The 57671-nt window shown below is 32.5% G+C and carries 56 protein-coding genes, 1 tRNA gene and 4 pseudogenes (2 of these 61 cut by a window edge); 17 read left to right on the forward strand and 44 right to left on the reverse strand.

Annotated elements, in window-relative coordinates:
• Positions 1 to 373, forward strand: partial view of a coenzyme F420-0:L-glutamate ligase gene (locus CDO51_RS00265; protein ID WP_089022300.1) — the 3' portion only. 272 nt of this gene lie to the left of the window's left edge; only the last 373 of its 645 coding nucleotides appear in the window; its start codon lies off the left edge, out of view; the stop codon is at positions 371 to 373.
• On the opposite strand, the gene CDO51_RS00270 is transcribed toward CDO51_RS00265, so the two are convergent.
• Positions 363 to 833: a QueT transporter family protein gene (locus CDO51_RS00270; protein WP_089022301.1), complete on the reverse strand. Its 471-nt coding sequence runs from the start codon at positions 831 to 833 to the stop codon at positions 363 to 365. The genes CDO51_RS00265 and CDO51_RS00270 overlap by 11 nt on opposite strands.
• Before the next feature lie 185 nt (positions 834 to 1018).
• On the opposite strand from CDO51_RS00270, the gene CDO51_RS00275 reads away from it, so the two are divergent.
• Positions 1019 to 1183, forward strand: coding sequence for a DUF1540 domain-containing protein (locus CDO51_RS00275; RefSeq protein ID WP_089022302.1), 165 nt, complete (start codon positions 1019 to 1021; stop codon positions 1181 to 1183).
• A 162-nt stretch (positions 1184 to 1345) separates the two neighbouring features.
• Here the strand turns inward: CDO51_RS00275 and CDO51_RS00280 are convergent, their stop codons facing one another.
• Positions 1346 to 1915 carry an NYN domain-containing protein gene (locus tag CDO51_RS00280; protein WP_158212245.1) on the reverse strand — a complete coding sequence of 190 codons (570 nt, stop codon included), beginning with the start codon at positions 1913 to 1915 and terminating at the stop codon, positions 1346 to 1348.
• 395 nt (positions 1916 to 2310) lie between these two features.
• Between CDO51_RS00280 and CDO51_RS00285 the strand changes: the two genes are divergently transcribed.
• Positions 2311 to 3462, forward strand: a complete 1152-nt coding sequence (locus CDO51_RS00285; protein WP_089022304.1) for an amidohydrolase — start codon at positions 2311 to 2313, stop codon at positions 3460 to 3462.
• 40 nt (positions 3463 to 3502) lie between these two features.
• Here CDO51_RS00285 and CDO51_RS00290 read toward each other — a convergent pair whose 3' ends face one another.
• Both CDO51_RS00290 and fdhD read right to left on the reverse strand, forming a co-directional pair.
• Positions 3503 to 5422, reverse strand: a complete 1920-nt coding sequence (locus tag CDO51_RS00290; RefSeq protein ID WP_158212246.1) for an N-acetylmuramoyl-L-alanine amidase — start codon at positions 5420 to 5422, stop codon at positions 3503 to 3505.
• A gap of 110 nt (positions 5423 to 5532) precedes the next feature.
• Positions 5533 to 6246, reverse strand: coding sequence for a formate dehydrogenase accessory sulfurtransferase FdhD (fdhD, locus tag CDO51_RS00295; protein ID WP_089022306.1), 714 nt, complete (start codon positions 6244 to 6246; stop codon positions 5533 to 5535).
• Between the two features lie 150 nt (positions 6247 to 6396).
• Between fdhD and CDO51_RS00300 the strand changes: the two are divergent.
• Positions 6397 to 6691: pseudogene (locus CDO51_RS00300) on the forward strand (IS6 family transposase); the annotation flags it as partial.
• A 66-nt stretch (positions 6692 to 6757) separates the two neighbouring features.
• Here the strand turns inward: CDO51_RS00300 and CDO51_RS00305 are convergent.
• From CDO51_RS00305 to CDO51_RS14045, 3 genes are all read right to left on the reverse strand, one after another.
• A complete protein-coding gene (locus CDO51_RS00305; protein ID WP_089022307.1) occupies positions 6758 to 7537 on the reverse strand; it encodes a class I SAM-dependent methyltransferase in 780 nt (259 codons plus the stop codon).
• A 64-nt stretch (positions 7538 to 7601) separates the two neighbouring features.
• Entirely contained in the window at positions 7602 to 8075 is a 474-nt protein-coding gene (locus CDO51_RS00310; protein WP_089022308.1) for a GerMN domain-containing protein, read from the reverse strand.
• Positions 8076 to 8090: 15 nt separating this feature from the next.
• A complete protein-coding gene (locus tag CDO51_RS14045) occupies positions 8091 to 8234 on the reverse strand; it encodes a hypothetical protein (protein ID WP_205842029.1) in 144 nt (47 codons plus the stop codon).
• Between the two features lie 489 nt (positions 8235 to 8723).
• Between CDO51_RS14045 and CDO51_RS00315 the strand changes: the two genes are divergently transcribed.
• Positions 8724 to 10628 (forward strand): phosphodiester glycosidase family protein, encoded by a 1905-nt coding sequence (locus CDO51_RS00315; protein WP_158212247.1) that lies wholly within the window; start codon positions 8724 to 8726, stop codon positions 10626 to 10628.
• 20 nt (positions 10629 to 10648) lie between these two features.
• On the forward strand, positions 10649 to 11239 hold the full coding sequence (locus CDO51_RS00320; protein WP_089022310.1) for a phosphatase PAP2 family protein: 591 nt from the start codon (positions 10649 to 10651) through the stop codon (positions 11237 to 11239).
• A gap of 28 nt (positions 11240 to 11267) precedes the next feature.
• Here CDO51_RS00320 and CDO51_RS00325 read toward each other — a convergent pair whose 3' ends face one another.
• The 8 genes from CDO51_RS00325 to CDO51_RS00360 all read right to left on the reverse strand — a co-directional run bounded on the left by CDO51_RS00325 (position 11268) and on the right by CDO51_RS00360 (position 17556).
• On the reverse strand, positions 11268 to 11786 hold the full coding sequence (locus CDO51_RS00325) for a hypothetical protein (protein WP_089022311.1): 519 nt from the start codon (positions 11784 to 11786) through the stop codon (positions 11268 to 11270).
• Between the two features lie 115 nt (positions 11787 to 11901).
• Positions 11902 to 13290, reverse strand: coding sequence for an MATE family efflux transporter (locus tag CDO51_RS00330; protein ID WP_089022312.1), 1389 nt, complete (start codon positions 13288 to 13290; stop codon positions 11902 to 11904).
• A gap of 133 nt (positions 13291 to 13423) precedes the next feature.
• Entirely contained in the window at positions 13424 to 14149 is a 726-nt protein-coding gene (locus CDO51_RS00335) for a 4Fe-4S binding protein (protein ID WP_089022313.1), read from the reverse strand.
• A 91-nt stretch (positions 14150 to 14240) separates the two neighbouring features.
• A complete protein-coding gene (locus tag CDO51_RS00340; protein WP_089022314.1) occupies positions 14241 to 15326 on the reverse strand; it encodes a hypothetical protein in 1086 nt (361 codons plus the stop codon).
• A gap of 166 nt (positions 15327 to 15492) precedes the next feature.
• The gene (locus CDO51_RS00345; RefSeq protein WP_089022315.1) at positions 15493 to 15822 is read right to left on the reverse strand and encodes an MATE family efflux transporter; all 330 of its coding nucleotides are present in this window, start codon (positions 15820 to 15822) and stop codon (positions 15493 to 15495) included.
• A 28-nt stretch (positions 15823 to 15850) separates the two neighbouring features.
• Positions 15851 to 16372 carry an MATE family efflux transporter gene (locus CDO51_RS00350; protein ID WP_089022316.1) on the reverse strand — a complete coding sequence of 174 codons (522 nt, stop codon included), beginning with the start codon at positions 16370 to 16372 and terminating at the stop codon, positions 15851 to 15853.
• A 141-nt stretch (positions 16373 to 16513) separates the two neighbouring features.
• Positions 16514 to 17311 (reverse strand): lytic transglycosylase domain-containing protein, encoded by a 798-nt coding sequence (locus CDO51_RS00355; RefSeq protein WP_089022317.1) that lies wholly within the window; start codon positions 17309 to 17311, stop codon positions 16514 to 16516.
• Positions 17312 to 17370: 59 nt separating this feature from the next.
• Positions 17371 to 17556, reverse strand: coding sequence for a hypothetical protein (locus CDO51_RS00360; protein ID WP_089022318.1), 186 nt, complete (start codon positions 17554 to 17556; stop codon positions 17371 to 17373).
• A gap of 206 nt (positions 17557 to 17762) precedes the next feature.
• Between CDO51_RS00360 and CDO51_RS00365 the strand changes: the two genes are divergently transcribed.
• Positions 17763 to 18842, forward strand: coding sequence for a polysaccharide deacetylase family protein (locus CDO51_RS00365; RefSeq protein ID WP_089022319.1), 1080 nt, complete (start codon positions 17763 to 17765; stop codon positions 18840 to 18842).
• Positions 18843 to 18879: 37 nt separating this feature from the next.
• Here the strand turns inward: CDO51_RS00365 and CDO51_RS00370 are convergent, their stop codons facing one another.
• The 3 genes from CDO51_RS00370 to CDO51_RS00380 form a co-directional block, all read right to left on the reverse strand.
• Entirely contained in the window at positions 18880 to 19170 is a 291-nt protein-coding gene (locus CDO51_RS00370; protein ID WP_089022320.1) for a hypothetical protein, read from the reverse strand.
• Positions 19171 to 19387: 217 nt separating this feature from the next.
• Positions 19388 to 20005, reverse strand: coding sequence for a TVP38/TMEM64 family protein (locus CDO51_RS00375; RefSeq protein ID WP_089022321.1), 618 nt, complete (start codon positions 20003 to 20005; stop codon positions 19388 to 19390).
• A gap of 45 nt (positions 20006 to 20050) precedes the next feature.
• Entirely contained in the window at positions 20051 to 20731 is a 681-nt protein-coding gene (locus CDO51_RS00380) for a hypothetical protein (protein ID WP_143824644.1), read from the reverse strand.
• A 100-nt stretch (positions 20732 to 20831) separates the two neighbouring features.
• Between CDO51_RS00380 and CDO51_RS00385 the strand changes: the two genes are divergently transcribed.
• From CDO51_RS00385 to CDO51_RS00395, 3 genes are all read left to right on the forward strand, one after another.
• Positions 20832 to 21179, forward strand: a complete 348-nt coding sequence (locus tag CDO51_RS00385) for a hypothetical protein (RefSeq protein ID WP_089022323.1) — start codon at positions 20832 to 20834, stop codon at positions 21177 to 21179.
• Between the two features lie 68 nt (positions 21180 to 21247).
• Positions 21248 to 21625: a hypothetical protein gene (locus tag CDO51_RS00390; protein ID WP_089022324.1), complete on the forward strand. Its 378-nt coding sequence runs from the start codon at positions 21248 to 21250 to the stop codon at positions 21623 to 21625.
• Between the two features lie 96 nt (positions 21626 to 21721).
• Positions 21722 to 22915 carry an acetate/propionate family kinase gene (locus CDO51_RS00395; RefSeq protein ID WP_089022325.1) on the forward strand — a complete coding sequence of 398 codons (1194 nt, stop codon included), beginning with the start codon at positions 21722 to 21724 and terminating at the stop codon, positions 22913 to 22915.
• Positions 22916 to 22958: 43 nt separating this feature from the next.
• Here the strand turns inward: CDO51_RS00395 and CDO51_RS00400 are convergent, their stop codons facing one another.
• Both CDO51_RS00400 and CDO51_RS00405 read right to left on the reverse strand, forming a co-directional pair.
• Entirely contained in the window at positions 22959 to 23894 is a 936-nt protein-coding gene (locus tag CDO51_RS00400; RefSeq protein ID WP_158212248.1) for a nucleoside hydrolase, read from the reverse strand.
• A gap of 21 nt (positions 23895 to 23915) precedes the next feature.
• The gene (locus tag CDO51_RS00405) at positions 23916 to 26378 is read right to left on the reverse strand and encodes a Lon protease family protein (protein ID WP_240503442.1); all 2463 of its coding nucleotides are present in this window, start codon (positions 26376 to 26378) and stop codon (positions 23916 to 23918) included.
• Between the two features lie 1273 nt (positions 26379 to 27651).
• Between CDO51_RS00405 and larA the strand changes: the two are divergent.
• The 3 genes and pseudogenes from larA to CDO51_RS00415 all read left to right on the forward strand — a co-directional run bounded on the left by larA (position 27652) and on the right by CDO51_RS00415 (position 30171).
• Positions 27652 to 28924, forward strand: a pseudogene (gene larA / locus CDO51_RS15160) (nickel-dependent lactate racemase).
• 87 nt (positions 28925 to 29011) lie between these two features.
• The gene (locus CDO51_RS13635; RefSeq protein WP_158212249.1) at positions 29012 to 29164 is read left to right on the forward strand and encodes a hypothetical protein; all 153 of its coding nucleotides are present in this window, start codon (positions 29012 to 29014) and stop codon (positions 29162 to 29164) included.
• 116 nt (positions 29165 to 29280) lie between these two features.
• Complete coding sequence (locus CDO51_RS00415; RefSeq protein WP_089022328.1) at positions 29281 to 30171, forward strand: DUF4438 domain-containing protein; 891 nt, start codon at positions 29281 to 29283, stop codon at positions 30169 to 30171.
• Between the two features lie 30 nt (positions 30172 to 30201).
• On the opposite strand, the gene recD2 is transcribed toward CDO51_RS00415, so the two are convergent.
• The 8 genes and pseudogenes from recD2 to CDO51_RS00455 all read right to left on the reverse strand — a co-directional run bounded on the left by recD2 (position 30202) and on the right by CDO51_RS00455 (position 38189).
• Positions 30202 to 32373 carry an SF1B family DNA helicase RecD2 gene (gene recD2 / locus CDO51_RS00420; protein WP_240503443.1) on the reverse strand — a complete coding sequence of 724 codons (2172 nt, stop codon included), beginning with the start codon at positions 32371 to 32373 and terminating at the stop codon, positions 30202 to 30204.
• Positions 32348 to 34102 (reverse strand): diguanylate cyclase, encoded by a 1755-nt coding sequence (locus tag CDO51_RS00425; protein WP_143824645.1) that lies wholly within the window; start codon positions 34100 to 34102, stop codon positions 32348 to 32350. The genes recD2 and CDO51_RS00425 overlap by 26 nt, the downstream gene beginning before the upstream one ends.
• Positions 34103 to 34198: 96 nt before the next feature.
• A complete protein-coding gene (locus tag CDO51_RS00430) occupies positions 34199 to 34540 on the reverse strand; it encodes a DUF192 domain-containing protein (protein ID WP_089022330.1) in 342 nt (113 codons plus the stop codon).
• A gap of 639 nt (positions 34541 to 35179) precedes the next feature.
• A complete protein-coding gene (locus CDO51_RS00435; RefSeq protein WP_089022331.1) occupies positions 35180 to 35503 on the reverse strand; it encodes a hypothetical protein in 324 nt (107 codons plus the stop codon).
• A gap of 30 nt (positions 35504 to 35533) precedes the next feature.
• Positions 35534 to 35767: pseudogene (gene tnpA, locus CDO51_RS00440) on the reverse strand (IS200/IS605 family transposase); the annotation flags it as partial.
• A gap of 127 nt (positions 35768 to 35894) precedes the next feature.
• Complete coding sequence (locus CDO51_RS00445; protein WP_089022332.1) at positions 35895 to 36239, reverse strand: hypothetical protein; 345 nt, start codon at positions 36237 to 36239, stop codon at positions 35895 to 35897.
• 91 nt (positions 36240 to 36330) lie between these two features.
• Complete coding sequence (locus CDO51_RS00450) at positions 36331 to 37005, reverse strand: response regulator (RefSeq protein WP_089022333.1); 675 nt, start codon at positions 37003 to 37005, stop codon at positions 36331 to 36333.
• Between the two features lie 26 nt (positions 37006 to 37031).
• Positions 37032 to 38189, reverse strand: coding sequence for a sensor histidine kinase (locus CDO51_RS00455; RefSeq protein ID WP_089022334.1), 1158 nt, complete (start codon positions 38187 to 38189; stop codon positions 37032 to 37034).
• Positions 38190 to 38376: 187 nt separating this feature from the next.
• On the opposite strand from CDO51_RS00455, the gene CDO51_RS00460 reads away from it, so the two are divergent.
• On the forward strand, positions 38377 to 39264 hold the full coding sequence (locus tag CDO51_RS00460) for an N-acetylmuramoyl-L-alanine amidase family protein (protein WP_089022335.1): 888 nt from the start codon (positions 38377 to 38379) through the stop codon (positions 39262 to 39264).
• On the opposite strand, the gene CDO51_RS00465 is transcribed toward CDO51_RS00460, so the two are convergent.
• From CDO51_RS00465 to metK, 3 genes are all read right to left on the reverse strand, one after another.
• Positions 39245 to 40861, reverse strand: a complete 1617-nt coding sequence (locus tag CDO51_RS00465) for a putative polysaccharide biosynthesis protein (RefSeq protein ID WP_089022336.1) — start codon at positions 40859 to 40861, stop codon at positions 39245 to 39247. The genes CDO51_RS00460 and CDO51_RS00465 overlap by 20 nt on opposite strands.
• Positions 40851 to 41495 carry a cyclodeaminase/cyclohydrolase family protein gene (locus tag CDO51_RS00470; protein WP_089022337.1) on the reverse strand — a complete coding sequence of 215 codons (645 nt, stop codon included), beginning with the start codon at positions 41493 to 41495 and terminating at the stop codon, positions 40851 to 40853. Before CDO51_RS00470 ends, CDO51_RS00465 begins: the two co-directional genes overlap by 11 nt.
• 138 nt (positions 41496 to 41633) lie before the next feature.
• A complete protein-coding gene (gene metK, locus CDO51_RS00475) occupies positions 41634 to 42824 on the reverse strand; it encodes a methionine adenosyltransferase (RefSeq protein WP_089022338.1) in 1191 nt (396 codons plus the stop codon).
• Positions 42825 to 42995: 171 nt separating this feature from the next.
• Here metK and dinB point away from each other — a divergent pair, with 171 nt between their 5' ends.
• Positions 42996 to 44177: a DNA polymerase IV gene (gene dinB, locus CDO51_RS00480; RefSeq protein WP_089022339.1), complete on the forward strand. Its 1182-nt coding sequence runs from the start codon at positions 42996 to 42998 to the stop codon at positions 44175 to 44177.
• On the opposite strand, the gene fabZ is transcribed toward dinB, so the two are convergent.
• From fabZ to sfsA, 5 genes are read right to left on the reverse strand one after another with little or no spacing between them, the layout of a single operon-like run.
• The gene (gene fabZ, locus CDO51_RS00485) at positions 44152 to 44589 is read right to left on the reverse strand and encodes a 3-hydroxyacyl-ACP dehydratase FabZ (RefSeq protein ID WP_089022340.1); all 438 of its coding nucleotides are present in this window, start codon (positions 44587 to 44589) and stop codon (positions 44152 to 44154) included. The two genes, dinB and fabZ, sit on opposite strands and share 26 nt — an antisense overlap.
• Before the next feature lie 2 nt (positions 44590 to 44591).
• Positions 44592 to 46208, reverse strand: coding sequence for an MBL fold metallo-hydrolase RNA specificity domain-containing protein (locus tag CDO51_RS00490; protein ID WP_089022341.1), 1617 nt, complete (start codon positions 46206 to 46208; stop codon positions 44592 to 44594).
• Between the two features lie 18 nt (positions 46209 to 46226).
• Entirely contained in the window at positions 46227 to 48521 is a 2295-nt protein-coding gene (locus CDO51_RS00495; protein ID WP_089022342.1) for a carboxypeptidase-like regulatory domain-containing protein, read from the reverse strand.
• Between the two features lie 15 nt (positions 48522 to 48536).
• The gene (locus CDO51_RS00500) at positions 48537 to 49481 is read right to left on the reverse strand and encodes a D-2-hydroxyacid dehydrogenase (protein WP_089022343.1); all 945 of its coding nucleotides are present in this window, start codon (positions 49479 to 49481) and stop codon (positions 48537 to 48539) included.
• Between the two features lie 51 nt (positions 49482 to 49532).
• A complete protein-coding gene (gene sfsA, locus CDO51_RS00505; RefSeq protein WP_089022344.1) occupies positions 49533 to 50240 on the reverse strand; it encodes a DNA/RNA nuclease SfsA in 708 nt (235 codons plus the stop codon).
• 159 nt (positions 50241 to 50399) lie between these two features.
• Between sfsA and CDO51_RS00510 the strand changes: the two genes are divergently transcribed.
• Positions 50400 to 51068, forward strand: a complete 669-nt coding sequence (locus CDO51_RS00510) for a metal-dependent hydrolase (protein ID WP_089022345.1) — start codon at positions 50400 to 50402, stop codon at positions 51066 to 51068.
• 137 nt (positions 51069 to 51205) lie between these two features.
• Here the strand turns inward: CDO51_RS00510 and CDO51_RS00515 are convergent, their stop codons facing one another.
• Positions 51206 to 51409, reverse strand: coding sequence for a hypothetical protein (locus tag CDO51_RS00515; protein ID WP_089022346.1), 204 nt, complete (start codon positions 51407 to 51409; stop codon positions 51206 to 51208).
• 263 nt (positions 51410 to 51672) lie between these two features.
• Positions 51673 to 51748, reverse strand: a tRNA-Trp gene (locus CDO51_RS00520).
• A 170-nt stretch (positions 51749 to 51918) separates the two neighbouring features.
• Between CDO51_RS00520 and CDO51_RS00525 the strand changes: the two genes are divergently transcribed.
• On the forward strand, positions 51919 to 52575 hold the full coding sequence (locus tag CDO51_RS00525) for a cysteine hydrolase family protein (RefSeq protein WP_089022347.1): 657 nt from the start codon (positions 51919 to 51921) through the stop codon (positions 52573 to 52575).
• Here the strand turns inward: CDO51_RS00525 and CDO51_RS00530 are convergent.
• From CDO51_RS00530 to CDO51_RS00550, 6 genes and pseudogenes are all read right to left on the reverse strand, one after another.
• Positions 52572 to 54269, reverse strand: coding sequence for an aldehyde ferredoxin oxidoreductase family protein (locus CDO51_RS00530; protein WP_089022348.1), 1698 nt, complete (start codon positions 54267 to 54269; stop codon positions 52572 to 52574). The two genes, CDO51_RS00525 and CDO51_RS00530, sit on opposite strands and share 4 nt — an antisense overlap.
• A 37-nt stretch (positions 54270 to 54306) precedes the next feature.
• A pseudogene (locus tag CDO51_RS00535) lies at positions 54307 to 54486 on the reverse strand (glutaredoxin family protein); the annotation flags it as partial.
• A gap of 101 nt (positions 54487 to 54587) precedes the next feature.
• Positions 54588 to 55616 carry a spore photoproduct lyase gene (gene splB, locus CDO51_RS00540; RefSeq protein ID WP_089022350.1) on the reverse strand — a complete coding sequence of 343 codons (1029 nt, stop codon included), beginning with the start codon at positions 55614 to 55616 and terminating at the stop codon, positions 54588 to 54590.
• Positions 55617 to 55618: 2 nt separating this feature from the next.
• A complete protein-coding gene (locus CDO51_RS13640; RefSeq protein ID WP_158212250.1) occupies positions 55619 to 55765 on the reverse strand; it encodes a hypothetical protein in 147 nt (48 codons plus the stop codon).
• Positions 55766 to 55880: 115 nt separating this feature from the next.
• Positions 55881 to 56888 carry a type I glyceraldehyde-3-phosphate dehydrogenase gene (gene gap, locus CDO51_RS00545; protein ID WP_089022351.1) on the reverse strand — a complete coding sequence of 336 codons (1008 nt, stop codon included), beginning with the start codon at positions 56886 to 56888 and terminating at the stop codon, positions 55881 to 55883.
• 466 nt (positions 56889 to 57354) lie between these two features.
• Positions 57355 to 57671 carry the 3' portion of an MATE family efflux transporter gene (locus CDO51_RS00550; RefSeq protein ID WP_089022352.1) on the reverse strand. The gene runs 1111 nt beyond the window's last position, so only the last 317 of its 1428 coding nucleotides appear in the window; its start codon lies beyond the right edge, outside the window; the stop codon is at positions 57355 to 57357.

The following is a 57671-nucleotide window of genomic DNA, read 5'->3' on the forward strand; positions in this document are numbered from 1 at the left end:
TAAAGTTCGACTTTTATTAGGTGCTATATTAGGCGGTGCAGGAAAGTTATTATTAAAAAAAGACGGTGTTTTTTATCAACTTGCAGGTTCTGAAGTCGCTAGAATTGATGATGTTGCACGCACTATGCACCCTTTTGATCACTATATAGTACTTGGACCTAAAGAACCAGAAAAGGTATCAAAACAAATTGCAGAAAAAACAAATGCTAGCTGTGCTATAGTAGATGTAAATGATCTAGGTTTTGTAGACGTATTAGGAGCCTCTTCTGGTTTAGATAAAGATAAATTAGAAGAGTTACTAAAAACAAACCCTTTTGGTAATGATGATCAAAATACACCTATAACCATTATTAAAAACTACTTTAGTCACTAAGATATTCGTTATTAGCTGAAATACGTGTAATACCTAATAGTACTGGTACTCCAAGTAAATAACAAGCTAATAATTGACCTACACCTACTTGCATCATCCCCATGAGAATTGGCCAATCTAATAATACACTTAGATACCCGCCTACAATTAAAGCATTAACAATAATTGGTGGGATAGGAGCTAAAAATGGAGAAGGCATTTTCCGAGTTAGCACTGCTGCTAAAAAAGTAGCTGCACTACCAAATACTACATCAATTAGACCTAAACCACCGAATATGTTTGCTATAAATACTCCGATAGTTAAGCCAGGTATTGCTGTTTTAAATAAATAAGGTAGTACTGTTAGTGCTTCAGAAATTCTTATTTGCACTACACCAAATGAAATAGGAGCAAATAATAACGTAAGGGCCACATAAATTGCTGCAATAAGCGCAATTCTTATTAAATCTCGACTTTTCATAGTATCACTCTCCTTGTTTTTTGATAAGGCAGGGTGGCCGCGACCTGCCTCTCTTTTATTGTTTACACTTTTGGAAGTTTGAAAACTTATTTATTATATCAGAAACTTCCAGCAATAATCTAGGCAGTATCTGATAAAAATATAAAATAGAAGGTCAAACCTTCTAAAAAGAAAGGAGGGGAACATTGGAAAAACGTAACCAACCGATTGATGGCGTTAAGTGTGTAGTCGATAGTTGCTATTACTGGCACCAAGGAAACCAGTGTGTTGCCAAAACTATTGAAGTACAGCCACCAGGTGCTAAAGACATCCAAGAAACGGATTGTGCTACTTTTTATCCAAATAACTAACCGTAAAAAGTAAAAAGTTTTTTCCATCACCTTCCCCCTTCTAACATTTTACCCCCTCCCCCTCCACTAAAAAAATCTCCGGGATACCCGGAGATTTTTTATTAATTTATATATAATAATATTTCGAATAATTTAATTATAATTAAGAATAATAATTTTTGATTATTTTAATTCCATTTCTTGAATATCATCCATAGTTAGGTATATAATCTCATCACAGGCTTCTACTAAGTCATGATGAGGTTTGATCTCATGACTATATAAAAGGTAAACTATAATACCCTTATCTTTAGCCATTTGAATAGCTGGGACAAAATCACTGTCACTAGAAATCAAAGCAATATGGCTTATCTGTTGTTCAAAAGCAGAACGTGCAATATCTAATGCCATTAACACATCTACTTTCTTTTGTTCAAAGATTGGCTGTTTTTCTTCACTACGCCCCCGATATGCAAGGCTACCTAATCTTACTTCTGATCTAGGTAAACTACTTATTTTATTGAAAAAACGTTGTTTTTTACTAAAACGATCTTTTTCTTCAACTGTTGGGGGATTACCTTGATATGGAAGACAGTGATAATAATATGTACGCAATCTAGGAACCATAACTTGTCTACTTATCCAGCTATAGAGTCTTAAATAATCTATTTTGGGTTCGCCTAATTTTGAGAAAACTTTTTCTAAAAAACCACCATCTATAAAAATATTTAGGCTTTGGCGATAATTTTTCAAACTTTCACCCCCTTTTCGCCATACAAACAATTATTCTACCCAAAACCCCCTAAAAAAAATACAGGGGCCGCTCATGCGGCCCCAAGTCCGGATTTTGACCTGTCATCCCTTTTTAGAACGACAGGAAGTATTTTGGTGGGTACTCATTTTGCGCTTTGATTGTAACACCAAGTCTGAAAAATTGCAATACCGAACTTGAGACATAAAATTATATATTTTTTTACGTTTACCATTTCGCTGAGCTTTTGTAAAATACCTCCCTGAAATAATTTTTATTTTGTAAATATTCGAATTTTTTATATTAGTTTATATTTATTTAATTTAGAAGGTATTTCATTTAGGATGGCGAAATATTTATTATGAACGATAAAAGAGAATTATAAGGAGGGTCATATATGTTTATTATCAAAAATGCTAATATACTTACCATGACAGGTAAAAACCGAGAAGGTGAAGACATCTTAGTAAAGGACGGGAAGATAGCAGAAATCGGTCCTAATTTAACGACTCCTCAAGGGACAAAAGAAATTGATGCTTCTGGGAAAACTGTTATGCCCGGAATGATTGATCCACATACTCATCTAGGAGTTTTCGAAGAAGGTAATGCCTTTGAAGGAGATGATGTTAACGAACTAACTGGTCCTATTACACCTGAATTAAGAGCACTTGATGCAATTAATCCCTTTGATGTAGGACTTAGAGATGCTAGGACTAAAGGTATTACTTCAGTGATTACAGGTCCAGGAAGTGGAAATGTTATAGGTGGCCAATCTTATGCCATTAAAACTAAAGGCGAAATTGCTGATGAAATGCTTATGAAAGAAGAACCTGTTGGTCTTAAAGCAGCTTTTGGAGAAAATCCGAAACGAATATATAGCTCACAAAAGAAAAGTCCATCAACTAGAATGGCTACTGCCTCTCTAATGAGAAAAGCATTCTTTGAAGCAAAAGAATATCAAAGAAAACTAGAAGAAGCTGATGATGATAAATCTGTAGATTTAGACTTCAAAAAAGAAGTTCTTCGAAAAGCATTAAATAATGAATTAACAGTAAGGGCTCATGCTCATAGAGCAGATGATATTATGACCGCAATTAGAATTTCTAAAGAGTTTGGATTCACCCTTTCAATAGAACATTGTACTGAAGGTCATAAAGTTGCAAAACAATTAAAAGAGCATGATATTCCTGCAGTAGTTGGACCTAGTATGACTGCTAGATCTAAAGTAGAATTACAGGAACGCTCATTTGAGACACCTAAGGCATTATATGACGAAGGAGTTAAGTTTGCTATCACTACTGACCATCCTGTCATCCCTATCTATACCCTTCCAATCTGTGCTGCTTTAGCTGTTAAAGAAGGGCTTCCAAAAGAAGAAGCTTTAAAAGCTATAACTATTAATGCAGCAGAAATTGCAGGTATTGATGATAAAGTAGGTACTTTAGAAGAAGGAAAAGATGCCGATATTCTAGTATTTGACGGAGACCCACTAAGTGTAGAATCTAATTTAGACTATATCTTTATTTCCGGTGAAGAGGTTACTTCCTAATATAAATTCCCCGAATGAAATATCATTCGGGGAATTTTACTTAATAATTATTTTTAAAATAATTTAATATACCTTCTACAATTCCTTCAGCAGCGTCTTCTCTAAATGAATCCTGTCTTAAAAGCTGTTCTTCTTCTGCATTTGTTAAAAATGCTAGCTCAACTAAAGCTGCAGGAATTGTTGCTTTTCTTAATACCCTAAATCTACTATCTTTAACTCCTCTATCTAACCTATTTAGGGTATTTAACATTCCTGTTTGTAAATCCCTAGCTAATTCAATATCCCGAGAACTTCTTTCAGACGAATAGAAAGTTTCCGTTCCGTGGATATTATTATTTGGATGACCATTAGCATGTACACTAATAAAGATATCACCATCTGAATTATTTGTTAATTCCACACGTTCATCTAAGGTCATAGTTATATCTCTATCTCTAGTTAAAAAGACATCTGCTCCTAATTCTGTTAGTAATTCTTTTGTCATAAGAGTAACATCTAAGGCTACTTCTTTTTCTTTTAAACCTGTTGGGCCAATCGCTCCTGTATTAGAACCACCATGCCCAGCATCAAGAACTACTTTCTTATCTTTTAGCGGGCTAAAAGCATAAACACTTACCATTAACTGTGAATCTTGCCATGATAGAGAGTAATGTTCTTTTTCGTTTAAGTCAATTACTATCCTAAGAGTGTCATCATCTTCACGGGCTCTAACTTGTGCTATTGTTTTACTACCTATATTCCAGTTATTCTCATCAGTGTTTAATGAGATTCCATCAAGGTCTATCACTAACCTATCAGGATCATCTAAAGTATAACTTTTAACATCTGTTCTTTCAATTGGACCTAAACCAATAGTTGTATTATTATCATTTTGTTCCCAATGAACATAATTAATTGCCTGTAATTCGTATTCATCATCATAACTTACATCCGCAGTATAGTCAGCCGCTACCCAACCCTTGGTATCTTCATCAATTTTAATTTTGTACCATTCATTGTATTCAGGGTGGTTACTTTTCGTAGATCTTGTAAGTAGGGGGTATTGTTCATCTTTATGTACTTGAGTAAGTGTATCATAATCTAAACTTGGTCCTTTTCTAACATTTAAGTTATCATAAGCAATGGTTATATTACCCATAGGACCTACAAACTCATTAGGTATTTCTTCAGGATCGTCTTGTTCATCAGAAGAGTCATCTAGCTTATGTATTTCAACAAAGTCTTTACTTACCCATCCTTTGTCTTCATCTTGAGACTCTAGATTAATTTTAACCCAATCAGTATACTCTACTTCATCTTCATTAAAAAACTCTTTTACAAATTCATATCTTTCACCTGAATGGACTTGATGAACTTGATCATAGTCAGTCGATGGACCAGAGCGAACATTTAGATTATCATGAGTTATTTCAACCAGCTTGTCTTTGTTAGGCTTGTCCTCATCTTCGTTAGAATTATCTTCGTTATCTGTTTCATTATCTGAATTATCTTCGTTATCTGTTTCATTATCTGAATTATCTTCGTTATCTAGTGTAGTGATATCTACTAAATACTTCTCACTTTTCCAATCAACATATGCACCAAGCCCTTCACTAACAAATCTTAATGGTACCATTACTCGCGCTTTGTCAGTTAGTATCGGAGCTGTGTCCATAGACTTCTCTTTTCCATTTAAAGTGAAGTTATCTTTTCCTATTTCTAAAACAATTTCATCAGATCCATTGTCTAGTTCAACAATTTGATCATCACTGTTCCATTCAACATAGGCCCCTAATTCCTCACTGACAAATCTTACTGGAATTTGAGTTCTTCCATTATCATCAATGTACGGTTCTTGATCTAAAAAGCTAACCACTTCTCCGTCTACTTTAACCTCAATATCATCTTGTGCTAATAAAGTTGCAGAAAAGCTTACTAGTAGCACAATGATTAATAAGGTTACTCTTTTTAAGTTATACACCTGTTCCACTCCCTACTCTTTCTTTTTCCCCCTTACAAAATTCGACTGACTTCATATTTTAAGACGGAGAACATGTCAAATAAGTTCCGATGATGTCAAAAAAACCTTATTTATTTTACTCTTTCATGTCCTGTATAGATTATTTTATCACTTGCACGATGACCTCTTCCGATTAATGTTATATTTGTTTTTTGTGCAATTTCTAGTGCTAAATTTGTCGGTATACTACGTGTAGCTACTATAGGAAACCCTGCTCCTAGCGCCTTTAGAACCATATCTGAAGATAATCTTCCAGTTGTAATCACTATACAACTAGAGGGGTCATATCTTTTTATAAGGCTAGCTCCAATCACTTTATCTACTGCATTATGTCTACCAACATCTTCTCGGACTAATAATAGTTCTTTAGAGTCAGCAATGGCTGCTGAATGTATTCCTCCTGTTTTAAGATATTTTATTGATCTATTATACATATCGACAAAAAAGTTTCTAAATAAGCTATCATAAACTGATAAGTTAGAGTCTATACTATTATTTTCTATATCCTCTTGGATCTGCCCACCACTTCCACATCCACTTGTAATAACATTACTTACATCAAATTGATCTTCAGGTATGTCTTTGTTTAGAGTAACTGTTATAGTATTAAGCTCATCACAAGCATTCATAATATTAATATCAAACATATCTGAAATAATTCCTTTAGTAAATAAATGACCTAAAGCTAGTTCTTTTAGATATTCAGGAGTACACATAAATGTAGCAAATTTTCGATCATTTACATATAATTCGATCGGCTTTTCTTCACTGACAGGTAAACTAATTTAAAAACCCTCCCATCATATTAACTAGTTCTGTTAAGTTGTATGATATTTGAATCAGTCTCCGTCTCGGAGTTAAGATGTTTTTAGGCGAAAGCAAAACCCTCCGAGAGAAAGGAGACTGATCCATGGCTAAAGTTGTATGCCCCAGATGATAGATATTGGGCTTACAATGCTCCTATTAAAGTTTTGTTCCCAAATTCTAGTCACATCAGAGTTTAGTCTTTTCAAGATGATATTTCTAACAACTTAATTGAATCTTTTTTCCAGATACTTAAAAGTTGGGTTAAACAACGCAGAGGATTTGCTTCTTACCAGTCTGCTAACAAGCTTATTGCTTGTGTTTGCTTTTAACTTTGTTAGGACAAGCAATGTGTTGACTCAAGTTGCTGGCATCTCTTATTCCAATAAATCTAGAACCTTTTGGCTGCTACATAGTGCAGCATGACGATGAAATTCTTTCAAATCTTGCGAGTAAAAGAGCTCTTTTTTCATAACAACTTAACAGACTCTATTAACTTTCCTTAGTAGCTACAACTATCATCCGTTGTGAGTTAATATCATATGGTCCCCTTTTAAAGTTACCATACACTCTTTGAGGGCTAAAACCTGTTTTAGTCATAATTGTAAACATCTCTTTTAAAGTATAAGCTCTCATCCACTGGGAGTACATAACCTCATCACCATGTGGTGGCTTTACATGTTTATAGTTAATTGTACAGCTAGATTCAAAATCAAATTTTGTATATCTAAAGCAAGTAAATCCATTTTTAGTTTTAACCCAGTCTTTTTGTTTAAAGTTTCTTAAAAGATGTTCTCTATTTTTGACATCTACTATTAAGAAGCCTTGTGACTCTAAATGATTATATATTCCTTTAAGCGTATTTTCTACATCTTCATCACTCATATAATATCCTAAAGAGGCTAAAGTATAGGCAGCTCTAAATTTTGTCCCTAAGTCACGTTCATGTAATTTAGTTACATCATCATTAATAAAAGAAACCTGATCAGTAACAGGGCTATCTTTAAGACGTTTTTCTGCTTTATTAATTAGATGCTCACTTAATTCAACACCTGTTACATTATAACCTCTTTTAGCCATAGCTAGTGCATGGCGTCCACATCCAGAACAGAGATCTAATAGCTTGTCCCCCATAAAAAGACTTGTAACAGATTCAATAAAGTTAGCTTCTCTTTCTGTCTGATTTGCTGGATACTTATTTTTAATCATATCTAAATAGTACTTTGTAAAAAGTTCATCACTCCAGATATTTTCCGGTTGATTATTAGACATTCAACCCCTCCTTTATTTGCATTATCATTTTAAATTTTGAAACACAGACTGTGCAAATAATTATTTAAATATCATCCTTACTAATTGGTTCTCCAGTATATATATGTCCAGCAATACTATCAACAATATCTCCTTCAATCAAAAATTGAACTTTATCTACCTCTTCAAATTGAACCAATGTATAGACTACTGATTGAATTAGTAAAAGTTCTGGTTCTGAACCAAAAGCTGCTTGTGAAATTTCAGAAGAAAAATCAACATGAGCTATATTTTCTTCTATCCAAAAATCTTTAAGTTTAGTTTCTTCTGTTATTAAAACTCCATATTCATCAGATTCAGGTCCTTGAAATAATAGATCTAAAGCTTTATTAGGACTAGCATCTTCTATTTCCCTAGTTTCTTCTGCTAGTTCAAAAGTTGTTTCAGATTCTTCTAGAAAGTATAAAGAAACAGTAGTTTCTTCTTTTTCTTCTTCACCACATGCTGATAAAAATACCATTAAAGATAACATTACTACTAATAACAATAATCGTTTCATAACAATCCCCTCCTATTAAGTCGATAAAACTCGAATTATGGTATCTTTATAATACCATAATTTAAATATTTTTTCTTTTATTTCTAACAATTTTTCAAGTATTTCTAACAATTTTTCAAGGCTTCTATTTTCAAGGCTTCTATTTGTATATATATTCATGGTAAAATATACTATGAAAGAATCAGTATTTCATCTTATACTTTTTACAAGGAGAATCGATTAACTTAAAACGCTACACCTCTCTTTCCTATAAAAAATTTCACAAAAGCCATAAAGATAATATCATTCTTTGTGTTAGTTTTTAGTTAAAACCTTTTTAATAATTTTTTTCAAAGCAAAAGGTTACCCTAAACACAAAATACACAAAGCTTTGAATTCATAGACAAGTCACTAAATAAAAATGGTAATTGATATACATGTGATCGTAAAGCAACTTTCCACTAAAGATCTTAACACGGGCTATGGCTTTTAAAACTACAGGTCGTTATTTTAGACGAATCAACAGCTAATTTAGATCCAGGTGATAGAAAAATATTTTAAAAAAATTCATGGTTAAATGGTATTTTAAGTTTATATGAGAACTTTTTTACAGATATGTCGTCTAAAGAAATGTACTTAACAAACTTTTTCGGAGGTGTTTATATTAAAATGAATATATTAAAAGAATATTTACTAAAGGATAAGATTTATAAAAAGTTACTATCAGGGACTTTAGCTTTTTCTCTAATTACAAGTCCAGTTATTGCAAGTGAAGATAGTAGTGGATCCAAACTTCCCATTTTTATAGATGATACTGAAATAACAGAGGGAGTACTACCACAATTAAAAGACGGAAGATTATTTGGACCTGTTAGAAATATTTCAGAAGAGTTAGGAGCTTACGTAGAATATAATGAAGAAACTAAGGAAGTTACTTTATATAAAGAAGATATTAAGATTACTATGACTATAAATAGTAACATAGCTCTCATATCTTCTGATGAGTTAGATATACCCATAGAAAAAGAATTTGATTCTCCAATGTATGTTGAAAATGGAAGAACCTTTATACCATTAAGGTTTCTAGCTGAGAACTTTGGTTATAATGTAGTCTGGGATGAATCAGATGGTACCGTAACCTTAACTGAACCAAAAGAGTCTGAAGACAAAGATGATGAAAAATATAATAAAATAGACTTTGATGTGGATAAAAAGGATGATAGAATAGAAATGGTTTTTGATGATTTAGATGAAAGTGCTGCATATGAATTAAATTTCAATGAAAAAGAAAGCGATTTCGAAATTATTATTGATTCAGCAAAGCTCAAAGAACAAACCTTAACCTTTAATGATCCACTTTTAAAAGAAATAAAAACTAGCCAGGTAGAACGTAATGAAAAAGACGAAAATAAAGATGTGAAAAACTATGCAAGTACCATAAAAGTTTCTCTTAACTATCCAGTACCTGAAATTAAAACCAAAGAAAGTGATAAAAAACTTGCTTTTACAATACCAAAAGAGTTCGAAGCTACAATAGAAGAAAAAGAAATTACTGAAGGATTAAAGTTTAGTTCCATAAGAAAAAGTGTACAAGATGGGCCTATTAAAATTTATGAACTAAAATTAGACTCAAACTCAGCCTTAGAAACTGATTTAGTTCTAGCACAAAATAGATTTGCTGGATTAGAACGATTAGACAATATCGCAAAGAGAAATAAGGCTATAGCTGCTATAAATGGTGGTTTTTTCTGGCATGCTGGTCATCCAATCGGTTTATATGCCCATAATCAAAGGCTGTATAGAGAACCATCAGATAATAGATCGGCTTTCTTTTATAGCACTGATGGGGAACCTAGTATTGAAAGGACTACCTTTAACGGTGGAGAACTTTTTATAAAAGACAAAGATATTAGTATAGAAATAGACGGAATAAATAGAAATAGAGAACGAAAAGATGTCATAATCTACACTAGTGAACATGGGAATACTACAGGTACAAGCACTTCACACATTAGAAATCATAAAGAATTTGTAATAGATAGTAATGGTACTATTACCCACATTAAAAATGGTAATAGTAATATTCCAAGTGAAGGTTTTGTACTATCTATTCATGAAGAATATATTAACGGTAATCAAGATAAGATCAACTTATTATCTACTGGTGTTAACACTGATCTAACTTGGGACTTAGGAGATAAAAACCTAGATGAAATCAAATTCGGTTTAGGTGGCAGTCCTAGAATTATTGAAAATAACAAAGTAGAGATTAGTTCAGTTTTAGAAGGTGTTTCTGATAATATCAGTAAAGGACGTTCACCAAGAACAGCAATAGGAATAACTTCTGATAACGATATTATCTTCACTGTAGTAGATGGTAGACAGCCTGGTACTAGTATAGGAATGACTCTAGAAGAGTTAGGAGAGTTTATGAAAGATCGCGGTGCACATGATGCTTTAAATCTAGATGGTGGAGGGTCATCTATGATGTGGTTTGATGATAAATATCAAAACAGTTATTCACCTAATACTCCTAGAAGCATTTCAAATGCACTAATTATAACTGACAAGTAACATAAGTTGGAGTGATCACTTTGATAACAGACTTAGATAAGATAGGATTTCAATTAATTCATTCACTACATGGGAATATATCAATCTTGGATTCACTTTTTGTTTTCATAGCTGGCTATTCTAAAATTTTCATGGCATTAATTTTACTTATAGGAATACTAGGAATTATAAAAAGAGAGCTTAGTGTAACAAAAGAAAAAAACAAAGCACTTAAGACACTTTTTTTTAACATGGCACTTATCGGTTTTTTGATTCTAGTTCCAATTCTACTATCAAATCTTTTACGAGAACTTATAATGAGGCCTAGACCTTTTGTAGTCTTTGATATAATTCCTATGATTGAACAAGAGATACGCCCTTCACTACCTAGTAACCACACTACAGCTAGTTTTGCAATTGCAGGTCTATTCTTAACTCATATGAGAAGTTATTTCCCATATGTGGGTATTATTGCAGCACTTGTTGGTTTTTCAAGGATCTATACAGGTATACACTTTCCATTAGATATTATTTCAGGTGCTTTATTAGGTTTACTTCCTGCAATCACATATCTTCTAGTATCTAGAAAAACAAGTAATAAAACATATCAAATATCTAAACGATTTAGATAAATTTAAGGGTTAAACTCATTATTTGAGTTTAACCCTTTTCTTGTTCTGAGGTTTTTTCTGTTGGTTTTAAATAATTATTAAAAGGTTTTGTATCAAATAATGATGAATGACCTAATTTAGAAATACAACCTACCACAGTTAGACCAAAGATCCCTTGACTTAACATATATGATAGATTACTAGATGCAGTTTTAGGTTCTACCTTATTACTGGGTAAGTTATTTAGAATAACAGTTATTAAGGTACCAAGGGCTATACCTGAAAAAATACCTTTAGTAATTATATGATCTCGCCCAGTTTTTGATAATAGATAAACTAGCCCTATTCCACCTAATGATGACATCCCCATATCAAAAAGTTCACCAAGGATACGACCTTGAAGTTTTGATGCTTCACTTCGTTTATTTACTAATAAACCAGCAGCAGTTTCTCTAAAAGATACTTGTGAACTTTTTCTTTTAAGTGTCAGCTCATCCACTATAGTCTTTGGTATATTTCCAATTAATCCTGCAACTATTCCTAATAACATTCTATCTTTTATTTTCATAAAATACCCCCCAAAAAACCTATTATAAAAACCTTCTTTATTATGGTTACTTTTGTCTTAGTTTTTATACTAGACCAAAACAAGCTTCTTTAGAAGAAAGTCCTAAAAAAGCTTGTTAAGTAGTGAGTTCTTTTTTGGGTTCAAAATATGAAAGTTTTTTAAATGTTGTTTTAAACCATAACATTCCAATAGCAAAAAAAGTAAAATCAGATAATCCTAAAGATAACCAAATACCTGTTGCACCTAATGTTGTTTGTGATGTTAAAAACAGTGATAAAGGTATACCTACAAAACCAACCCTAATAAGACTAATAATTAAGGCAGGTACCGCTTTACCTAAACCTTGAAATGCATGAGCAGATATCAGTCCACTACCTAAAAATGGATAACACACAGGTAGTATTTTAAGATAACTAACAGTATGATCCATAACTTCTTGTTCTTCAGAAAAGATACTTATGAAAAATTGCGGAAAAGAAAATAAAATAATTCCCATAAAAGTCATAAATCCAACAGCCATAATTTGAGCAGTCCAGTAAGACTTACGTACTCTTTCCATTTCTCCTGCTCCATAATTTTGACCTACCATAGTAACTGTACTTATCCCAATTGCTATCCCAGGTAAAATAGCTAGTGAATCAATGCGAAAACCTAGTCCTAAAGCAGTTACTGCCTCTTCTCCAAAACCTGTAGCTAAACGATTATATACAAACAGTGTCATAGACATCATAGCTTGTGAAGCTGAAGCTGGTAGACCTACTGTCATGGTTTCTTTTATGATATTAATATCAAAAATTAATTTAGTCATATCAAATTTAATAGTCGACCTTTCAGAATAAAAGTGCCAAACTAGAAATACTAACCCTAAGAATCTACTTAAAACAGTAGCTAAAGCTGCACCTCCGACTCCCATAGCAGGTATTGGACCTAAACCAAAAATAAAAATAGGGTCTAATAAAATATTAAATCCAACAGCTACAAATTGTTTTTTCATAGATGTCTTCATATCACCTTCACCGCGAAGTATACCATCAAATGCTAAAAACAAGAAGAAAATTAAATTACCCCAAAATATAATACTGGTATAATCTAAAGCCATAGAAAAAAGATTACCTGTTGCACCCATAAGAGAAATTATATGTCGTGCAAATAACACACCAATAATAGTAGTTATAATTCCAAAAACTATGGCTAATGTAATTGCTTGAGAAGCTGTTTTTTCTGCCTGTTCTTGTTCATTTGCACCTAAACTTCTAGCTATATATGAACTAGACCCTACTGCAACTGCATTTCCTATAGCTATTAAAATAAATAAAATTGGCATATTCATACTTACAGCAGCAATAGCATCAGAGCTTATTCTACTAACAAAAAATGTATCCACTATATTAAAGATAGTTTGTAAAAACATTCCGCCCATAATAGGAAGTGACAACCTTATTAGTTTTTTAGGTATGCTACCTGTTGTTAAATCACGTTTTTGTGAAACTGTTTCTGTTGTCAAATAAATCACCTCATTTCCTTTGAGCCTCTAAATAATGATATCACCGACTCTAAAATAAAAAAAGTGGTTATATTAAAATTTCTAATTAATAATAAAAAAGTCGCAGCTAAACTGCGACTTAAAGGACTACTATTTACTTTTTCTCTCCATTTACTCCGATTACTTGTTGATTAATTTCTAAATCTGTTCCTGACATTTCAATAGCTTTATTTACAATACTTAGAAGTCCTGAACAACAAGGTACTTCCATAATTGCTACAGTGACGCTTTTTATATCATTAACAGTAAATATTTGTGCTAACTTTTCAATATAAGCATCAGCTTCATCTAGTTTAGGACAACCAATAGCAACTGATTTACCTTTTAATAATTTTCTGTGAAACTCAGGATAGGCAACAGGTACACAATCAGCAGCCACTAACAGATCACTATCCTCAAAATAAGGTGCATGTGGTGAAACTAAATGTAGCTGTACAGGCCATTGTTCTAGCTCTGAACTCGCTTCTTTACTATTATCTTCCTTAGTGTCTATTTTTTTATTAATTTGCATTATTCTACTTCCAGGACATCCTCCACCAACTGGTGCTTGTTGTTCTTTTTTAGCCTTCTCTTTTCTTAGCTCTTCAAGTCGTTCTTTAACAGCTTCTTCATCAAAATTTTCTGCTTCACGCTCAATAATTTGAATTGCATCTTGTGGGCACTCACCAAGACAATCTCCTAATCCGTCACATAATTTATCTTCTACTAAACGAGCTTTTCCATCAATAATTTCAATAGCACCTTCTTCACATGCGGGTACACATAAACCACAACCGTCGCACTTTTCTTCATCTATTTGAACAATTTTTCTTTTGACCATCCGAATTACCTCCTCTGTTGTTAATTGTTAGCTACATTTTAACAGTAGATGTTTAGTGGATCTGTGATACGTATCATACTCAGAATAATTTTTAATGATTTTTTGTAGGTAGAGGTAATTCCTTCGTTGTATTGTCATCTAAATTATACTTTTCTACATCACGAATAGGTGTTTCATAAACAAATTTATCACCATTAGGTCCCCAAGATGCATTATTTATACCAGGTACATCTTTTTTAGAAAAATCATTTAAATCAACTAGAGTAGTAATCGGACCACCTTTATCCTCTACTGTAATTAACAGATGTTCTCCTGTAGGCGATAAATTTAAACTTGGCTCAAACCCTTGAAAATCAAAACTTTGCACTCTATCTCCGTTAGTATTATAAATCTCAATAGTACTTCCTACATTTGAATCAAGTGCTACAATAAACATATCTTTTTCTCTAGGAGTTATATAACCAACTTCTAGGTCTAACACCTGATTATTAAAACCCTTAATTTGGTTACTAGTACCATCTTCTAAATTTAATTCCTTTATCTGCCTTTGATTTTCTTCATATATAATTCCTTTATCACTATCTAATAACTCAAACATAACCTGTCCTTCACTATGGTATAAAGAATCTATTGACTTGTCATCTACATTATATTTTTCAATTTCAGAGTCAGTTAAACCACTAGGTTTAAAGTAAAGAGAATCATCTTCTAGATAACCTTTTATCCATTCTGCTCCAAGAACATCTATCGAATTAAAATCAGTATCTAAAATTTCTAACTCCCCTATTTCTTGTGGTAAAATTAGATACTCACCGGTGAAATCTAAATAAGAAGCAAGGTTAACCCAAAATTCAGTTTCTATTACTTCATTTTCATCCGTTTCTAGGTCATGATAAAAGATTTCCCAATGTTTTTCTCTCTCATCTTTTTCATAATAGTCTTCTCTTAGACCAGTATAAAGAACTTTTTTATCAGAAATAAAGAGTGGTTTTTCTCTTCTTACAAGCTCAATATCACTTACAGATTGTGTTTTTTCTTCATTTGAAGATTCATCAATAGGTTCATCCACTTCCTCTTCACCATTTTCATCTCCACAACCAGTTAACATTATTAGGGTAGTTACTAAAAGTATTAACAGCACAATATTTTTAGACTTATCTTGTAACAACTTATGCATCTTAAAACACCTCCAGATTAGTTTATTTTCGCTAGGTTATTAAATTTCTTAGCCAGTGTGTCTCCTTTATGTAAAACCTAAACAAATAGTATAATTTTACCTACACTATCTGTTTCTATGGTAATATATTCTATAAAATAGTTTGTTTTTCCTGTTATTATAGGTATTAACTTTCAACAGTATATTTTTCTTCAGAAACTATCTCCTTTTCTTTCCATTTACGTGCAGTTAATACACCTTGTAATAATTGTGTAAGAGCCATACCTATCCAGATACCTGATGATTGTAGACCAATAATAAAAGCAAAAAAGTAAGCAAACGGAATTCTAAGTATAACCCATGTTGAAATATAGAAAGGTGCCATAGTGTCACCTGCACCCTGTAGAGCATTTGCTAAAATAAGTCCCATAGCATGTATTGGTTCAACAATTGCTAATATCCGTACAAAATTACTACCAATCCTAATAACCTCTGGTTCACCATCAAATAAGTTAATTAACTATTAAGTTAGTTGCAAAATCAATCTAGGTCGGTGTTTTAGTATCCCCTGTACCTTGAAAAATAGAGCGTAAGGTAAAATTGCCCAAGAAAAATATTAAACCTGCAAAAAAGATTGTTAGGTACTTAGACCCTAAAAGTAATAGATCACCTTCTGCTCCTAATAAATGCATAATTCCTTCAGAAAATAACAGGCCTATTAATGTATTAGCAGAAGCAAAAATCACAAAAAAATACAATGCCTGTCCGGTAGCATTTATCGCTCCCTTTATGTCTTTATCTCCATAGTATCTTGCAATAGTCGCTGTTGAACCTATCCCAACAGCCATAATAGATATCCCAATAATTTGAATGGCCTGTCGTGCCATCCCGACAGCGCCAACTGCATCTGAACCTAAATGTCCAACCATCATCATATCAACAGCACCAACTAAGATCATCATGGTTGACTGTATCATAACGGGCCATGCCAAAAAAGTTACAGCTTTGTATAAATTACCATTTAAGATTAATTCTCTTCTTTGTTCACCGGACAGTTGTTTAAACATACATGTCTCTCCTTTTCAAATTATATTACTAATTAACATATTATTTAGTAATATAATTTGAAATGCTTATGTAGGTTTTTTCGTGAAGCGAAATTAAAATCCTTTTTGATAAAAAAATGGGACCTGTCTTAGGTCCCAAATTTAGTGAGTATGTTTTTGTAACTTGTTTTCAAATACTGTAGCCTCTTCTAATACCCAATGTGAAAAACTGCTTTCTGCTGTACCATTACGACTCATATAGCTAGATAGTCCACCTTGACCACGGTTATAAGCAGTTAATGCTTTGTGAATATCACCATCATATGTGTCAATTAAATATCTTAATAGTTTAGTTCCAAGCTTAACATTAAAGAATGGGTCATATAATCGTTCTTGATAATACTCGAAATTATAGTTATTAGATAGTGCTTCTGCAGTATGTGGCATAAGCTGCATTAGCCCTATAGCTCCTGCTCCACTAACGTTTTGTGGATCAAAATGACTTTCTACTTTTATTAAGCCTAGTAATAGTGCTAAGTCTAACTCTAAACCTTTTGCTTGATCAAGTATTTTTTCAGATACTTCTTTAGGTAATGGTGTAATTTCAGAAATCATTTTAGCTTCTGGTTCTAATTGTTCAAATGGTGTTTCAAAAATATGAAAGTTAGTATCATCCTCTATAACTTCATCTTCAGTATCTTTTCTATTAGAGAACTGTTTTCTTACCCTGCTGACTGTTTGGGTCTCATCATGCTCTGTGAGAGTTTCTTGTTCTACTTGTTGTTTTAAATAGCTTCTAATCCGATATAAATCTAATTGTCCTTCAAAGCTTTCTGTTCTATCTTCACTACTAAATAAAGATACAGTTTCATCTTCAAGTAAGAGTAAGTAAGCCATGATTAAAATTAATCCAATGACAAACAGTAAATAAAGCTTATCTGCGCCCCCAATGGTATGCATAGCTCTCCCTCCTTTTTCCTTTTTATGCACCTCTACAATTTATATGAAAGTTTTTCAGTTTAAATGTCATCTTTTTTTTTGGGATCATTTTTTATTTCATCAATTGTCATAAACCTTGATTCTTTATCATCTAGTACACATTTCATACAGTTTATACACTCAACTTCTTTATCTAAATCACATAATTTACACTCACCACAACTATTACAGGAACTTTCAAAATCAAGAACACATTTTTGAGTCATCATTCTCCTCCTTTCAACTCGGAATATTATAACATAATATCCTAAGATTACAATAGTTAAAAATAAGCTCTAATCTTATCTATAGAAAATATTTCAATGGTACTAATTGTTAAATTTAACAGAATTGATTATAATTATACATATACGTGCATATTTTTTAAAAGATAGTGTAAAGCTATAAAATTAAGTTGGAAGGAGAGCTTTCTATGAATCACACTAAAGTACTATTATCACTTTTTATCTCAATTATTTTAGGTTTTTTAATAATAATGCCATCTAATACCGTTGCTATGGACAAAACTATCAAGCAAACACAAATCGTAGTTGATGATACACTAGTTCCAATACCAGGAAGAATAATTAATGGTAGAACAATGGTACCACTTAGGGGGGTTTTTGAAGAAGTTGGAGCTAATGTAAGTTGGGATAGTGAAACAGAACTAATTACTATCCATAAAGAATGGGATTTAATTAAGCTTACCCCTGGTAGTAATATAGCTGAAAAAAATTACGATGATCATGAACTAGAAAACCCACCTAAGATTTCAAGGGGTACCACTTGGCTTCCCTTAAGAGACCTTATGGAACTTTTTGAATTAGATGTAGACTGGGTAAGTGAATACAACCTTGTACGAATAACTACAGGTGATGAAGAAAAATCTATTGATAAAATTGGAGAAAGTTTAGAACCACTCCCAGAAACATCTAATGACCAAATAGTTTATTTAACATTTGATGACGGACCTAGCAATTTAACACCACAAGTTTTAGATTTATTAGATCAGTATGATGCCGAGGCAACTTTTTTTGTTATTGGTAGGGCAGCTAAAAATAACCCACACATCTTACAAAGAATCCATAATGAAGGACACAGAATAGGAAACCATAGTTATACCCATGATTATGACAAAGTTTACGACTCACCTGAATCTTTTGAAGAAGAACTTATTAAAACTGAAGAAATAATAAAAGATATTATTGGAAAAGAAACAACAATCTTTCGTCCACCTGGTGGATCTTATCCGCATTTAACAGATGAAATGCGTGAGGTTCTAAATGAACATGGTTATAAAGTGTATAACTGGAGTGTATCATCTGGTGATACAGCTATACCTACACCAAAACCACAAACCATTAAACATAATGTATTAGAAGGTGTTAATACAAGACAGGACCCAATAGTTCTCTTACATGATTCACCAGGTAGTCACAATACAATAAAAGCACTACCGAAAGTTTTACATGAATTAAGTTTTGACGGATATAACTTTAAAGCAATTCCATAAACTGTTATCAATACAGGGCTGTTTTAAAATAGCCCTGTTATCTTTTTTCATTAATAAGTTTTGTCGCTTTATGTTCTTCATCCTTTTTAACCTGAACAACAGCTGATACGATTTGAGATGTTTGCATCCTACTAATAGGTTGATTTCTAGTCTTTAACCTACATTTAACACCACTATCTCTTAATATTTTATATATCTCTTGAACCTCTCCTATATTACTTTGAGCACCTGCGTATACATCTACCCAATTTTTTTTGTCATAAATATAATGTACGATAATTGCACTAGCTCCAATTAGTATCAATAGAATTTGATAAATACTAAACATACCATCCCTCCCTTTAATACACTAATATCCCTGTAATCTTTACTTTGATTACTCTTATGAGTTTTAAAAGTCCTATTTCAAAAAAGGTGTGAAAAAATTAGTGTATGAACATGCTAGGGTAACTACCACTTAACTAAACGTTAAATTTCATATGTTTTATCTCAGTTTGATAGTTTAGATGATATCAAACTTTTATTAAGCTTGTCCATTTCTAGTTTTAATAGACCTTTTTTAGCTTTTTCCAAGCCCAAATAATCAACAAAGTAAACAATAAACCAGATGGGATTATTACTATAAAGTCACCACCTCTTACACCCGCTCCTAAAGTCATAATGAAAAGAAGTGAAGGTAAAGATCCTAAAATAGAACCAGTTATATAAGAAATAAACGGGATATTACAAACTCCACTAGTATAACTAAGTATATCTACAGGAACTAATGGAAATAACCGAATACTAGCTATAAGTGGCCATCCACCTGACTGAATTTTAGTCAATATATCTTTACTTTTCGGGTATTTTTTAACTAACCATTCACGTCCTGAATAGTTACCTAAAAAATATGCTAAAGTCATACCTAATATTAAACCAGTTAAATTTAAGATTAATCCTGTAAAAAAATCAAAGTATAATGAAGCTAATAATACTAACAAAGACGTAGGAAGAAAAGTTAATGGTCGAATAGTGTGCATAGTTAAAAATATAATTGGTGCATACCTTTGCCATTTAACTAATATAGGTCGCAAACTTTGTGGGCTAATGCCTTCAGTTGCCATAAAAAAATAAGCACAAATAGCTCCAATAAACGGTAGTAGTACTAGATATCTTTTATTCATAATAACACCACCATTAAACCAAATTGTTTTCTAATTATACAGTTATTACTCCATCTGATAATCGGTTAATAATTTTTTTAATTTTAACTGTCCATTTTCTACAACTTCTTGTTTTACCAAACCAATTTCAGGCACATAAACTCTTGTTTCTTCAATCTCATTTTTTTCTCCCTGTATATTAATATTCATCGTACTCGTTATTTCAATACCCTCATATCTACCAATTGGTAAATCAATAGTTGTAAGCCCAGATTGAGTAAATTCTCCTTTTCCACTATACCCCAACTCTTCACCGGATATTGGCAGTAATTCACCTTGCCACTCCCATTCATGTGTTCTATCAATGGGAAACTTAATTAAATATTGAGCTGGTACTCGTTGATATTCTCCCAAAGGGTTTTCAATTGCATCCCAAATTAATCCATCATCTTGATAGGTATATTGTTCTAAGGTTTCATGACTTCCATAATCAAATTGAAGATGATAAGTACTTTGATCTAAAGCTTTAGTTACTGTAACTATTACTTCATCTTCAGCTCCTTCTCCTTCAACTTGATATCTCCAACTAGCCCCTTCTTCTAATGGCCAAATTTCTCTAGAATCAGAAATATCTGCTCCTCCCGTGTTTATCCAAGCAAAAAACCAAATAATAACTCCAATAAATAAACATATCATTATAAACATAAATATTTTTTCAGCTCTACTCATAAGTACTAGCCTTCTCATAAACAAACTAATTAACCCCCTTTATATAGACATCTTTTTTAAAAAAATGGTTCACCTAAATCGTTCTTTCTTTTATAATAGTAGAAGGGAGGTGAAAATAATGAAACAAATAATTAATTTATTTAAATTCGTACAAGGAGTTCTCTTTGAAACTGATGTCGGTCCCTTTATAATTGCACTATCTTTAATTTACTTAAGTATCAAAATAAAAGATGCAAGAACTAAAAAACGACTTCAACGCCTCCAAACTTACGCTACAATCAAAGGACAACAAATAATTCGTGGTTCAGGAATTAGTTTTAAATTAAAGTCAAATAATGGCTGGAAAACAGGTGTTTTTTTAGGTGCTAATGAAAAAGGGTTATTAATCATCAAAACAAATAATAATTCTAAAATGATGGTAGATCCAAATTACATCAGTGATGTCAGAATTTTTGATTTAAAATAGTCGCTCCTCTATCCCCTGAGGAGCTTTTGTTGTAGTTTTATTTATATGAATTGTACGGAGGAGATACCATGTTACAGAAAATAAATTGGGTTATTTTTTTAGTGGCCTTTGGAGGAGTATTATCATTAACAGTTACTGTAGCTAGGTATTTTCAAGGGACTAATCTAGGACTTTCATTAATTACCACCGGATTACTACTTCCTTTTTCTTTACTAAACTATTTTATAGATTATAACTATATGATAAGTCTCCTTCGTAGTCATGTTAAAGTTACAAGCCAAAAAACTCTTTTAAGAGAAATATCTATATTAATTATTTATTTAGGTGTTTTAGTTACACTAGGATATGGATTCATTAATAATTTTTCATTTATTTTATTTTGGTTAGTTGTGATAGTACCTGGAAGCAGTTTTTTTGTAACCAAAATTCTTAGAAATTATATGTAATATGCTGTAAGAACCTTGTTTTTTCTTGGAAAAGTTAATACAATAGTGGGTGAGAATTATTGTTCGTTATTTAAATAACATAAAGGAGGCGTGATGATGAAGATTTTAGTGATTAACTGTGGTAGTTCTTCTCTTAAGTATCAAGCTTTTAACATGGAAAATGAGGATGTTTTAGCAAAAGGTGTTGTTGAGCGTATCGGTATTGAAGGCTCTAAACTAAAGCATGAACCTCACAATGGTGACGAAACAGAAATCGAAAAAGATGTTAGTGATCACAAAGAAGCATTTAAATTAGTTGTTGATGCTCTAACTAATGAACAACATGGAGTTCTATCTTCACTTGAAGAAATTGATGCAGTAGGACATAGAGTTGTACACGGGGGAGAAGAGTTCTCTGAATCTGTTGTTATTAATGATGAGGTTATGAGTGCTTTAGATCGTTGTATTAGTCTAGCTCCGCTACATAACCCTCCAAATATCTACGGAATTGAAGCTGCTAAGGAAAATGTGCCTGGTGTAACACAAGTAGCTGTATTTGATACTGCATTCCATCAGTCTATGCCTAAAAAATCATATTTATATGGTCTACCTTATGAATATTATGAAAAGCATAGTATTAGAAGATATGGATTCCATGGCACTTCCCACAAATATGTTGCTAATCGAGCAGCTGAAATGTTAGGAAAACCATTAAATGAACTTAAGCTAATTACTTGTCACTTAGGTAATGGTGCTAGTGTTGCAGCTATTGATAAAGGTGAATCAGTTGACACTAGTATGGGACTTACTCCTCTAGAAGGACTTGTAATGGGAACACGTTCTGGTAGCTTAGATCCAGCTATTATTAAATATTTAATGGATAAAGAAGATTTAACTATTGAAGAAGTGGATACCATCTTAAATAAAAAATCTGGTGTATTAGGATTATCTGAGGTTAGTAACGACTTCCGTGACATTGAAAAAGCAACTGAAGATGGTAATGAAAAAGCTAAAACTGCTTTAGATGTTTTCTATTATAATGTAAGAAAATATGTCGGTTCATATCTAGCTACTTTAAATGGTGCCGATGCTGTCATCTTTACAGCAGGCCTAGGTGAAAATTCACCAGGTGTTAGAGAAGCTGTTACAGAAGATATGTCATATGCAGGAATTGAACTTGATAAAGAAAAGAATCAGGTTAGAGGTAAAGAAACTGATGTAAGTAAAGATAATGCTTCATGTAAAGTACTAGTTATTCCAACTAATGAAGAACTGATGATTGCACGAGAAACTAAAGCACTTGCTAAATAGATTAGAAAAAAGTGCCCTCCAATTTAGAGGGCACTTTTTACATTTATAATCTTCTATATCCTTCTATTAGTTCTTTAAAGAATTTTTCTCGATCAATTTCTAAAGCTACATTTACAGGGCGTTTTTCCTTTCTTGACTCATCAACAACTTCTTCTTGACCTTTAGAACATACTGTTCTTCCAAAGGTATGGGTTCCTGTTAATTCAACACGAACATCCATCTCTTTTGTTGTAAAAATACTTGGATCTATAGCGTATGCAACAGCACAAGCGTCATGAAGAGCAATATTCTTATCTTTATCAAATTTCTTTCTATAGAAATCCAAAAACTTTAAGGCTAAACTACTAGCTTTGTTATCTATTTCTTGTAACTGCTCTATATGTTCTTTAGACGGGGAAGATTTCTTTGTTACATCTAAACCAATCATTGTTATCGGAACATTACTTTCAAACACTATATGAGCTGCATGGGGGTCAGCAAAAATATTATACTCAGCAGAAGCTGTCCTGTTACCAAATCCTACTGAACCACCCATCACTATCACTTCTTTTAAGTTATCCTTAATTTCAGGAAAAAGTCTCATAGCAAGTCCAAGGTTTGTCATTGGTCCAACAGTTATAATAGTTACTTCACCAGGGTGTTTTAGTACATATTCTGCCATACATACGGCAGCTTTAGTATCTTCTATCTGTTTCTTAGGTTTATCTAGTTCTACATCACCTAATCCTGAATCTCCATGGATAAACTCACCAGTAGTAAGATCTCGTACAAGTGGATGACTAGCTCCACTATGTACTGATATGCCTTCTTTTTTAATAGATTCAACTAATTTAAGAGCATTTTCTGTTGTTTTTTCTATTGAAACATTTCCAAAAACGGTTGTAATAGCTAATGGTTCTAATTTATCTGATCTACCTAGCATAAAAAATAGAGCAATGGCATCATCTAAACCCGGATCTGTATCAAATATCACTTTCACCAGTAAGTCACTCCTTTAATTTTAATGTTGAGGTTCTCTAATTTCAGTATCTTTTTTAACTGGTTTTTTACGTCCCTTAAAGGTTTTTAACCTATCTTTTGCTCGTTTATAAACTGTGTCATTTTCAGTATCTTGATCTCTAATACCCGCTTTTTTATTGAATAAGAGCTCTATCCCCTCTTCTATATGAGAGATAGAATAGATATGGAAATCTCCTCGTTCACATGCTTCGATCACTTCATCAGATAAGTTAAGATTAGGTTCATTTTGCTTTGGAATCATAACTCCTTGGGTTTTTGTAAAGCCAGCTAACTTACAAGTAGTAAAAAATCCTTCGATTTTTTCAGTTACTCCTCCTACTGGTTGAATCTCACCTTTTTGATTAACAGATCCAGTTACTGCTATGTCTTGTCTTATCGAAATATCTGTTAAACTTGATAAGATAGCATAAACTTCTGTACTAGATGCACTATCACCATCTATACCGCCATAGGTTTGTTCACAGCATAGCGTCGCTGATAATCCTAGTTTTTCATTTTTAGAAAAGATTCCATTAATTAAACCAGATAAAATTAATACGCCTTTATCATGTATCTTTCCACTAAGCTTTGCTTCTCTTTCAATATTGATTATCCCTTTTTCACCAGGAAAAGTATTAGCAGTAATTCTAAATGGTTTACCAAACATATGATCTCCTAAATTATAGACAGCTAGACCATTTATCTGACCTGTAGCCTTACCTTCAGTTGTAACCATGATATTACCATTATCTATTTGTTCTTGAATCTTCTCTTCTGGTCTATTAACTCTATAGTCTTTTTCACTAATTGCTTTATTTAGATGCTCTCTAGATACATACTCATCACCTTCAATTGATGCCCAAGCATCCGCTTCAGACATTATCTCTACAAGGTTATTAAATTTAGTTGATAACTTCTTTTGATGTCCTGCAAGTCGAGAACTATATTCTACTAATCTTGAAATTCCACAAGATGTAAAGTTCTTAAGCTCTTCTTTTTCACATTCTGCTGTTACAAACTCACCCATTTTTTGTACATTTTCTGTTGTTCGCTTCATAGTTGAATCAAAATCAGCTTTAATTTTAAATAACTTAGGAAATTCTTCATCATATCTATATAACATATGATATAACCGCTCATTACCAACTATAATAACTTTTACATCTAGTGGTATTTCATCTGGTCGTAAAGAGGACATTGCTACCATTCCAATATGTGCTCCTAAATTTTCTATTCGAAGCTCACCATTATTAAGAACCCTTTTTAATACTTCATAGGCCATAGGTGTTTTTAAGACATCAATTGCCTGTAAAATTAAATAACCACCATTTGCTTTATGAAGTGCACCAGGTTTAATCATAGTATAATCAGTCACTGCTGTTCCCATTCTATTAGTGTATTCCATACTACCTAATAGATTGTAATATGTAGGATTTGTTTCAACTACAACAGGAGCACCTTCTTTTTGTGAATTATCTACTAATAAATTTACCTTGTACTTTTCCGTAACATCTTCTTTAGAACCACCCATTAACATTGGTAAAGAACTTCCATCACCATCATCATCTTTACTAATAAAATCTTCAGCATTTTCTATGATATTTTCTTTTACTTCTTTTAAATAATCAATCACTTTTTCATTTTCACTATATCTTTCAAACAAAGGATCCATTAAAGGTGCTATACTTTCCTCTGCATTCTTATTTTTTAATTCATCTAGCTTATCCTTTAACTGTTTTTCTAAATCCCTTAATTCACTCATAAGGTTCATCACATTCACATGTAGTTTAGAGGATTGTTCCTCTAACTCACGTTTAGTATCAGTATCTAAATCATCAAGTTCATCCTGTTTTAGCTCTTTTCCATCTATTACTGGAACAGAGATAATTCCTGATGAAGTATTTTTAAACCTAAATTGATACTCCTCGGCTACTTCATTCATTTGATCTATCAGCTCTCGCCTTTTAGTCTGATATTCTCTAAAGATCTGAGCCTTTTGTTCTTCATATGCTTGAGTTTTAAAAGCCTTGGTAATTTCATCTTTTAATTCTTGTACTAGGTTATCCATACCATCTACTAATTTACGACCTTCTCCAACAGGCAGTTTTAAAGCCCTTGGTGATTCAGGTTCAGAAAAGTTATAGACATAACACCAATCAGAAGGCGGGTCCATAGTACGAGCAACTGACTCTGTCATTTTTTTTGCATAGTTAGTCTTACCAGTTCCAGTAGGACCAGCCATGTATATGTTATATCCCTGTTTTTGTACCTTTAAACCAAATTCCATTGCTTTAACCGCACGATCTTGACCGATAATTCCATCTAAAGGTTTCATATCATTAGTTGATTTAGGCTCAAATATTGATTCATCACAATAAGCTCTAAGTTTTTCCTTTGTTAGAGGAGTGATTTTTTCAGTCATTAAAACTCGACTCCTTTCTAAATCTCTATAGTATTTACTCACTATATCTTCTTTTTTATAATCAGTAAATCCTGTTTATTTCCTTGAAATAATCCAATTAAGTTACAATGAAACATGAAAAACATATTAAACTTAATCGTTATTAGTTTTATTACAGGACTTATCAGTGTCTATGAAAAAGCCCAATTATCATTAGATATAGGAAATGAAACACTCCGTTCTCAAGAAAGGGCCTAACATATAAAACTGCCCAACAAACCGTAGAAATTATTCAACAAAAAGTGAATTATGCTGCTAATTACAAGTCAAGTACAGATAATGTACTTGACCTGTAGGAAAAGAATATCATAAACTAGCACAGCGAAAATTGTTTTTACTGAATTTTCTTGACATTTAAAATAAGTTGAATTAAAATAAAGTTATAAGATGGTCTGACCATCTTATTAATTGTCATGGAGAAGGATGCACGCAGTAAATGTTATGGTAGAGTAAAAATACAAAAAGTAATTGCCAAGACAACCCCAATTAATATATCCTTTTAGGTGACCATAACTTAAGATTCTCTATGTAAAGGTGATTTAATGTAAGTTGTGGAATGTTTGTCTGATCTACATCAATTAACTTCATCATCTTTATTTAATACAAGCTCTGTAACTACCTTACGAATTTCCTCGATTTGTTCATCTGTATCATTTTCCGCTACTAAAGCAACGCTATTCACCTCACCTTCAGTATAAACTCTAGTATCTCAGTTGTGAATCTTTTTTCCAAGGAAAACAGTATTGAAAGTGGTTTTAAATTACTGTCTTAGTTATTTAGTTTATAACCATAGCCACTCATAACTAGGATACCATGTTTAGTATCGGCCCAATCAATCCCACCAAAATACATCTTAATACCTCCTTTAGGTGATTGATTTTAGTAGTAATGGTAAGCCTTCTAGCATCAGTGCTCGAGGCACAACTTCACTATAGTCCGTAACTGCTAATTATGGTACCCGGAAAAGATGTTTTTTAAAAGCAGTCACACTCACTTGGAAGTTTTGATCTTTCCCCTAATGGCCTCCTTCACTTTATATTACGTGATCTAAGAGGGGTTTTCCTTTCCTTCTATAAATAACCATAACAGACAAGGTGGAAAGTATTTGCTCATTAATAAATTATATTATATTCGAAAATATGTTGTTCACTATCCAACATTTTGGTCTTGAAACTTTGAAAACTAAAATAAAAATATTGACAATACAGCATGAAGGTTACTTGATAATTAAATTGGTCAGACCCCTGAAAAATAACAATTAAAGAGGAGGAATAAAATGGCCATAGTAAGAATTCCTTACTCAAAATCCTTTGTAAAGGCAGAGATTCCGGATAAGAATTTCCAAAAGGAATTAGTTTCTAAAGCACATAACTATGAAACCAGTGGTTCTGAAAAGGAGCTGGTCAACCAAGCGCTAGACACACCGATAGGTACGAAAACTCTAGAAGAGATGGTTAAGGACAAAAACAACATGGTAATTATAACTAGTGACCATACACGACCAGTACCAAGTAAAATTACCCTTCCTATTTTGTTAAAGAGAATAAGAAAAGCAAATTCCGATATCGATATTACTATTTTGATAGCAACAGGTTATCATCGAGGCACTACAAAGGAAGAGATGATTGATAAGTTTGGCAAGGAAATTGTGGAAAATGAAAGGATAGTAAATCATATTAGCTGGAATAACGAAGATCTTCATTTTGTAGGAACACTTCCATCAGGTGGTGACTTATGGTTAACAGGTTAGTTGTGGAAACAGAACTTTTAATTTCAGAAGGATTTATAGAGCCACATTTTTTTGCTGGATTTTCTGTCGGAAGAAAGAGTGTATTACCAGGAGTAGCTGGAAAGAAGACTGTGTTAGCTAACCATTGCTCTAAATTTATAGCAGATCCCAACGCACGAACAGGAAAGCTTGTAAATAACCCTATCCATAAAGATATGGTATTTGCATCACAACAAGCGAAATTATCTTTTATACTAAACGTAGTTATCGATGAAAACGAACAGATTATAAACGCTTTTGCAGGTCATCCCCAAACTGCCCATGAAACGGGTTGTGAGTTTGTTACTAATTTGGCAGTTGTAGAAAAGACTCCGGCTGACATTGTAGTAACCTCTAATGGAGGCTATCCTCTAGACCAAAATATCTATCAAACTGTAAAAGGTCTAACTGCAGCAGAAGCAACTTGTAGAAAGGATGGAGTTATAATAATATTATCTGCTTGCAATGATGGCCATGGTGGCGAATCATTTTACAAACATATGGCAGAGGCAAAACATCCAAAAGAAGTAACTGAGAAAGTTCTTAAGATACCCAGTGACCAAACTTTACCTGACCAATGGGAATTTCAAATTTTAGCAAGGATTTTGGAAAAATTCGAAGTTTTTATTGTCACAGATCAGTGTGATAAAGAAATGATGAGAATATGCATATAAATCACGCATTTACATTTAGAACAGCTTTCGAAAAAGCTTTAGAATTAAAAGGCAAAGATGCTAGCGTAACCGTAATACCAGACGGAGTTTCCGTCATTGTAAAATAGATATACTATATTAACTTCTAGGCGAGGAGAAATGATGAAATCTTTTGTTTGTGTAAAACATACCTGATACCGACTCTGTTGAGGTAGATGAAAAGGCTCGCTAATCAGAGATGGCGAGATTCAAAAATAAATCCTTATGACCTTTATGTTCTTGAAACTGCTTTAACGTTAAAACAACAACTGGCCATATTACTATTAAAAGAAGCGCATGGAATATTAAAAAATGCAAAAAATAATTAAAGTATTATAAGGCTGATCACTTTACTTTGTGGTCAGTCTTTTTTTAAATTTAGAAGGATTTGACAAGCAATTAACGAATATTTTTAAGAGAATAACAAATTTAGGAGGGAAGTATTATGATAAAAACAAACAGAGATAACCTGGTTAAATTAGGTGTCCAGGGTAACATAGCACCTCCAAAAACAGGACCTTACAGAATTAATAATGAAGGATGGGCTGACACTCTTCCGGGTGTAGGTGGTATTACTTATAACGTAAATGTAGGTAGTCCTGCAATCGGCTGGGTAGCAGACCACGTCGAGCCTGGTGTTAGTATCAAATTAAAAGAAGAACAAGACAATAGTGGACTTCAAACCTTTGCTTGTGTAGGAAATGAAGCTGTTGTCATTAGTGGAGCAGCTAAAGGAAGAAAAGGAGTAGTTACCGGAAAGCATGGTGGAATTGAGCATGTACTTGTTCACTTTGATGAAGATACTTTAGACAAATTAGCTATTGATGACAAAATTACTATCAAAAGTTATGGAACGGGGTTAAGACTAACTGATCATCCAGATGTAATTGTTAAAAACCTTGACCCTGATCTATTTGAAAAACTACCTATTAAAGAAACATCTGAAGGAATTGAAGTACCAGTTAAAACTACTATTCCACCTTACCTTATGGGTTCAGGTATTGGTGCTCCAACCACTCATAGAGGGGATTATGATATCATGACCCAAGATAAAGAGGCTTTTGAAAAACATAATCTAAAAGACCTTAAATTAGGTGATTTAGTTCTTTTAGAAGACTGTGATAATGAATATGGTAGAGGTTATTTAAAAGGTGCTAGATCAGTTGGTGTAGTAATTCACAGTGACTGTGTTGTTACAGGACACGGCCCTGGTGTAACAACTTTATTTACTAGTAAAAAACCAATTATTACTGGAAAACAAGACGATAATGCAAACTTAGTTGAATATCTAGAATTAGATAAATTAGAACAAGAAAATAAAGAGAAGAAAGACTAAATAAAATACCTGCCTTTACAGGCAGGTATTTTATACTTCAAGGGCTCTTATCCTATACTCAAGTAATGAGTTTCGTTCATTTATTTTATTATTCGATATAGAAATACCTAATGCTTTTTTAGTACCAACTAATACAACTAAAGATTTAGCTCTAGTAATAGCTGTATAAAGTAAATTTCTTTGAAGCATTATATAATGCTGTGTCGTAACAGGTATTACTACAACAGGATATTCACTTCCCTGACTTTTATGAACACTAATAGCATATGCATGAACTAATGCATCAAGTTCTCGTCCTTCATAGCTAACCCCTTTAGAATGACCAAAATCTACCCGAACACTTCCTTCTTCAGAATCAATAGCTACGATTACTCCTGTATCACCATTAAAAATATCCTTTTCATAGTCATTCTTTATTTGCATTACTTTATCACCAAGTCTAAAAGATCTTCCTCCAAAGGTAAGTTCTGGTTTATCTTTTTTAGTTGGGTTTAATACATTATGAAGTGAATGATTCAAATTTTCTACTCCAGTTACAGTCTTTCTCATAGGTGCTAGTACTTGTATATCATCTCTTGGGTTATAATCATTGTATTTAGGAAGTCTTTTTGCACAAAGTGAAATAATTGTTTTGACAACTTCTTCTGGGTCCTCACGAGGCAAAAAGAAAAAGTCTTTTCCCTTTTTATTCAAAATAGGAAATTCACCTTGATTAATTCTATGAGCATTAACAACAACCATACTTTCTTTAGCTTGTCTAAAAACAGTTCGTAACCTAACAACAGGTATACGCTTTGATGCAATTATATCATTTAATACATTACCAGCCCCAACAGATGGTAACTGATCAATATCACCAACTAATATCAATCGAGTCCCAGGAGCTACTGCTTTTAATAGATTATTCATAAGTAATGTATCTATCATTGATGCTTCATCAACTATTAATAAATCACATTGTAATGGTCTATCTTGATTTCTTTGAAAACCACTGCCTTCACCTTTACTATGAGAAAATTCTAAAAGCCTATGAATAGTTTTTGCTTCACTTTGAGTGGCTTCACTCATACGCTTTGCAGCTCTTCCTGTAGGAGCTGATAACATTACTTTATGACCTGCTCGTTCAAATATATCTACTAGACAGTTTATTACAGTGGTTTTACCTGTACCAGGGCCGCCTGTAACTATCATTAAACCAGTCTTTGGTACTCTTTTTAAAACTTCTTGTTGTTCAGGTGACAGGGTAAGGTCCTGTCTATTATGATAATTTTCTACTTCTTTATCGAGTTTAGTAACTAGTTCTTGGTTGATTCCTTCTTTAATTTTTTTTAATCTATTAGCAACTCCTTGTTCAGCGAAAAAGAATGGTGAAGAATATATTAATTGCCCAAGTTCTGGAATATCTTCAACTACTATTTCTTTTTCATCCACTAACTCTTGTAAGATTTTTTTTATGTCTTGTGGTATAACCTCTAACTCTTTCATTTCTTTTATAAGTTGTTCTCGTTCAAGATAAGTGTTTCCATCTTGAGTTCCTTCTTCTAAAAGATAGATCACAGCTGCTTTAGTTCTCTCTTTTGACTCCTTAGAAACTCCCATCTTTTGTGCTATCTGATCAGCTGTTTTAAAACCAATACCAAATACATCTCTAGCAAGAGAGTAAGGATTTTCTGAAACCTTTTGGATAGTTTGTTCACCAAATTTTCGATATATCTTTAAAGCATACCCAGGACTAACTCCAAATCCTTGTAAAAATACCATGATATCTTTTATCTGTTGATGTTCTATATAGCCTGAATAAATTTGTTTCGCTTTCTCTTCACCTATACCAGAAATTTCTTTTAAGCGCTCTGGCTCTTTTTCTATAATATCTAGTACTTCTTTTCCAAAATGTTTAACAAGACTATCTGCTGTTTTAGGTCCTATTCCTTTTATAAAACCAGAGCTAAGAAACTTTACAAGTCCATCTACAGTCACAGGTAGTTTTATCTCGTAACTATCAACTTGAAACTGACGTCCGAACTTTTTATGTGTAGTATACTCTCCTTGTAAAGATACACGTTCACCAGGAGTTAAATGTGGCATATTTCCTACAATTGTTAGCTCTTGTTTACTATCATCAGTTACTAGCTTTGCCACTGTAAAGAAATTTTCCGAATTATGATAAGTGATCCGTTTAATCACACCCTCTACCTGAGTCATTATTATCCACCCCTTTGGGGAAATCAACTATATTATCGTAACTGGTAGTTTTAATAAATTTTGAAAAACGGTTTTTACCTCTTTCTTTTGATCCTAAATAAAGTGCTTGATCAGCTTTTCTTATAATATCTATTGCATTATCTCCGTCTTTTGGGTACTCTCCTACTCCAATGCTTACTGTGAGTTTAACTCTTGGCGTTTTTTGATCACCAGGAAACGGATAGTTTGCTATAGCGCTTCTAATTCGTTCTGCAACTTTTTCTGCCTCAACACCCCTAGTTCCACACAGAATAATTGTAAACTCTTCCCCACCATATCTAGCTGCAATATCATTTTCTCTAATATTTTCTTTTAATAGGTTTGCAACTTGTGCTAATACTTTATCACCAGCCGGATGACCGAATCTATCATTATACTGTTTAAAGTCATCAATATCTATCATCAAGATAGTGAGTGGCTGTTCTGGATGCTTTTTCATTTTATCATCTAATTGGCTATAAAATGATCTATAATTATATAGGTTGGTCTTTTCATCAGTAATAGCTTGATTTTCAATTTGTTGATGATGTAGTGCATTAGAAAGAGCAGAAGCTGCTTGGGCACTAAATATATCTATTAATTGTGATAATTCTTCTCTTTCTAAAGTATCACTAATACCATCTCTTGATAGTGAAATAGCACCTATAACTTGATTATAAAATGTTAATGGAACAGCTATAGCTGAAGGTTGTTCTTGGTATACACCTTCTATTAAACTATCTTCTTGCCATTCTTGACTAAAAATATTTTCAACTAAAATAGGAGACTTAGATTGTACTGCTTTTCCTACAATTCCCTCTCCTTCATTTAAAAAGTGATTCTTCTCAGGGGAACTTCCATCTATTAATGTTAGTTCTAACCTTTCATTTTGATACATCCAAATAGCACAACGTTTAGTTTCAAATAAGGTTTCACATGACTCTGTTATTGATTTTAATACATCATCAAGCTCCATACTCTCAATTAAATTAATAGACGTTTTCTGTAGTGAATGAAGCTCCTTATGAAAAAGTTCTAACTTTTTATAAAGTCTAAAAATATAACTATTTACTGCTAAAGTTATAACCATAATAATTATCCCTAAAATATCAATATGAGAATATAGAAAAACCATCAATAAACCTATTGGAAGACTAACTACATAAGTCAGTAGGTCCCATCCGAAATTATACAATACATCAGTTAATGTGTAATCAGCTTTTTTAATAACTCCACAAATATACCAAGTAGCTATAATATGGTTAACTAAAATGCTTACTAAAATATATGCTATAACTGGAACTAACTCAAGAAGTACTAAACTTCCTGTACTACCTCCAAAAGCTATATATGTGGACCCCGCAATATAAGCCATTGTACCAAACATAGCACCATTGAAGATTGCTCTAGTTATTTCAAAATTAGCAAAGATTAATTTGTAAAAGGTAATACTTAATATTGAAATCCACATGGCAGGGTAAAATCCTATAATCATAAGAGCGGCAAAGACTAGTGCAAAATTTAATGATAAGGTTACTTTTTTGTTGGGAATATAAATATGTTCTATTAAAACTGCTAACAGTAAAAATACTATAAACTCAGTAGTTAAAAATAAACTACTATCAGCATGTAAAATAGTTACAGATAATAAAAAGAAAAAAACACAGGTGGAAAACAAAAGTTCAATCCGTTGTTGCTTAATCTTACCCACCTCCAAATTTCAAAAAAACAAACGTAATACATTATTAAATAAATTATATATTAAACTATAAAACCCTTCATTATTTTACATTTTTTTATATTTCCTCTATCTTATTACATTCAGTCTATCTCCTTTTTGTATATCAAATTGACTTAGTTTACCTCCTGTTAACTCTATCACCTTAGACGCATTTTTGACTTTAGGAGAAAGTGAAAAAGGCTTTAATTCATTTACTATTTCTATTATTCTATTATCGTTATCTATGAATATCAGATCTAGTTTAAAAAATACAAACATTGTATGAACTTGAGAGCATTGATCAATAACCAAAGCCTCATAGGAAGAAAGATGAGTCTTTCCCATGAGGCCAATTAATCTTTTGATAAAGGTATCGAAAGTTATGACATGCTTTGCTAATATAATATTTTTGTTCTCTACTATTAGCATGAAGCGACTCTCCTTTATATTTATTATACCAACACAAATCTCATTCAACAAGGTAGTAATAGTTATTGTTAATATGTTTAGTGGCCGGTCTTTAATCTCCCCGTCGTATACTGAGTAAATTTAAGAAGTCTAGTTTTCATTAATATATGTAAGTTAATCTCTTTTAGGTCTTGGGGTAAGCTACTTGCAACAGCTAATTGTCTTATACAGATCTATCTACTAGTTCGATAATTAAATAAGCTCCTATAACCTAACTTGTCACAGCAACTACTAACATGCTTATAAGTGAACTTATAAGCATTACAACTATAGGGGCTTTTGGGGATAAAAATATTGAGTTATAAAAAGACTCCCGCCATCAAGCGAGAGTCGTAAACTTCACCATGTTGAAAGACTTTATATTTTTGGGTTAATTATCTCTGGAGTTTCTAGGAACTCATTGATATATTCATCAATTTTAGCTTCATAGTACTCAATTTTCTTTTTAATGATGTTTTCGTTAAAATGTTTGCTCTTTGAATTACTGGCTTTTATTTGTTACACATACTTGGGCGATCCATTTATTTGATTTTTTTGTGATGCGAAGTGTCCCTAATTTGTTTTTTAATAGATTCTGTTGGTACTCTGTTAAAATAGCTTTTACAGCAATCCGTTTTGATTTTCCATTGATGTACATGGAAATTCAATCGTGTTTTCTTTTATCCTATAGTTTTGGTTGTTCCATATACAGACGGGCTTTTTTAAGACTGGTACTCTTTTTATCTTCTTGGATCTGCGGTAGACACTTTTTGCTTCACGAATAGATTGATTTTTTACTGCACTTGGCATAGATGCTTGAACATCTTTTGACGACAGCTTTAATGCTTGTTCTTCTTGTACCATTTTAGATACCAAAGTATTGATAGTTTTAATATATTCTTTTGAAATATTGGTCAGATGTTTTTCTTGGTTTTTAGTCGGCACTAGTTTTATTTTTACTGTTTCTTCATTAGGTCACCCCCTTGTTTTCTGTTCTTCAACATACTTTTTGATTGTGTCACTTGATACATTCCCTGCTGTTGATACGAAAAAAGAACGTGTCCATAAGCTTGGCATGTGATTTAAATGTTTAAACTCTTGGCGAATCTTTCTTGAACTCACTCCTTTTATCTTCGCCATAATTTGAGATGGACTTATTTGTGGTAGAGCATTTAAAAATATATGCGTATGGTCTGTTTCACACTCGATTGTACTTTATTAAAAAAATAGGCTTTCATCCCACGATTGAAAGCGTGGGATGAAAGCCCTAATACTGTAAATAAAACCTAAGTAATCTTTAGTCATATCTATAATTAGTAATTGTTAGTATATTGTCCTAGCAATCAAGAACTACTACTCTCCCTGGATCTTCTTTACCAAAGACCTCTTCAAGTGTTTTTTCACCAATATATTCTTCTACTTTAATATTAGGGAATTCTCTTTGTAAACGAGGTTTTAAAGAAGCATCTGCTTCTTTAAAAATTAATATAATCTGAGTCGGTACTGTCTTATATGCAGGTAGTTCAGCTAAGAATGACCTTAGTTCTGCTTCAGCTTTCTTGGGATCATTGACAAAAGCCACAAACGTCCATTTTCTTCTATTAGAGATTTCTTCCCAAATGGTTACTATTAGGTTAAATAACCCATAGGCAGCTAAAAACCATATAATAAAATCAAGCATTAAAAACACCCCCAAAAGCTTCGAACATATCTATGAATTGATATTTCATTATATGTCCTTAACTTTTAAGGGTGATATTAAATTAGGTATATTATAATTGCACAATCCCATGTTTTAAAGCAAATATAACTGCTTGAGTTCTGTCAGATACCTCTAATTTTCTAAGTATATTTGAAACATGATTCTTAACTGTTTTTTCTGATATGTATAATTCCTTTGAGATCTCTTTATTAGTAAAACCTTGGGTCATTAATTCTAATATTTCTTTTTCTCTAATAGTAAGTTCATACAAATCTATTTCATCTGTTTTAATAACTTTAGCTGATTGTTTTGATAGTCTATTAAATTCATTTAAAAGCTTACGAGTGATCGTAGGTTGTATAAAACAATTACCCTTTGAAGCTTCCCTAATAGCTTGTACTAATGTTGAAGTTTCTACATCTTTTAGTAAAAAGCCAGCTGCACCTTCTTTTACTATCTCAAATAAGTATTCTTCCTCTTCATGTATAGTTAAAGCTATGATCATTATATCTGGATGAATTTCTTTAATCTCTCTTGTAGCCTCAACTCCATTCAATAAAGGCATGTTTATGTCCATAAGGACCACAGTTGGAGTTAATAACTTCACTTTATCTATGACCTCTTCACCATTCTGTGCCTCACCACAAACAGCCATATCATCTTCTAACTCAAGTATTTTTTTTAATCCTTGTCTAAACAAAGCATGATCATCTGCTAACAAAATTCTTATAGTATTATTGCTCATATTTTTCCTCCCCCTACTTCCGTAGTTTACATACCGGAAATCGGAACCTTTATAGATATTATAGTACCTTCCTTTGGCTTAGAATTTATCTTAATATCTCCTTCGAGACTAGTTACTCTTTCTTTCATATTTGATAATCCAAATTGATTATCTTTACTAACTTCATTTATTTCAAAGCCTGTCCCATCATCTCTAATATTCATCTGTATTAAATCCTCTCTAAATTCTACTTTTACCCAAAATCTTTTAGCTTTAGAGTGTTTTTTTATATTATTTAAAGCCTCTTGTATGGTTCTAAAAAGAGCTATTTCTAGGTCTCTTTCAAGACGGGCTTCTTCTCCAAAAACTTTTAGTTCTCCCTCTATATTAATATCTTCTTCTACACCTTGTATTAGTCTACGAATAGCTGGGACTAACCCTAAATCATCTAATGTCATTGGACGTAGATCAAAGATAATTTTTCTTACATCTTTTAAATTTAACCTTACTTGTTCCTTTAAGTCTATTAATTCATCTCTTATTTTATCAACTTGGTTATTTGAATCTAAAAGTTTTTCACAATATTCTGTCCTAAGTACCATGTTAGCTAAGCTCTGGGCTGGTCCATCATGAATCTCTCTAGCTACTCTTCTTCTTTCTTCTTCTTGTGCTCTAATAATTCTTAAACCTGTAGTTTTTCTTTGTTCTAACTCATCAATAGTCTCTTGTAGTCCCCCAAGCCCTTGAGACAAATAAGATTCAATAGCTCCCATTTGATTCATAATGTTTTCTGCTTTATTGACAGTATTTTCAAGGTTTTTTAACCTTCTTTCAGTATTGTCACGCAACCTTTTCATTTGTTGTTCTCGTTCCTTCATGATAGTTAACCTAGCCCTAAGTTCTGAAGCTTGTTCATATGCTTGTTTGATATCTTTTTCTGAATATGTATTAAAGTTTTTACTAACCTCAGCTAATCGAATTCTAGAAAAATGACTTCTTTTTTCTAGATTATCTACTTCATCAATAAGTTCAGCAGTCTGTTTTTTAATATCTGTTAGTTCATTTTTCAACTGTTCATATTCACTTCTAGCAGTTTCAGCAATATCGAAAATTTCTGTTTTTCCTTGTTCTATACTTTCGATGGTTTTTTCTAAAATCTTATCAATTTGTGTTATATCTAGCTTATCCTCTTTTTTTTTATTCATAATAGAGCCCCCAAGTTCTTACTGTAGTTCATCTAAAGGAAGAATTATGTCAAAATTTATCGTATATTTTAGTATTTTTTCTACAATGATTGGTAAAAGTCCTTCACATTATTTTAGTTTCTTTAATTATTAACAATTATAGATAATTTTGCATAAAATATTAGACGCAAAAAAAGGTGGTGATATAATGGTATTAGTGACAAATTTATGGTCAAGTGTAAGTCATCCAAACAACTCAATTGTTGGAGTGGATTTTTATCCTGATCTAACTAATTTTGAAGTCTCTAGATTAGACTCATTAAGGTATAATATAACCTTTCAAAATGCTTCTCTAAACTTCCCACCTACATCTATCTTCCCCTTAGATGGACTCGTAGATAATGTAGAACTTTCTCAAAATAAAGATCACATAGAGCTTTATGTAACACTTACCCATCCAACAAATATAGATTATAAAACGATTGGGAAGTGTCCTGAACAAGTAAAATTATATTTTGATAGAACCCCATTAGTTAATTTATTAAAGAACAAACATATTGTTATAGACCCTTCCCATGGTGGGTCTGACTATGGAAGTATAAGCCCTACTTCTTTATTAGAAAAAGAGGTAACCCTTGATTTAGCTTATAGATCTAAAGAACTGTTAGAAAAATATCAAGCATATGTTACATTACTTAGAACATCTGATAAAGATCCTCTACCAACTAGAAAAAAACAAAATAAAATTACATCCATTAATCCAGATTTGATGATCTCTTTACACACTGGAAATGATGTAAAAGGTAAAGTTATTGGATCTAGAACTGGCTTTTTTAAAACTTCAAGCCAAGGTAAAAAAATTGCTAATATCATGCAAAAAGCATTATACAAAAAACTGATCTTTCCAAATGGAGGGATCTTTAAGACAAATGTATCACTTTTAAAAACACTGCCAGATAAAAGCATACGGGTTGAAATATTAAATATTACAAGTAGATTAGAAGAAGGTTGGATGAGAGATGATGGTTTTAGAGATATTATGGTCCAAGGATTATTTAATGGTATTAAAGATATATTTAACTACTCCACCACCTAATCTTTAAGACAACATTAGATAATTGTGGACCTATTTTAGGTATACTTTCTAGATCTTTATCAGTAATACCTCGGATACCAATCATAATAGCACAATAACTCATCATTCCTAAACAAACCCCAAATATTGTTGATATATTAGTATGAGCTATTATATTATCTATAATTGGTTGAAAATAATAAATTATCCCACCCATTAATACAGATGCAAAAATTGGTTTTTTAATTATAGAAACTAACCCCATCCCTACTTTACCGTGTCGTCTTAGATCTCTAATATTAAAAACTGAAGCAACAAAAAATCCAGAACATGTACCAATTGCCCCACCTATTATATTTATCTCTGGAATAGCTGTTAAGTGATAATTTATTAAAATATTTATTAATGCACCGTAACACAGGTTTTTTACAGGGTAAGGTGTTAAACCAAGTCCTTGTAGTGCATAGGCCGTTACCTGTTGAAGTGATAAAAATATTGTTCCAAAGGCTAAATACCTTAACGGTTCTCCTGCTTCTTTATAATCAAACAGCAGTAACGTTAACCGTGGAGCCATAATAAAAAGTCCTATCGCTGCAGGGATAACTAATATAAAGTTTAATCTTAAGGCTTTTAATAATTGATAGTTTACTCTTCTTTTACCTGCTAATACATTACTTTCGGATAATGCAGGCACTAAAGTTGTTCCTAGTGCAAGTGAGAAGGTAGATGGTATACTAACAAGTCTTAGAGCCATCCCTGATAACAACCCATATAAATGTGTAGCTTCAGCTTCTTCAAATCCTGCAAATTGTAGCCTTTGAGGAATAATGATTGCATCAATAGTTTGCATAATAGGTATTACAAGTGCCCCGAGAGATACTGGAATAGCTATAGTCAAAAGACGCCCGATAAGCGGAAGTGATTTATAGAGATTAACTGTAGATAATAATGCTTTAAATAACCCTCTAAAACTAAAAAAGTGGCGTTTTCTGTAAAAAAACATTAGTAAAATTACAGCAAACAAACCACCTAAAGCTCCAGTTACTGCTCCAAAAGTTGCCCCTGCAGCACCATAAGATACACCTCTATCAATTAGAATATAAGCGAGAATAAGCATAGTTGTTACTCGTACAAATTGTTCTATAACCTGTGATATAGCTGTTGGTGTCATCAATTTCATACCTTGAAAATATCCGCGAAATGCTGCCATTAATGAAACAATTAAAATAGCCGGGGATATAGCTCGTAATGAATATACTACCCGGGGATCCCCAAGTACTTGAAAACTAATAGGTTCAGCTAAATAATACATTAGCCATGAAAAAAAACTTCCGGTAATAAGTAAAAATAATAAAGCAACAATAAAGACGCGATAACTTTCTTGGTTTTTTTCAGTGGCTAGCTGTTCAGAAACCATTTTACTAACAGCAATCGGTACACCAGACACTGCCATAATTAAAAGTAAACTATAAATTGGATAAGCCATCTCATAAAGGCCCATCCCCTCGGCTCCTATTATTCTTGATAAAGGAATACGATATAAAGCACCCATCAGCTTACTTAAGATCCCCGCTATCATTAAAACAAAGGCACCTCTAAAAAGGCCTTCAGCCATCATAAACGGCCACTCTATGGTGAATATGTTCTATTTTTTGTATCAGGTCCCGGCTAGTTTTCTCAATCCTCTCAGCTTCATTACCGATCATTGTACAAAAAGTTTTATTAGATATATTTTTTAAATTTTCATTCACATTTGTAAGGCTACCAAAGATAGCTCCAGAAGCTTGATAAGCACCTGCTAATAAATCACCCTCTACAGCCGGATGTCCATTTTTTTGAAGACTTAGAATTAATCTTAAGACTTCCCTTGCTCTTTGTGCTGTTAAAAGAGGTATTAGAGTTAATTCTTTTGCTATATCTTCACTTGTCCTTAATTGGCCTGATTTTTCTTGACCTGTTTTTTCTTTTTTATCTTTTGAGTTTGTACCTAAATATTCACGCACTACATAAGCATCTCTTTCTATAAAGTGTTCAAAATCTTTTTTTATTAATACTGCTTTCTCCCTACCTTCTTCTAATAGTTCTATATAACCAGAGTCTGATACTTTTTTTAATGAGATATCACAGTACATAATCACAAGGCTACTACCAAGGGCCCCTGTTACAGCAAGTGAACTACCACCACTAGGAGTTAATTTACTTGAAGCAAGTAAATCAATGTACTCTTCAATAGAACTTGTTAAAAACTTCATTAACCTCACCCACCCTCTAAAAAATATAAATAGGGGATAATCTACTCTTCACTATTCTTATATCTATGGTAAAAAAGTCCAACTAATAACTTATTTTTTAAAAAAACGGGTTCAGATTATACCTGAACCCGTTTTCTTTTACAATCCCGCTTCTTCTTTTAAGCTAGAGGCTTTATCTGTTTTTTCCCAAGGTAAATCTAGATCTATCCTACCCATATGTCCATAACAAGCAATTTGTCTATAGATTGGACTTTGTAGCCCAAGGTCTCTAATTATAGCAGCTGGTCTTAAATCAAAATGTTTTGTAACTAGTTCTTCTATCTTTTCTTCAGAAATTTTACCTGTTCCAAAGGTCTCAACCATTACACTAACAGGATTAGCTACTCCAATAGCATAAGCAATTTGAACTTCACACTTATCAGAAAGTCCTGCTGCAACTACATTTTTTGCTATATATCGTGCCGCATATGCTGCTGATCTATCAACTTTAGTTGCATCCTTACCTGAAAAAGCTCCACCACCATGACGAGAAATCCCACCATATGTATCTACCATGATTTTTCTACCTGTAGCTCCTGCATCTCCTTGAGGTCCTCCGACCACAAACCTACCAGTAGGGTTAACTAAATATTCACTGTCTTCATCTAATAAGTCTTTAGGTAATGTATCTTCGATAACAAATTCAGTAATTTCTTCTTCTAACTGTTCTTGTTTTACATTTGGGCTATGTTGTGTTGATAAAACTACTTTATCTATACGAAATGGTTTTCCATCTCTATACTCTATTGTTACCTGGCTCTTGCCATCAGGTCGTAGATATGGAAGCTTGTTATTCTTTCTAAGTTCTGCTAATTTTTTTGTTAACTTATGTGCAAGAGAAATGGGTAGTGGCATAAATTCTTCAGTTTCATTAGTAGCATACCCAAACATCATACCTTGATCTCCTGCACCAATGGCTTTGATGTCTTGTTCATTCATTTCATCTTGTCTTTTCTCTAAAGATTCATCAACCCCTTGAGCTATATCAGGGGACTGTTCATCAATTGATGTAAGAACTGCACAAGTTTCTCCATCAAACCCATATTTAGCTCGAGTATAACCAATATCTTTAAGTGTATCTCTAACCAATTTTGGAATATCTACATAACAATTTGTAGTTATTTCACCAGTTACTAATACTAGACCTGTAGTTACACTGGTCTCAGCAGCTACCCTAGCAGAAGGGTCTTTTTCCATAATAGCATCTAAAATTGCATCAGATATCTGATCAGCAACTTTATCTGGATGACCTTCAGTAACTGATTCTGAAGTTATCAGCTTTCTAGTCATGTTTAATCCGCCTCCTTTATACTGACAAAGTTATCAATATTCTATTATAAACTAAAATTGACTGTCAATGTAGTAAAAATTTAACTTATCATTTATCCATAAGTATGTTGATAAATGATAAATTATTATATAAACTGATAATATAAGAGATACCCTAAGGGGGAAACACTAATGACTACACCTACTAAAAAAACTCGACAAATAATACATATAGACATGGATGCCTTCTTTGCCGCTGTTGAAATCAGAGATAATCCGAAACTAAAAGATAAACCTGTGATAATTGGTGGTGGCAAACGCGGTGTTGTATCAACTTGTTGTTACAATGCTAGAAAATATGGAATTAGATCTGCTATGCCGATTTATCGTGCCAAAAGATTATGTCCTCATGGGGTTTTTCTCTCCCCTAATAGATATAAATACGAACAGGCATCGAAAAATATTCATGAAATCTTTTATAGTTATACTCCTCTTGTTGAACCACTATCACTTGATGAAGCGTTTTTAGATGTAACAGGCTCTATAAGTCTTTTCGGAAGTGCTGTTTCCATTGGAAAACAAATAAAAAAAGAGATAAAAAAGAAATTACATCTCACATGTTCAGTAGGTATAGCAACTAATAAATTTGTTTCAAAAGTAGCATCCGATCTAAAAAAACCAAGTGGCTTTATTCATATTCCACCTGGTAAAGAAAAGGAATTTTTAGCACCCTTACCTGTAGAGAAATTATGGGGTGTAGGTGAAAAAACAACTAACATATTAAAGCAAAATGGTTTTTATACCATTGGTGATCTCCAAAAAAAATCTCCATATTATTTGGTGGAAAATAAAACTATTACAAAAGATCTTTTAATGCTCTCTAAAGGAATTGATCACAGAAAGGTAATACCAGAAGAAGAGCCTAAGTCTATAGGTCAAGAAAAGACTTTTGAAAAAGACTTATCCCCCGGAGGAGAGCTAATCCCTTTTCTACTTAAATTTTCAGAACAAGTAGGAGCTAGATTACGAAAAGAAGGATACCGGGGAAAAACTGTCACTGTAAAAATAAGAAACAGTCAGTTTAAAACCCGGACCAAACAAAAAACTGTAAACGCTACAGATCAAGACCAAGATATCTTTGAATATGCAAAAGATTTAGTTAAAGATTTATCTCTAGGTAAAAGTGAAAAAATTCGTCTTTTGGGAGTAACTGTCAGTAATTTAACACCTAATAGTGATTTTCAACTCACTTTAGAAGATCCATCTGGGAAAAACAAAAAGCTACAATCTGCCCTTGATCAAGTTAGAGAGAAATTTGGTGATAGTAGTTTAAAGAGAGCAACAACTATTACTTCTCAACAAGAGCAAAAGTAAGTTCACCTTTAACAGCTAATTCATCACCAACATAGATTGATCCTTCACCCTTACCGATACTGCCTTTGGTTTTAGTAAGTTCTACAGTGATCTGTAAAGTATCACCAGGTACTACCTGACGTTTAAATTTAACTTTATCTACTCCTCCAAAAACAGCAAGCTTACCTTGGTTTTCAGGTAGGCTCATAAGAGCACAAGCGCCTACCTGAGCCATTGCTTCTATCTGTAATACTCCTGGCATTAATGGACGATCTGGAAAGTGACCTTGTAGATAATGTTCATTTCCAGTTACATTTTTAATACCTGTCGCCTTTTCACCAGGGACAAGTTCTGTAAGTTTATCCACTAATAAAAATGGATAGCGATGAGGTATAATTTCTTTTATCTGTTCAATATCCCAAGTTTTGTTCATAGTTATTCCTCCCTATTTCTATATTGTCTTAGTTTTTTCCTTAATGTTCGCATTTGTTTTTCAATATTTTGTAACTCTTTTTCAGAAACTTCACTTTCACAAATATCATAAAGAGCTAATAATCGTTCTTGAATTAAAGATGACTCTAGCTCCCATTGTTCTAACAATGACTTTATTCGCTCTTTAACAGTTGTTTTGTTATCTTTAGGTATTGATTCTACAGTTTTTGTAACATAAACTGTTTCACCTAGTTCAGGAATATAAGTTTCTATACCTGTATTATCATAAACAGTTTTTGAAAATTCTTTTATAACACTTTCTTCACCATGAACCAAAAAAATTTTATCTGGTTTATCAACGAATTTATTAACCCAATCAATAAGCTGATCTCTATCTGCATGAGCAGAAAAACCATCTAAGGATTCAATTCTACACTTTACAGCTATCTCTTCTCCAAAGATACGGACATCTTTTTCTCCATCTAGAATTCTTCTCCCAAGAGTACCTTGAGCCTGAAAACCAACAAATAATACTGTAGATTCACTTCGCCATAGGTTATGCTTTAGGTGGTGCTTTATTCGACCAGCTTCACACATACCACTCGCTGAGATAATTACAGCACCTTTTTGTCGTTCATTAAGTTCCTTTGAAGCTTCAGCTGTTCTAGTATATGTCACATATGGTGAATCAAAGGGACTTTCACCATCTAATATAAACTTGCGTGTTTTTAAATCATACATACTAGGATGGCGTCTAAAAATTTCCGTAGCTGAAATAGCAAGGGGACTATCAATATAAACATCTGGTATAGATTCTAGTTTATCTTCTGTTATTAGCTTATTAATTGTATATAATAGGTCTTGAGTTCTTCCCACAGCAAAGGAAGGAATAATTAGATTTCCCTCAGCCTTCATAGTCTCATTAATAACTTGAGCTAGTTTTTCTGATCTAGTAGTTTCATCTTCATGTATTCTAGTTCCATAAGTTGATTCTAAAAACAGATAATCTGCTTCTTCAACTATTGATGGGTCCTTAATTATCGGTTGATTGGGTTTACCTAGATCCCCAGAAAATACTAATTTATTTTGTTTTCCATCCTCTGTTATCCATAGCTCTAAAATACTAGATCCTAAAATATGACCAGCATCATGAAACTTAAACGCTATTTCTGGAGTTAAAGTAACTAGCTGTTCATATTTTTGTTCTCTAAAATGACCGAAACTATTATAAGCATCTTCTGCAGTATACAAAGGCTCTACTTTTGGTTTATTACTTCTCATACGCTTTCTGTTTTTCCAATTTGCTTCCATCTCATGGATATAACCACTATCAGGAAGCATAATGCCACAAAGATCAACTGTTGGTTCTGTTGCATGAACTTCTCCTCTAAATCCGTCTTTGATTAATTTTGGTATCAGTCCACTATGATCAATGTGAGCATGAGTTAGTAATACAAAATCTATTTCTTTTGAATCAAAAGAAATAGATTTTGCGTTTCTTTCCTTAGCCCTTCCACCTTGAAACAATCCACAATCAACTAACAACTTACTGTGCTCAGTTTCTATTAAAAAACTAGACCCAGTTACTGTCTTCGCAGCTCCCAAAAAGGTGACCTTCATGAAAAGACTCCTCTCCTCTTAACTTATATCAGTATACAATCTAACAAGAAAATATAGTTCTCCTCTTTTATTAGGATATTCATGGGACATCTCTTGGATGATTTCTCTTGCATCTCGAATTTTATCTTGATCACCTTTTTGACTTTCAATAAGTTTAATTATAGCTGGTTTGAAATAATCTTTATAGAATTTGCTATCTTGTTCATTTGTCATCAGCTCTACAGCATAAAGATATTCATCTCTAATATTAGTATCTTGAAAACCTAATTCATAAATTTCATCATAACTATTTGATAAAACTAAAGCTGCTAATAGATTATGATCTTTAAAATCATCTGGGTTTTTAGCATTATCTAAAATATCTTTATAGATATCTAATGCTTCATTTACTTCTCCTTCTAGTAAATAAATCTTAGCCAAGTACTCTTTTACTTCATTAACTAAAAATTCATCTTCTAAACCGTTTTCTAATAACTGATAAATTGTTTCTTTAGCATTTTTGTAATCACCTTGTAAATAGAAGGTCTGAGCTTTATTTAATTTTAATTGATCATTATCTACTAGTTCTAGTAATTTATCTTGATACTCTAAGGACAGGTCTAGATTTTGGTTTCTACCGTAATGATTAGTACCATATTTATAGATCCTTGAAAGAGCTAAAAGATATTCTTTGTCATACCCCTCAACATTCTCATACGAGTTTTCTAATTCATTAATGACATCAATATGCTCTCTACTTTCAATTAACTCATTAACTGAATCAAAACCTTCTGTCATAAATTTTTCACGAACTTCAAATATATTTAGTCTATCTTCATCACTGTACATATTATAACCTAAATTATTTGAGATGAAGTTACCATCTTCATCATAAGCAGATATCACAGGTATGAACTCTCCTGTTGGATAAGGTAATCCAAAAACACTTCCCTTTGAGATATGATTTCTCCAACTATAATATCCTGGATCTAGTTTCCATAATTCTTTTAGATCTGTATTTAACTCATTATCTGTAATTCCTTTTTTCAGACTCCTTATTCTGATTAAAGAAAGTTCATCTTTTTCATTTCTAAATATCTCACCAATTCCAAAATTATAATAAGAAGCATCTCTTTCTTGTGACCAGTCAAAAGTAAACTCACCTTCATCTGTTATTTCAATTTCAGAGGTATCAATCATACTAGTAAACTCAATTGGTTGTTCTTTACTAGTGTTTTCATCAAGTTCTACAAATAAAGTATCTCTTTCTTTTTTAACATAACCATCTAGCTCATCTTTATCTTTCGAAACAGCTACAGTATACCTTCCAGGACTTAGGTTATCAAATTCAAATTCACCTAACTCATCTGTAACTGTACTAGGTGCCTTTGAGATCATTTCATATGACCTTACATTATGATAAGGTCTAACTAAATAAACATCTACACCTGCTTTTTTCTCACCATCAAAAGCCACATAACCTTTTAATGTAGCACCATTATCTTCTCTTAAATTATTAAGTCCAGCCTTTCTATGCAGAAGGGTAGATTTATAGCGATAAACATCTAAATCAGCGGGATAAGAATCATTACCTTCTATCTCTAATCGCTCTTTTTGATACTTTTCATGCCAGTCATCTAAGAATTTTAACTCTGATTCGTATACTTCATTTGCAATTTCATACTCTTCTAAGTTACTTAATCTATCACCTAATAATATTCCAATATGTGAATCTATTGGTTTTCGTTCAGGGTGATCAATAGATTCGAAATACAAATCCTTTGCTTTTTGTAGTTCATCAAGTTCTAAATAAATGTGGATCATTAATGAATGGCCCTCAAGCGAAAAACCAGTTCTTGTATTTAAAAATTCTTCAGCATATTTTTTTGCTTTTTCTAATTCACCTTCATATAAATAAATTTTACCTAATTGATATGAAGCTCTTTCTGCTCTACTGTAAGTTGGAAAACTTTCTTTTAAATCAATAAATAATTTCTTTGCTTCGTTTAATGGATCTTTATCTTCTGCTAAAACAGGATCTTTATGGGATTTTCCATTACCTAAACTTCCGTTTCTATTATTAAGTACAAATGTCGTATCATCCATGGCATATCCTTTTAAGAATTGTGCTCGTCCATACAATGCATCTGCTCTTTGCATCGGAAAGTACCTTATAATATTTTGATAATAGTCCTGTGAATAACCTGGTCGATTATCAGAAAATGCATATAAAATCTCACCCGCTATCACATAAGAAGATAATAATATTATTAATCCTAATATGAATCGCCCTCTTTTTATTCTATTAGTTACAATGTTTTTAAATAAATTCAATTTTTATCCACCTTCCTAGTAACCCTTGTGTTTATCTACTTTAGTTGGTAGTTCTTTACCACTAATATATGCTTGAAGATTTTCTTTAAATAAGGCCATAGCTTTTTTAGTATAGTCTGGAGACACTCCACCTACATGAGGAGTAATATAACAATTATCTAACTCCCAAAGGGGTGAATCCTGTGGTAATGGCTCTTTTGAAAACACATCAAGGCCTGCTCCAGCTATTTCATTATCTATTAATGCTTTATAAAGTGCTTTTTCATCAACTACACCACCACGAGCCATATTAACTAAAAAGGCACTCTTTTTCATTAAAGATAGTTCTTTTTCTCCTATTAAGTTTTGTGTTTCATCAGTTAAAGGAACAATTAATACTAGAAAATCAACCATTGGAAGTATTTTGTTAAGTTCTTTAGAGCTATACATTTTGTCTACAAATATTGAATTTGTCGGATTTTTTTTAGTTGCTACAACAGTCATATCAAATACTTTTGCTTTTTTAGCTATTTCTTCACCAATAGAACCGAGTCCTACTATACCTATGGTTTTATTTGCTAACCCTGATATAGTTAAATGTTCCCACTCTTTTCTTTTTTGCATTTTTCTATAATCAAATTGTCTTCTAACATAGGGAAGTAAAAATGAAAATACATGTTCTGAAATTTGTTCTTTATGTATTCCCCTAGAATTTGAAAGTAACATATCTGAACTAATAATTTCAGGTATCAAAAATTTATCCACACCTGTACTTAAAGCATGGACCCACTTCAAATTTTTCCCTCTAGCAATTCGCTCTGGTGTAATAAATCGTCCCCAGCTTATAAAGATATCACTATCACAAATTTCAATATCCATTATAGATTCATTAGCGGTAGATACTAGATCAACTTGGGGAAAATCAGACAAGAGATCATGTCTATGATCCTCTTTTAAGTTCCCAGTATACAAAATTTTCAACTGTCTCACTCCTTTATAATCACATCAATTTTATACCCTACTTCTTTCTAGTTAATCTAGTTTAACAAAAAGAGGATTACAGTAATATAACCCCTCTGTAGTTACTCTAAAAGAATAACTTTCAACCTTTACTCCATTATCTTTAGCATAAACTAATGCATTAGAAAAGTCTCTGTCCATTTCCCAATTAGGCGAAAAAAACTTTGCATCATCTCGTTGCACTAAAAAAATTATTAAAGCCTTATAACCTTCTTTTACAGATTCCACAAGCTCGAATAGATGTCTTTTACCACGTTTTGTGGGAGCATCTGGAAATAAAGCTTGGCCATCTTCAACTAATGTAACTGATTTACACTCAACAAAGATATCATTTACTTTATTAGTAAGTTTTAAATCAAATCTACCTGATCCATACTTTGGTTCTTTAGAAATAACACTAGTATTTGAAGAAATACTAGACTCTTTTGGAAAAATTGAATTTTCTACCATATGTTCTACTAATTTATTTGGTAGTCGACTATCTATAGATACCCAAAAACCCTCATATTGTACTAAATATAAATCATATGACGTTTTTCTATTTGTGTGAGGATGATGGCGAAGCATTACTTTTGAGCCTTCTAGTAATAGTTCTTTCATTCTCCCAGAGTTAGGTACATGACATAATTCTTTGTTACCTGCTACTTTCACTTCTGCTACAAATCTATTTTTTCTTTTTACAAATTCTCCTGTTACAAGAGAAGGAAATTCATAAATCAAAACTTACATCTCCTTTGGAATAATATACTTTATAATCGGGGGGGATATTAAATTTATGTGTTATTATTATTATAGCAAAAAATTATCTAAATACGAAAATTTAATTCACTTCTATCTTATGGTATAATATTACAGAACACCTTTTTAAGGAGGGATTATATGGAACTAAAGTTCATCGGTCATGGATGTGTTCAATTATCAGAAAAAAACGACAAATTAATCTTTGATCCTTTTATTGATGACAATCCATTAGCTAATATTTCTTCTGATGACGTGTCACCAAATTACATTTTGTTATCACACTTTCATGATGATCACAAAGGGGATGCTTTTCAAATTGCAAAAGATAATGATTCACTGATTATTTCTACTGCAGAAATAGCAGGGGCAGCTGAACAGGAAGGATTAAAGAGCCATCCAATGCACATTGGAGGTACTAAAGAGTTTGATTTTGGCTCAGTTAAGATAACACCAGCACTGCACGGATCAGGTATTGCAGGTGGTCATGCTTGTGGGTTTGTAGTAAACTTTCATGGTAAATCAATCTACTATGCTGGTGATACAGGATTGTTTAGTGATATGAAATTAATCTCAGAGTTTTTTGATCTTGACTTTGCCATTTTACCTATAGGAAGTAATTTCACTATGGATATTAATGAAGCTGTTCTTGCAACTCAGTTTTTAAAACCAAAAGGTGTTATTCCAATTCACTACAATACATGGCCTCCAATAGAAGCAGATCCTAAAGAATTCCAACAAAAAGTCTCAGAAAAAACTAATAGTGAATGTTTTATCTTAGATCCAGGTGAATCTATTGATATAACATAAATAAAAGCCCTAACCTGATGTTACTTTTTAATCAGGTTAGGGCTTTTATGGTTTTATCTTGTTATTCAGCTCCTTATTTCTTGTTATCATTTTCACATGACCACCGCAAAAATAAATCTTTTTCTCACAAGTCATCATTAACCAACCGAATCTTTGTGATAGTTTTTTGATTTAAAAGGAAGTACAGGTGATTTTTGATCTCTTTCAAGAGCTTCCATTTCCTCATCTAATTCCATGATTTTTACTAGTAGATCCATTCTGTTATCACCTTGGGCGGATAAGAATTGCTCATAAAGTGAATCCCGTTCTTTTTTTAAAATCTTCCAATGTCTATGTTCCATGATATCCCTCCTAAATGTAATTATTTCTTTTCGACACTAAAGTGAATTTTTTCACTCAATTTAAATTATAACTTATCTAGATAATTTTGTAAACATCTTGTTAAAAAAATGGTACTTTTCAGAAAATTTTTCGACGCCTTTGTTATAGGGTGTGCGGTTTTTTATTAGATTATTCAAAAAATTTAAAACTAGTAAAAAATTTTCAAAACATCATTTATTGTTATTTGTTCAAGTGAATATTGTAACTTGATTGAGGTAAAAAATGGCAGGGGAGACAGGACTTGAACCCACAACCTTCGGCTTTGGAGGCCGCTGCTCTGCCAATTGAGCTACTCCCCTACTTGTCGGCTAAAATGTTATTTCATATTTCCTGTTATATATAATAACATATTTTCAGCTATTGTCAAAGGATATTTTGAAATTTTAATTGACGCATTATATTTTTAACTTTAAAATTGTAATTGTAAGTATATAAAATATGAACTGTATAAACTGAAAGGAGAATTAAGATGAAAACTAATGAAACTGCTTTATTAATTATTGATATGCAATATGAATCAAATTTTGGTATCGAAGGGGTAGATGAAGCGATAGCAAATGCTAAATCAGCCATAGAAACAGCTAGAGAATTTGACATTCCAGTTATTTATACTAGACAAGTCAATAGATATGATAACATCGGGACATCATTATATGAACCTACAGATGAAAATGGAAAGCCCATATTCTATACTTCAGATAAAAAAAATGTAGAAATTTTTAAAGAAATTTATCCTAAAGATGATGAAATAGTTATCGATAAATATAGATGGAGTGCTTTTCATGAAACCAGTTTAGATCTATTTCTAAAAGATATTGGAGTAAAAAATATTATTATTGGTGGGTTTGTAACAGATGGTTGTGTTATGACCAGTGCTTTTGACGCTTTTTTTAACAACTATAAAGTTACTCTAGTAAAAGATATGTGTAAGACAACAAACGAAGGTGCTCAAATGTCTTCAATTTTAATTATGTGTAACTGGATCTATGGTTTAGAAGTTATTAATACAAGTGAAGTTGTAAAAAAAATCAAAGGCGAAAAATATCGGGCATGGAATTGGAGAAAACCTGATGAAATCAAGTTTTCCCCTGAATCTTTAGCCCAACATTACAAAGATCTTACTTAAAATTCAAAAGTCTTTTGTAATTCCTGTTTATCTATATCAAATTTAGAGTTAGAATCAGGGTTTTCTTCTTCTCTAAAAAAGGCAGGCAGATCATCATAACTACTAGTAATACCAGCTTTTTCATTAAATAGGCGCTCATCATTTAAAACCTGTCTACCTAACTCAAGTAAATCTTTCTCACTATATTCAGTACCTAACTTAGCATTTATTAGATCAGTAATAAAATGTCTCTTTTTACCAATAGAAGGTGCTAAGAACATACACATTCCTAATGTATCCAAAGCTGCTACAAAAGGTTGTAGATTTTTTGAGGCTTCAACTTGTCCATCTTTTTTGTTATGTTCTAAAGGGGCTCTAACTGTATTACCTGCCGTATGATCTGCACCCATAGGACTTGTAGCATAAGTTACACCTAATCCTTTAATTGCTCTTGGATCATACGCGGGTAATCCTTGTCCTTTGACAGATGGGACACGTCTAGCTCCAGTTATCTTTCCTAGTAAATTACAACCTGAAGCCACCATTCTTCCAAGAAGAGTATTCTCTCTTATCTCGTGAAGCATATCCATAACACTTTCAAAATCACCAAATTCACATAACCCTTCATCCATTGCTACTCCCATTGTAGCGCCAAATTCAATAGTGTCTATTCCAATATCATTACATTCCCAATTTATTTTAGCAATTTCATCTAAAGAAGATATTCCAAGGTTAGATCCAACCAAACCAATTGTTTCATATTCTAAAGGTGCTACTAAAGTTTTACCATTTTCATCAGGGAAAACATTTGAACACCTAATAACACAAGTCTTCATACAGCTATGACTAGGGGTGCCTTCTCCACCTCTTTCTGTAATGGTCTCATACATAGTTTGTCCTGATATATTGTCACTTCCTTCAAAGCTACCTCTAGAAAAGTTTTTAGTAGGTAATGCACCCAAACCATCTGTTACTTTAACTAAAGCAGCTGTTCCATATTTGCGATAATTAGCTGTAGATTCACTATTAGCAACTAAACGACTAAAGTCTTTTGCTAATTGATTATATTGTTCCTCTCTTTCAATTTGTATCTTTGTTTCTTTTGAATCATCTATAACTATTGCTTTTAATCCTTTTATACCCATAACTGCACCTAGTCCTCCACGACCATTAACTCGACTAGGTGTATCATCATTATCTGTGTTTGATATACATGCTGACAACATACCATGCTCACCTGCAGGACCTACAGTTATTAAACCTGAATTTGGGTTCTCTTGTTTTAATTTTTTAGCAGTTTCATAATTTCCTAGGTCTTTTAAGCTTTCATCTGGTACTAATTTAGCACTTTGGTTATTTAACATAAGTACAAGTGGCGAAGTTTCTTCTGATATCCCTTCGATTATAAGGGCACGATAACCAAGTTCAGCTAACCTATCCGCACTTGTCCCACCAGCATTACTCTCTTTTATACCTCCTGTTAGAGGACTTTTAGCACCAACAGATAGTCTACCACTACTAGTTACTTGAGTACCTGCAAAAACTCCACCTGCAAAAATTAATTTATTGTTTCCATACAACGGATCAGTTGTTGGTTCCACCTCTTTATGTAATTTATTTGCAATAAATCCTCTACCACCTAAGATAGCTTCATCAGATGACAGCTCTTCTGTTTTAACCTCTTTATTTGACAGGTTAACTCTTAAAATATTCACGGTTTCTCCCTCCCCAAAATTCCAACTATATTTAAAACTATAACAATTTTTCTAATGCATCTTTTTCAAACCCCACAACATACTCTTCACCTACTTTAATAATTGGTACTACCATTTGACCAGTTTCTTCAACCATTCTGTCTCGAGCTTTTTCATCTTGGGACACATCATGCTCTACATAATCAATTTCTTTTTGTGAAAGATACTCTTTCACATGATGACATGCTGGTCACGTAGGTGTTGTGAAAAGTTCTACTTTCTCTTTCATTAGAAAATCCTCCTTTTGTTATTTAATTACATAATATCATATTAATCTAATCACACAAAATATGTAAGCTCTCCTGTGGGAAAATGTTCTTTTATTTGATCTTCAAAAAAACTTTTCATATCCTCCATTTCCTCTTTTGAATATAGGTATTTTCCATAACCAAATTGACCATATTTAAATCTACGTTCTGATTCATCCATAGGTAAGTCATGATCAGGAAATGTCTCTTCAATATTCTTCTTTGCTCTATTAGTAAATCTGTGAGTGATTAATTCAAAAGGTATATCTGTTACTTTAGTATCAGCTAATTCCTCTTTTAGTTTTTTAAACAGTTCACTATATTCTTCTTTAAAGCCAGGATACATAAAAATTGGAGCAATGATAAAACCAGTCGGATAACCTGCTTCAGCCACTTTTCCGCTTGCTTTTATTCTGTCTATTAAACCTGGCGTCCCCTGTTCATGTTTATCGATTATGGTATCTGTGTTAAGACTAAATCTAATGCGAGTCTTTTCATTATGACTAATAGATAATAATGAGTCAACATTGGTAAACTTAGTTACAAATCTAAATCTTCCAAGTGGCTCCTTTGCAAAAAACTCAATACTTTCTTTTAAATTACCTGTATACTCTTCTACAGGTAATGGATCAGAAGTTGCTGCACCTTCAAAAATAGTTTCTTCAGGTGCCCTTTCTTCTATATACTTTTTAGCTTTTTGTAAGATATCGTCTATATTTACATAAACACGAAGATAAGGCTTTTTACCTAAAGTAGTATTTAAATAACAATACTTACATAAACCGGGACAGCTTGTGGAAAGTGGTAGCTGATAGTGGGCTGAGGGTTTACATGTTTGAAAATCTTTAGATTTTCTAATACCTACAACTAATGTTTTTTTAGCTTCTCTATATCCTTGTTCTCTAGTTTTTCCTGGAATACCAGTTATTCTTTGATGAGTCTTTATGATCTTTATAGGAACACCTTTGTCACTGAATTTATCCTTTATAAATCTTCCAGCCGGGTACTCTAAAGCTCCTTCTTCAATATATATTCTTTTAGGATTAAATTTATAATCCATTTTTAAGTCAACGGCCCTTCTTCATAATTTGGTACAAAATCAAGACATAAAGCCTCTACTTCATATTCTCGTCTAACATCTATCTGTTCAAGTGTACACCGGCCATCTCGTTGAAATTTACAATTAGCGTTACATGTTACTTTTGTCAATGAAATCATCCCCTTTTATGAGAGAATAAATTGCCTTTCTTATTTTCTTCCGAAATTAGTAAATTTATTATATAAAAAAGACCATGGTTAAAAACCAATGGTCTTAAGTAATTTTTTAATTTTTGTTTCCAATATATGCTGCTAAATCAATCACTCTTTTTGCATATGCCCATTCGTTATCATACCAAGCAACAGCTTTAACAAGATTATCTTGTACTACCATAGTAGAAATACCATCTACAATAGAGGAGTGTTCAGATCCTTTGTAATCCATAGATACTAATGGTTCATCACTGAAACCTAAAATACCTTGAAGCTCTCCTTCAGCGGCTTCCTTTAGCTTATTATTAACTTCTTCGCTAGTAACTTTATCCTTTTCAATATAAACAGCTAGATCAACAATACTAACAGTAGGAGTCGGAACTCGCATAGCAAAGCCATCAATTTTGTCATCTAAATGTGGTAACACTAAAGATACTGCTTTTGCAGCACCAGTAGTTGTTGGAATGATAGATTCAGCTGCTGCTCTTGCTCTTCGCATATCCTTATGTGGTAAATCTAAAATATTTTGATCATTAGTATATGAATGAACAGTTGTCATAAGAGCTTTTTCAATTCCAAAAGCTTCATCTAAAACTTTAACAACAGGTGCCACACAGTTTGTAGTACAACTAGCATTTGAAATAATTCGATGCTCTTCTGGGTTATAATCGTCTTCATTTACACCAAGTACTATAGTAATATCTTCATTTTTAGCAGGTGCAGTAATAATAACTCGATTAGCACCAGCAATCAAATGTCTTTTAGCACCTTCTCTGTCTCTAAAGATTCCGGTTGCTTCAAGAACTATATCAACATTTAAATCATCCCAAGGTAGCTTATCCGGTTCCTGTTCACTTAAAACTTTAATTTCATTACCATCAACTACTAGCTTGTCACCCTCAACTTTTACCTCACCATCATAAGCTCCATATAGTGAATCATACTTAAATAAATGAGATAAAGATCCAATATCTCCTAAGTCATTGATAGCTACAACTTCAACCTGATCGCTAGCTAGGCTATTTCTTAAACAATGCCTCCCAATTCTTCCAAACCCATTAATAGCAACTCTTACCGTCATAAAATTTATCCCTCCTCAGATAGTATTATTACCAATATCAGTTGACTTATTATGTTAATTCCCAATCTCTTTGGACTGATTTTGTCCCGTAGTTTGTTTTTTGACCCTGTCAAGGTAAAAAAATATTTCATTGGTTATTATAACAAATTGGCCAAAAAAATACTAGAGATAGTAACACTAATCCTATTGTGAACTTCGACCATAAAAAATATCATAAACAAAATAAAAACGCCTCGCTTGAAAAAGCGAGGTTAGTGCATTTCTTTATTATTGTCAAATTCATATTCACACTTTTCAGGGTTTTGAAACATGAGATCTACTCATAGAATCCTTATATTTCTTGTTATGTTCATAAACTTTTTAGGGTGTTCATTAGCCACAACTACTACCTTCGCTGTTCAGAAGTTTCATTCCTATAGCTTTTACCTATTCCCAGCACAAAAAAATCAGGTTAAAAAGATTTCAGTTAACCTGATTGACTTGGTTTACTATCAGTTCTAATGTTTTTACTTTCATAAGTTTTTAACTTAGTTTTTTTCCAATTACCCCTCTTAAAAGTAATTGCTACTAAAATAGCTTGCAAAATAAAAGTCAAATTTATACTAATCCATATACCATTAGATTCTAAACCAACTAGAAAAGCTAAGATATAAGCTAAGGGTACTCGTACTATTAACCATGAAAAAACAGTCAAATAAAAAGGCATTAACGTATACCCAGCACCTTGCATACTTTTAGAAAGTATTAGTCCAACAGCATGAAAAGGTTCAGCTAGAGCAACCA

Origin of the sequence: Natranaerobius trueperi, from assembly GCF_002216005.1 — a bacterium.
In the GTDB taxonomy this organism is placed as follows: Bacteria; Bacillota; Natranaerobiia; order Natranaerobiales; family Natranaerobiaceae; genus Natranaerobius_A; species Natranaerobius_A trueperi.

Coding starts and splice junctions, on each gene's coding strand:
- CDO51_RS00415 (WP_089022328.1), top strand. CDS start 29,281: ATGATAAAAACAAACAGAGATAACCTGGTTAAATTAGGTGTCCAGGGT.
- CDO51_RS13635 (WP_158212249.1), top strand. CDS start 29,012: ATGAAAAGGCTCGCTAATCAGAGATGGCGAGATTCAAAAATAAATCCT.
- CDO51_RS00355 (WP_089022317.1), bottom strand. CDS start 17,311: ATGCATACCATTGGGGGCGCAGATAAGCTTTATTTACTGTTTGTCATT.
- CDO51_RS00350 (WP_089022316.1), bottom strand. CDS start 16,372: ATGTTTAAACAACTGTCCGGTGAACAAAGAAGAGAATTAATCTTAAAT.
- CDO51_RS00375 (WP_089022321.1), bottom strand. CDS start 20,005: ATGAATAAAAGATATCTAGTACTACTACCGTTTATTGGAGCTATTTGT.
- metK (WP_089022338.1), bottom strand. CDS start 42,824: ATGACTAGAAAGCTGATAACTTCAGAATCAGTTACTGAAGGTCATCCA.
- dinB (WP_089022339.1), top strand. CDS start 42,996: ATGACTACACCTACTAAAAAAACTCGACAAATAATACATATAGACATG.
- CDO51_RS00450 (WP_089022333.1), bottom strand. CDS start 37,005: ATGAGCAATAATACTATAAGAATTTTGTTAGCAGATGATCATGCTTTG.
- CDO51_RS00305 (WP_089022307.1), bottom strand. CDS start 7,537: ATGTCTAATAATCAACCGGAAAATATCTGGAGTGATGAACTTTTTACA.
- CDO51_RS00315 (WP_158212247.1), top strand. CDS start 8,724: ATGAATATATTAAAAGAATATTTACTAAAGGATAAGATTTATAAAAAG.
- CDO51_RS00510 (WP_089022345.1), top strand. CDS start 50,400: ATGGAACTAAAGTTCATCGGTCATGGATGTGTTCAATTATCAGAAAAA.
- CDO51_RS00390 (WP_089022324.1), top strand. CDS start 21,248: ATGTTACAGAAAATAAATTGGGTTATTTTTTTAGTGGCCTTTGGAGGA.
- CDO51_RS14045 (WP_205842029.1), bottom strand. CDS start 8,234: ATGAATATATATACAAATAGAAGCCTTGAAAATAGAAGCCTTGAAAAA.
- CDO51_RS00490 (WP_089022341.1), bottom strand. CDS start 46,208: ATGAAGGTCACCTTTTTGGGAGCTGCGAAGACAGTAACTGGGTCTAGT.
- CDO51_RS00515 (WP_089022346.1), bottom strand. CDS start 51,409: ATGGAACATAGACATTGGAAGATTTTAAAAAAAGAACGGGATTCACTT.
- CDO51_RS00465 (WP_089022336.1), bottom strand. CDS start 40,861: ATGATGGCTGAAGGCCTTTTTAGAGGTGCCTTTGTTTTAATGATAGCG.
- CDO51_RS00285 (WP_089022304.1), top strand. CDS start 2,311: ATGTTTATTATCAAAAATGCTAATATACTTACCATGACAGGTAAAAAC.
- CDO51_RS00310 (WP_089022308.1), bottom strand. CDS start 8,075: ATGAAACGATTATTGTTATTAGTAGTAATGTTATCTTTAATGGTATTT.
- CDO51_RS00455 (WP_089022334.1), bottom strand. CDS start 38,189: ATGAATAAAAAAAAAGAGGATAAGCTAGATATAACACAAATTGATAAG.
- recD2 (WP_240503443.1), bottom strand. CDS start 32,373: ATGACTCAGGTAGAGGGTGTGATTAAACGGATCACTTATCATAATTCG.
- CDO51_RS00365 (WP_089022319.1), top strand. CDS start 17,763: ATGAATCACACTAAAGTACTATTATCACTTTTTATCTCAATTATTTTA.
- CDO51_RS00430 (WP_089022330.1), bottom strand. CDS start 34,540: ATGCTAATAGTAGAGAACAAAAATATTATATTAGCAAAGCATGTCATA.
- splB (WP_089022350.1), bottom strand. CDS start 55,616: ATGGATTATAAATTTAATCCTAAAAGAATATATATTGAAGAAGGAGCT.
- CDO51_RS00335 (WP_089022313.1), bottom strand. CDS start 14,149: ATGGTCAAAAGAAAAATTGTTCAAATAGATGAAGAAAAGTGCGACGGT.
- CDO51_RS00340 (WP_089022314.1), bottom strand. CDS start 15,326: ATGCATAAGTTGTTACAAGATAAGTCTAAAAATATTGTGCTGTTAATA.
- CDO51_RS00360 (WP_089022318.1), bottom strand. CDS start 17,556: ATGACTCAAAAATGTGTTCTTGATTTTGAAAGTTCCTGTAATAGTTGT.
- CDO51_RS00385 (WP_089022323.1), top strand. CDS start 20,832: ATGAAACAAATAATTAATTTATTTAAATTCGTACAAGGAGTTCTCTTT.
- CDO51_RS00460 (WP_089022335.1), top strand. CDS start 38,377: ATGGTATTAGTGACAAATTTATGGTCAAGTGTAAGTCATCCAAACAAC.
- CDO51_RS00395 (WP_089022325.1), top strand. CDS start 21,722: ATGAAGATTTTAGTGATTAACTGTGGTAGTTCTTCTCTTAAGTATCAA.
- CDO51_RS00325 (WP_089022311.1), bottom strand. CDS start 11,786: ATGAAAATAAAAGATAGAATGTTATTAGGAATAGTTGCAGGATTAATT.
- CDO51_RS00470 (WP_089022337.1), bottom strand. CDS start 41,495: ATGAAGTTTTTAACAAGTTCTATTGAAGAGTACATTGATTTACTTGCT.
- CDO51_RS00370 (WP_089022320.1), bottom strand. CDS start 19,170: ATGTTTAGTATTTATCAAATTCTATTGATACTAATTGGAGCTAGTGCA.
- CDO51_RS00445 (WP_089022332.1), bottom strand. CDS start 36,239: ATGCTTGATTTTATTATATGGTTTTTAGCTGCCTATGGGTTATTTAAC.
- fabZ (WP_089022340.1), bottom strand. CDS start 44,589: ATGAACAAAACTTGGGATATTGAACAGATAAAAGAAATTATACCTCAT.
- CDO51_RS00525 (WP_089022347.1), top strand. CDS start 51,919: ATGAAAACTAATGAAACTGCTTTATTAATTATTGATATGCAATATGAA.
- CDO51_RS00270 (WP_089022301.1), bottom strand. CDS start 833: ATGAAAAGTCGAGATTTAATAAGAATTGCGCTTATTGCAGCAATTTAT.
- gap (WP_089022351.1), bottom strand. CDS start 56,888: ATGACGGTAAGAGTTGCTATTAATGGGTTTGGAAGAATTGGGAGGCAT.
- CDO51_RS00380 (WP_143824644.1), bottom strand. CDS start 20,731: ATGAGAAGGCTAGTACTTATGAGTAGAGCTGAAAAAATATTTATGTTT.